At 66.5% G+C, this 56,843-nt stretch carries 52 protein-coding genes and 2 tRNA genes (1 of these 54 running past the window's edge); 35 read left to right on the top strand and 19 right to left on the bottom strand.

Annotated elements, in window-relative coordinates; genetic code table 11:
* A protein-coding gene (gene serA / locus JF52_RS0100275; protein ID WP_033106115.1) for a phosphoglycerate dehydrogenase crosses the window boundary here: on the top strand, positions 1 to 585 show its final stretch. The gene continues 1,020 nt to the left of window position 1, outside the view; only the last 585 of its 1,605 coding nucleotides appear in the window; its start codon lies off the left edge, out of view; the stop codon is at positions 583 to 585.
* 36 nt (positions 586 to 621) lie between these two features.
* On the opposite strand, the gene JF52_RS0100270 is transcribed toward serA, so the two are convergent.
* On the bottom strand, positions 622 to 1,164 hold the full coding sequence (locus JF52_RS0100270; protein WP_033104564.1) for a TetR/AcrR family transcriptional regulator: 543 nt from the start codon (positions 1,162 to 1,164) through the stop codon (positions 622 to 624).
* Between the two features lie 47 nt (positions 1,165 to 1,211).
* Between JF52_RS0100270 and JF52_RS0100265 the strand changes: the two genes are divergently transcribed.
* From JF52_RS0100265 to JF52_RS0100220, 10 genes are all read left to right on the top strand, one after another.
* Entirely contained in the window at positions 1,212 to 2,744 is a 1,533-nt protein-coding gene (locus JF52_RS0100265; protein ID WP_033104563.1) for an MFS transporter, read from the top strand.
* 67 nt (positions 2,745 to 2,811) lie between these two features.
* Positions 2,812 to 3,861, top strand: a complete 1,050-nt coding sequence (locus JF52_RS0100260) for a 3-isopropylmalate dehydrogenase (RefSeq protein WP_033104562.1) — start codon at positions 2,812 to 2,814, stop codon at positions 3,859 to 3,861.
* 59 nt (positions 3,862 to 3,920) lie between these two features.
* Positions 3,921 to 5,015, top strand: coding sequence for a branched-chain amino acid aminotransferase (locus JF52_RS0100255; RefSeq protein ID WP_033104561.1), 1,095 nt, complete (start codon positions 3,921 to 3,923; stop codon positions 5,013 to 5,015).
* A 213-nt stretch (positions 5,016 to 5,228) separates the two neighbouring features.
* Positions 5,229 to 6,209 carry a type IV toxin-antitoxin system AbiEi family antitoxin domain-containing protein gene (locus JF52_RS0100250; RefSeq protein WP_052166643.1) on the top strand — a complete coding sequence of 327 codons (981 nt, stop codon included), beginning with the start codon at positions 5,229 to 5,231 and terminating at the stop codon, positions 6,207 to 6,209.
* Positions 6,210 to 6,366: 157 nt separating this feature from the next.
* Positions 6,367 to 7,143, top strand: coding sequence for a fumarylacetoacetate hydrolase family protein (locus tag JF52_RS0100245; protein WP_033104560.1), 777 nt, complete (start codon positions 6,367 to 6,369; stop codon positions 7,141 to 7,143).
* Entirely contained in the window at positions 7,140 to 8,396 is a 1,257-nt protein-coding gene (locus JF52_RS0100240; RefSeq protein ID WP_033104559.1) for an MFS transporter, read from the top strand. Before JF52_RS0100245 ends, JF52_RS0100240 begins: the two co-directional genes overlap by 4 nt.
* 13 nt (positions 8,397 to 8,409) lie before the next feature.
* Positions 8,410 to 9,210, top strand: coding sequence for a class I SAM-dependent methyltransferase (locus JF52_RS0100235; RefSeq protein ID WP_052166642.1), 801 nt, complete (start codon positions 8,410 to 8,412; stop codon positions 9,208 to 9,210).
* Between the two features lie 12 nt (positions 9,211 to 9,222).
* Positions 9,223 to 10,728 (top strand): glutamate--tRNA ligase, encoded by a 1,506-nt coding sequence (gene gltX, locus JF52_RS0100230; RefSeq protein ID WP_033104558.1) that lies wholly within the window; start codon positions 9,223 to 9,225, stop codon positions 10,726 to 10,728.
* Positions 10,729 to 10,847: 119 nt separating this feature from the next.
* Positions 10,848 to 10,922, top strand: a tRNA-Gln gene (locus JF52_RS0100225).
* A 90-nt stretch (positions 10,923 to 11,012) separates the two neighbouring features.
* Positions 11,013 to 11,993 (top strand): DNA topoisomerase IB, encoded by a 981-nt coding sequence (locus tag JF52_RS0100220; protein WP_033104557.1) that lies wholly within the window; start codon positions 11,013 to 11,015, stop codon positions 11,991 to 11,993.
* A gap of 126 nt (positions 11,994 to 12,119) precedes the next feature.
* Here the strand turns inward: JF52_RS0100220 and JF52_RS0100215 are convergent, their stop codons facing one another.
* The gene (locus JF52_RS0100215; protein WP_235272302.1) at positions 12,120 to 12,962 is read right to left on the bottom strand and encodes a M23 family metallopeptidase; all 843 of its coding nucleotides are present in this window, start codon (positions 12,960 to 12,962) and stop codon (positions 12,120 to 12,122) included.
* A 315-nt stretch (positions 12,963 to 13,277) separates the two neighbouring features.
* On the bottom strand, positions 13,278 to 13,481 hold the full coding sequence (locus JF52_RS0100210) for a cold-shock protein (RefSeq protein WP_033104556.1): 204 nt from the start codon (positions 13,479 to 13,481) through the stop codon (positions 13,278 to 13,280).
* A 292-nt stretch (positions 13,482 to 13,773) separates the two neighbouring features.
* Between JF52_RS0100210 and pepN the strand changes: the two genes are divergently transcribed.
* Positions 13,774 to 16,269: an aminopeptidase N gene (gene pepN / locus JF52_RS0100205; RefSeq protein ID WP_033106111.1), complete on the top strand. Its 2,496-nt coding sequence runs from the start codon at positions 13,774 to 13,776 to the stop codon at positions 16,267 to 16,269.
* 185 nt (positions 16,270 to 16,454) lie between these two features.
* Here the strand turns inward: pepN and JF52_RS0100195 are convergent, their stop codons facing one another.
* Positions 16,455 to 17,093 (bottom strand): MBL fold metallo-hydrolase, encoded by a 639-nt coding sequence (locus JF52_RS0100195; RefSeq protein WP_033104555.1) that lies wholly within the window; start codon positions 17,091 to 17,093, stop codon positions 16,455 to 16,457.
* Positions 17,094 to 17,246: 153 nt separating this feature from the next.
* On the opposite strand from JF52_RS0100195, the gene JF52_RS0100190 reads away from it, so the two are divergent.
* Positions 17,247 to 17,319: transfer RNA gene (locus JF52_RS0100190), tRNA-Glu, on the top strand.
* 196 nt (positions 17,320 to 17,515) lie between these two features.
* Here the strand turns inward: JF52_RS0100190 and JF52_RS0100185 are convergent.
* From JF52_RS0100185 to JF52_RS0100170, 4 genes are read right to left on the bottom strand one after another with little or no spacing between them, the layout of a single operon-like run.
* Positions 17,516 to 18,748: an MFS transporter gene (locus JF52_RS0100185; protein WP_033104554.1), complete on the bottom strand. Its 1,233-nt coding sequence runs from the start codon at positions 18,746 to 18,748 to the stop codon at positions 17,516 to 17,518.
* Positions 18,745 to 19,299: a winged helix-turn-helix domain-containing protein gene (locus tag JF52_RS0100180; RefSeq protein ID WP_033104553.1), complete on the bottom strand. Its 555-nt coding sequence runs from the start codon at positions 19,297 to 19,299 to the stop codon at positions 18,745 to 18,747. The genes JF52_RS0100185 and JF52_RS0100180 overlap by 4 nt, the downstream gene beginning before the upstream one ends.
* Positions 19,300 to 19,358: 59 nt before the next feature.
* The gene (locus tag JF52_RS0100175) at positions 19,359 to 20,420 is read right to left on the bottom strand and encodes a DUF4349 domain-containing protein (protein WP_052166640.1); all 1,062 of its coding nucleotides are present in this window, start codon (positions 20,418 to 20,420) and stop codon (positions 19,359 to 19,361) included.
* Positions 20,417 to 20,995, bottom strand: a complete 579-nt coding sequence (locus JF52_RS0100170; RefSeq protein WP_033104552.1) for an RNA polymerase sigma factor — start codon at positions 20,993 to 20,995, stop codon at positions 20,417 to 20,419. The genes JF52_RS0100175 and JF52_RS0100170 overlap by 4 nt, the downstream gene beginning before the upstream one ends.
* Positions 20,996 to 21,233: 238 nt before the next feature.
* On the opposite strand from JF52_RS0100170, the gene JF52_RS0100165 reads away from it, so the two are divergent.
* The 7 genes from JF52_RS0100165 to JF52_RS0100135 all read left to right on the top strand — a co-directional run bounded on the left by JF52_RS0100165 (position 21,234) and on the right by JF52_RS0100135 (position 28,821).
* Positions 21,234 to 22,226 (top strand): TerC/Alx family metal homeostasis membrane protein, encoded by a 993-nt coding sequence (locus tag JF52_RS0100165; RefSeq protein WP_033104551.1) that lies wholly within the window; start codon positions 21,234 to 21,236, stop codon positions 22,224 to 22,226.
* Between the two features lie 177 nt (positions 22,227 to 22,403).
* Positions 22,404 to 23,882: a 3-isopropylmalate dehydratase large subunit gene (gene leuC / locus JF52_RS0100160; RefSeq protein ID WP_033104550.1), complete on the top strand. Its 1,479-nt coding sequence runs from the start codon at positions 22,404 to 22,406 to the stop codon at positions 23,880 to 23,882.
* A gap of 2 nt (positions 23,883 to 23,884) precedes the next feature.
* Positions 23,885 to 24,481, top strand: a complete 597-nt coding sequence (leuD, locus tag JF52_RS0100155; RefSeq protein WP_033104549.1) for a 3-isopropylmalate dehydratase small subunit — start codon at positions 23,885 to 23,887, stop codon at positions 24,479 to 24,481.
* Between the two features lie 94 nt (positions 24,482 to 24,575).
* Entirely contained in the window at positions 24,576 to 25,943 is a 1,368-nt protein-coding gene (gene murA / locus JF52_RS0100150; protein ID WP_033104548.1) for a UDP-N-acetylglucosamine 1-carboxyvinyltransferase, read from the top strand.
* Between the two features lie 5 nt (positions 25,944 to 25,948).
* Positions 25,949 to 26,704 carry a lysophospholipid acyltransferase family protein gene (locus JF52_RS0100145; protein ID WP_033106108.1) on the top strand — a complete coding sequence of 252 codons (756 nt, stop codon included), beginning with the start codon at positions 25,949 to 25,951 and terminating at the stop codon, positions 26,702 to 26,704.
* Positions 26,694 to 27,827, top strand: coding sequence for an NAD(P)H-dependent glycerol-3-phosphate dehydrogenase (locus tag JF52_RS0100140; RefSeq protein ID WP_033104547.1), 1,134 nt, complete (start codon positions 26,694 to 26,696; stop codon positions 27,825 to 27,827). The genes JF52_RS0100145 and JF52_RS0100140 overlap by 11 nt, the downstream gene beginning before the upstream one ends.
* Complete coding sequence (locus JF52_RS0100135) at positions 27,733 to 28,821, top strand: D-alanine--D-alanine ligase family protein (RefSeq protein ID WP_033104546.1); 1,089 nt, start codon at positions 27,733 to 27,735, stop codon at positions 28,819 to 28,821. The genes JF52_RS0100140 and JF52_RS0100135 overlap by 95 nt, the downstream gene beginning before the upstream one ends.
* A 3-nt stretch (positions 28,822 to 28,824) precedes the next feature.
* On the opposite strand, the gene JF52_RS0100130 is transcribed toward JF52_RS0100135, so the two are convergent.
* Positions 28,825 to 29,343 carry a DUF3515 family protein gene (locus JF52_RS0100130; RefSeq protein WP_033104545.1) on the bottom strand — a complete coding sequence of 173 codons (519 nt, stop codon included), beginning with the start codon at positions 29,341 to 29,343 and terminating at the stop codon, positions 28,825 to 28,827.
* A gap of 23 nt (positions 29,344 to 29,366) precedes the next feature.
* Between JF52_RS0100130 and thiL the strand changes: the two genes are divergently transcribed.
* Positions 29,367 to 30,362, top strand: coding sequence for a thiamine-phosphate kinase (gene thiL / locus JF52_RS0100125; protein ID WP_033104544.1), 996 nt, complete (start codon positions 29,367 to 29,369; stop codon positions 30,360 to 30,362).
* Here thiL and rsmD read toward each other — a convergent pair.
* Complete coding sequence (rsmD, locus tag JF52_RS0100120) at positions 30,332 to 30,910, bottom strand: 16S rRNA (guanine(966)-N(2))-methyltransferase RsmD (protein WP_033104543.1); 579 nt, start codon at positions 30,908 to 30,910, stop codon at positions 30,332 to 30,334. The two genes, thiL and rsmD, sit on opposite strands and share 31 nt — an antisense overlap.
* A 44-nt stretch (positions 30,911 to 30,954) precedes the next feature.
* On the opposite strand from rsmD, the gene JF52_RS0100115 reads away from it, so the two are divergent.
* From JF52_RS0100115 to JF52_RS0100085, 7 genes are all read left to right on the top strand, one after another.
* Positions 30,955 to 33,135, top strand: a complete 2,181-nt coding sequence (locus tag JF52_RS0100115) for an ATP-dependent DNA helicase RecG (RefSeq protein ID WP_033104542.1) — start codon at positions 30,955 to 30,957, stop codon at positions 33,133 to 33,135.
* Between the two features lie 59 nt (positions 33,136 to 33,194).
* Positions 33,195 to 33,692: a pantetheine-phosphate adenylyltransferase gene (coaD, locus tag JF52_RS0100110; protein ID WP_033104541.1), complete on the top strand. Its 498-nt coding sequence runs from the start codon at positions 33,195 to 33,197 to the stop codon at positions 33,690 to 33,692.
* A 107-nt stretch (positions 33,693 to 33,799) separates the two neighbouring features.
* A complete protein-coding gene (locus JF52_RS0100105; protein ID WP_235272301.1) occupies positions 33,800 to 34,297 on the top strand; it encodes a YceD family protein in 498 nt (165 codons plus the stop codon).
* Positions 34,298 to 34,299: 2 nt separating this feature from the next.
* A complete protein-coding gene (rpmF, locus tag JF52_RS0100100) occupies positions 34,300 to 34,509 on the top strand; it encodes a 50S ribosomal protein L32 (protein WP_033104540.1) in 210 nt (69 codons plus the stop codon).
* A gap of 17 nt (positions 34,510 to 34,526) precedes the next feature.
* Positions 34,527 to 35,219, top strand: coding sequence for a ribonuclease III (gene rnc / locus JF52_RS0100095; protein WP_033104539.1), 693 nt, complete (start codon positions 34,527 to 34,529; stop codon positions 35,217 to 35,219).
* On the top strand, positions 35,212 to 36,087 hold the full coding sequence (gene mutM / locus JF52_RS0100090; RefSeq protein ID WP_033104538.1) for a bifunctional DNA-formamidopyrimidine glycosylase/DNA-(apurinic or apyrimidinic site) lyase: 876 nt from the start codon (positions 35,212 to 35,214) through the stop codon (positions 36,085 to 36,087). Before rnc ends, mutM begins: the two co-directional genes overlap by 8 nt.
* Positions 36,084 to 36,698, top strand: coding sequence for an HAD family hydrolase (locus tag JF52_RS0100085; protein WP_052166639.1), 615 nt, complete (start codon positions 36,084 to 36,086; stop codon positions 36,696 to 36,698). The genes mutM and JF52_RS0100085 overlap by 4 nt, the downstream gene beginning before the upstream one ends.
* A gap of 12 nt (positions 36,699 to 36,710) precedes the next feature.
* On the opposite strand, the gene JF52_RS0100080 is transcribed toward JF52_RS0100085, so the two are convergent.
* The 5 genes from JF52_RS0100080 to JF52_RS0100060 all read right to left on the bottom strand — a co-directional run bounded on the left by JF52_RS0100080 (position 36,711) and on the right by JF52_RS0100060 (position 41,318).
* Positions 36,711 to 38,030 (bottom strand): FtsX-like permease family protein, encoded by a 1,320-nt coding sequence (locus JF52_RS0100080; RefSeq protein WP_052166638.1) that lies wholly within the window; start codon positions 38,028 to 38,030, stop codon positions 36,711 to 36,713.
* Complete coding sequence (locus tag JF52_RS0100075) at positions 38,027 to 38,737, bottom strand: ABC transporter ATP-binding protein (protein ID WP_033104537.1); 711 nt, start codon at positions 38,735 to 38,737, stop codon at positions 38,027 to 38,029. Before JF52_RS0100075 ends, JF52_RS0100080 begins: the two co-directional genes overlap by 4 nt.
* A 103-nt stretch (positions 38,738 to 38,840) precedes the next feature.
* Entirely contained in the window at positions 38,841 to 39,917 is a 1,077-nt protein-coding gene (locus JF52_RS0100070; RefSeq protein ID WP_033104536.1) for a GNAT family N-acetyltransferase, read from the bottom strand.
* A complete protein-coding gene (locus JF52_RS0100065) occupies positions 39,914 to 41,005 on the bottom strand; it encodes a GNAT family N-acetyltransferase (protein ID WP_052166637.1) in 1,092 nt (363 codons plus the stop codon). The genes JF52_RS0100070 and JF52_RS0100065 overlap by 4 nt, the downstream gene beginning before the upstream one ends.
* A gap of 28 nt (positions 41,006 to 41,033) precedes the next feature.
* The gene (locus tag JF52_RS0100060) at positions 41,034 to 41,318 is read right to left on the bottom strand and encodes a hypothetical protein (protein ID WP_033104535.1); all 285 of its coding nucleotides are present in this window, start codon (positions 41,316 to 41,318) and stop codon (positions 41,034 to 41,036) included.
* 513 nt (positions 41,319 to 41,831) lie between these two features.
* On the opposite strand from JF52_RS0100060, the gene smc reads away from it, so the two are divergent.
* The 3 genes from smc (at position 41,832) to JF52_RS0100045 (ending at position 46,966) form a co-directional block, all read left to right on the top strand.
* On the top strand, positions 41,832 to 45,383 hold the full coding sequence (smc, locus tag JF52_RS0100055; protein WP_033104534.1) for a chromosome segregation protein SMC: 3,552 nt from the start codon (positions 41,832 to 41,834) through the stop codon (positions 45,381 to 45,383).
* A 185-nt stretch (positions 45,384 to 45,568) separates the two neighbouring features.
* Complete coding sequence (gene ftsY / locus JF52_RS0100050) at positions 45,569 to 46,444, top strand: signal recognition particle-docking protein FtsY (RefSeq protein WP_033104533.1); 876 nt, start codon at positions 45,569 to 45,571, stop codon at positions 46,442 to 46,444.
* Positions 46,445 to 46,465: 21 nt separating this feature from the next.
* Positions 46,466 to 46,966 carry a DUF2004 domain-containing protein gene (locus JF52_RS0100045; RefSeq protein WP_033104532.1) on the top strand — a complete coding sequence of 167 codons (501 nt, stop codon included), beginning with the start codon at positions 46,466 to 46,468 and terminating at the stop codon, positions 46,964 to 46,966.
* 27 nt (positions 46,967 to 46,993) lie between these two features.
* On the opposite strand, the gene lipA is transcribed toward JF52_RS0100045, so the two are convergent.
* Both lipA and lipB read right to left on the bottom strand, forming a co-directional pair.
* Entirely contained in the window at positions 46,994 to 47,986 is a 993-nt protein-coding gene (gene lipA, locus JF52_RS0100040; protein ID WP_033104531.1) for a lipoyl synthase, read from the bottom strand.
* Positions 47,983 to 48,651: a lipoyl(octanoyl) transferase LipB gene (gene lipB / locus JF52_RS0100035; RefSeq protein WP_033104530.1), complete on the bottom strand. Its 669-nt coding sequence runs from the start codon at positions 48,649 to 48,651 to the stop codon at positions 47,983 to 47,985. Before lipB ends, lipA begins: the two co-directional genes overlap by 4 nt.
* A gap of 79 nt (positions 48,652 to 48,730) precedes the next feature.
* On the opposite strand from lipB, the gene JF52_RS0100030 reads away from it, so the two are divergent.
* Together JF52_RS0100030 and ffh are read left to right on the top strand one after the other, a co-directional pair.
* Entirely contained in the window at positions 48,731 to 49,318 is a 588-nt protein-coding gene (locus tag JF52_RS0100030; RefSeq protein ID WP_033104529.1) for a TetR/AcrR family transcriptional regulator, read from the top strand.
* 48 nt (positions 49,319 to 49,366) lie between these two features.
* Positions 49,367 to 50,917, top strand: a complete 1,551-nt coding sequence (ffh, locus tag JF52_RS0100025) for a signal recognition particle protein (RefSeq protein ID WP_033104528.1) — start codon at positions 49,367 to 49,369, stop codon at positions 50,915 to 50,917.
* A 171-nt stretch (positions 50,918 to 51,088) separates the two neighbouring features.
* Here the strand turns inward: ffh and JF52_RS0100020 are convergent, their stop codons facing one another.
* Positions 51,089 to 52,807 carry a glycerol-3-phosphate dehydrogenase/oxidase gene (locus JF52_RS0100020; RefSeq protein WP_033104527.1) on the bottom strand — a complete coding sequence of 573 codons (1,719 nt, stop codon included), beginning with the start codon at positions 52,805 to 52,807 and terminating at the stop codon, positions 51,089 to 51,091.
* An 88-nt stretch (positions 52,808 to 52,895) separates the two neighbouring features.
* On the opposite strand from JF52_RS0100020, the gene JF52_RS0100015 reads away from it, so the two are divergent.
* Both JF52_RS0100015 and glpK read left to right on the top strand, forming a co-directional pair.
* Positions 52,896 to 53,861: a sugar-binding transcriptional regulator gene (locus tag JF52_RS0100015; protein WP_052166636.1), complete on the top strand. Its 966-nt coding sequence runs from the start codon at positions 52,896 to 52,898 to the stop codon at positions 53,859 to 53,861.
* Positions 53,862 to 53,967: 106 nt separating this feature from the next.
* Complete coding sequence (gene glpK / locus JF52_RS0100010) at positions 53,968 to 55,464, top strand: glycerol kinase GlpK (protein ID WP_033104526.1); 1,497 nt, start codon at positions 53,968 to 53,970, stop codon at positions 55,462 to 55,464.
* 288 nt (positions 55,465 to 55,752) lie between these two features.
* Here glpK and JF52_RS16705 read toward each other — a convergent pair whose 3' ends face one another.
* Positions 55,753 to 56,373, bottom strand: a complete 621-nt coding sequence (locus tag JF52_RS16705) for an endonuclease domain-containing protein (protein WP_160175012.1) — start codon at positions 56,371 to 56,373, stop codon at positions 55,753 to 55,755.
* Between the last annotated feature and the right edge of the window lie 470 nt (positions 56,374 to 56,843).

Genomic DNA, 56,843 nt, shown 5'->3' with positions numbered 1-56,843 from the left:
TTCAGCGGTCTGACGACCTCGGCCCTGACGAGCCTCGACATCGAGGTGCGCGGGGAACTCGCCGACTACGACGTCAGCGTGTACCGCCTGGCCGCGCTCAAGGGCGTGCTCTCCAACGTCGTCAGTGAGAACGTCTCGTACGTGAATGCGCCGCTGTTCGCCGAGCAGCGCGGCATCGAAGCCCGCCTGATCGTCGAGAAGGAGAGCCCCGAGTACCGCAACCTGACCACGCTTCGCGGTGCTCTCGCCGACGGCACGGTGCTCACGGTCGCCGGTACACTCGCCGGCACCCGCATGGTGCAGAAGATCGTCGGAATCAACGGTCACGACATCGAAGTGCCGATCGAGACGCACCACATCGTGATGCAGTACACCGATCGCCCCGGCATCGTGGCCGTCTACGGCCAGAAGTTCGGCGAGGCGGGTATCAACATCGCCGGCATGCAGGTCGCGCGTCGTGAGGCCGGCGGCCAGGCGCTCACTGTGCTCACCGTCGACTCGCGTGTGCCGGAGGAGCTGCTGGCCGAGGTCGGCGAGGCCATCGACGCCAAGGTGATGCGCTCGATCGAGATCACCGAGGTCTGACCGGCGGGCGCCGTTCTCGGCGTGCCGGGGCCGGAGCTACGAGGTCGCCAGCACGACGAGCTGCACGAGCGCGCGCAGCTCGTCGTCTCGCGGGACCAGCCGGTCCGGACCGTTGATGTCCAGTGAGTTGTTGAAGTACAGCCCGTCGCCGACGAGCAGTACGAGGTCGAGCGACGCCTGATCGCGCACGTGCGGGCGGATCGTCTCCGCCCAACTGCTTCGCGTCTCGCGCAGCGCATCGCCGGCGGAGCTCGAGCCGCCCTGCGCGAGTCGTGAGACGGCGATGAGCGCACGGTCGAGCGGCGCATTCTCCATGACCGAGGTGCGCACGTAGTACGCCACGGGGCCATCCGGTGCCTCGATCATGTCGGCCAGGTCGTCGTCGACGAGACGCTTCAATCGCTCGATCATTCCGTCCGCGAGGTCGTCCTTCGAGGCGAAATGGTAGAGCAGGCCACCCTTGGACACAGCGGCGGCCTTCGCCGTGGCATCCAGGGTCGCGGTGCGCTCGCCCGATGAGATGAGGATCTCCTCGAAGGCGTCGAGCACGCGTTCGCGCGCGAGGGGAGGTCGGGCCATGTCTGTTACTATACCATCTGGACGGTTTACTATCGAAAGAGGATGCGATGGCCCAGATCGGGGTCGAGACGAGCGGGATCAATGCGCCGCGTGCGGGCGCACGGGCGTGGCTCGCGCTCGTCGTGCTCATGCTGCCGGTGCTGCTGGTCTCAGTCGACAACACGGTGCTGAGTTTCGCGTTGCCTGAGATCGCGATCGCCCTCGCGCCGTCGGGGGCGGAGCAACTGTGGATCATCGATGTGTATCCGCTCGTGCTGGCGGGGCTGCTCGTCACGATGGGTACCCTGGGCGACCGTTTCGGCAGGCGCCGGATGCTGTTGATCGGCTCCACCGGATTCGCCGCGGTCTCCGTGCTCGCCGCATTCGCGCCGACTGCCGCTCTTCTGATCGCCGCGCGAGCGCTGCTCGGGTTCTTCGGAGCGATGCTGATGCCGTCGACCCTGTCGCTGCTGCGCTCGATCTTCCTCAATCGCGACCAGCGACGCATGGCGATCGCCGTGTGGGCCTCTGCGTTCTCAGCGGGTTCCGCGTTGGGGCCGATCGTCGGCGGGTTCCTGCTTGAGCACTTCGCCTGGGGCTCGGTGTTCCTCATCGCCGTGCCGGTGCTGATCCCGCTGCTGATCGCGGCGCCGTTGCTCGTCCCCGAGAGTCGTGATCCGGCTCCGGGAAAGATCGACCCCATCAGCATCGCGCTGTCGATGGCGACGATGATCCCGGTGGTCTACGCGATCAAGGCGGTGGCTGTCGACGGCGTCACGGTGTTCGCGGTGCTCTGGGCTCTGCTGGGCGTCGGGATGGGCTGGCTGTTCGTGCGCCGACAGGTGCGCGCGAAGACGCCGATGCTCGACATGGCGCTGTTCCGTCGGGGGTCGTTCTCCGGGGCGATCCTGGTGAATCTGCTCAGTGTGGTCGCGCTCGTCGGGTTCCTGTATTTCGTGCCGCAGCACCTGCAGCTGATTCTGGGGCTCTCGCCGATGATGGCGGGGCTCGCCCTCGTACCGGGAATGCTCGCGGTGATCGTCGCAGGATTGAGCGTCGTCCCGATCTCTCGTCGGGTTCCGCCTCATGTGCTGGTTCCTTCCGCCCTGGCCTTCTCCGTCGTCGGGTACCTGCTCGTCGCCTTCACGACCGCTGGGCACGGCGCCCTTCCGCTGATACTCGCCTTCGTCGTGCTCGGTATCGGCATCGGGGCCGCGGAGACCATCTCGAACGAGCTGATCCTCTCCAGCGCTCCGGCTGCGAAGGCGGGTGCGGCGAGTGCCGTCTCCGAGACCGCGTACGAACTCGGCGCGGTGCTCGGAACCGCGGTGCTCGGCGGCATCATCACCGCGTTCTACCGCTCGGCGCTCGTGGTTCCGGACGGTGTTCCTGCTGACGTCTCCGCAGCCGCGCGGGAGACGCTCGCCGGCGCCTACACCGCAGCCCAGGATCTGCCGGCCCCGTTGGGATCCGCGCTGTGGGAGGCCGCGGCATCCGCATTCGATTCCGGTGTGCTGGTGACGTCGCTGATCGGCGCCGTGCTGGTCGTGGGGGCCGGGACGATCGCGGCCGTCACACTGCGCATGAAGGCCGCACGCTGACCAGTACGCTGGTGAGTACGCGCCCGCGCGAAGTCGCGCCATGGGCGATCCCGGTGCAAGGAGTGTCATGTCGCGTGTCGTGAAGCTGGCCGTCATCCCCGGTGACGGCATCGGACCAGAGGTCGTCACCGAGGCCGAGAAGGTCCTCGATGCCGTCACCATTCACAGTGATGTCACCTTCGAGAAGAAGCACTTCTCGCTCGGTGCCGGGCGATACCTCGAGACCGGCGACACGCTGACCGACGACGACCTCGCCGCGATCTGTGCGAACGACGCGATCATCCTCGGAGCCGTCGGCGGCACACCCGGCGACCCGCGACTGAAGGATGCGAACATCGAGCGCGGGCTGCTGCTGAAGCTGCGCTTCACCCTCGATCACTATGTGAACCTGCGTCCTTCGAAGCTCTACGCCGGGGCTCCGGGGCCGCTCTCCGCGCCCGGCGATATCGATTTCGTCGTCGTCCGCGAGGGCACCGAGGGTCCTTACGTCGGCAACGGAGGCGCGATCCGTGTCGGCACGCCGCACGAGGTCGCGAACGAGACGAGTGTGAACACGGCCTACGGAATCGAGCGCGTCGTCCGCTACGCGTTCGAGCTCGCTGGGCGTCGTCGGCAGAAGCTCACGCTGGTGCACAAGACCAACGTGCTGGTGCACTCGGGTGGCATGTGGCAGCGCATCGTCAACGAGGTGGCGCAGGAGCACCCCGCCGTGGTCGTAGACTATCTCCACGTCGACGCGGCCACGATCTTCCTGGTCACGAACCCCTCCCGCTTCGATGTGATCGTCACCGACAACCTCTTCGGTGACATCCTCACGGATCTGGCAGGCGCCGTCACCGGTGGCATCGGCCTCGCCGCATCGGGCAACATCAACCCCGACGGCACGTTCCCCTCGATGTTCGAGCCTGTTCATGGTTCAGCGCCCGACATCGCAGGCCAGCAGAAAGCCGACCCGACGGCGGCGATCCTGTCCATCGCGCTCCTGCTCGATCATCTCGGGCTCCCGGAGGAATCGATCCGCGTCACCCGCGCGGTCGAGGCGGACATCGCCGCAAGGGACGGTTCTCGCACCACAAGCCAGACGGGCGACGCCATCATCGCCAGACTCCAGGCGTAGCGCTCCAGGCGTAGTCTGAGACCACGCGAGCGCCGCCCGCAACGAACGCAGGATGTGACATGACAACGACTGAGACCGAACTCGCTCCTCTCGAGTTCTCTGTGACCAAGAACCTCGCTGCACGCTCCGCCGCGCAGCGCGACGAAGCTCTCGCGAACCCGGGCTTCGGGACGATCTTCACCGACCATATGGTCGACATCTGCTGGTCGGCACGCGGCGGATGGCATCGCCCGCGCGTGCAGCCGTACGGTCCGATCTCGCTCGACCCTGCGGCCGCGGTGCTGCACTACGGTCAGGAGATATTCGAGGGCATCAAGGCGTACCGCCATGCCGACGGCTCGATCCACACGTTCCGTCCCGACCAGAACGCGGCCCGGCTCCAGCGCAGTGCTCGCCGGATGGCGCTGCCGGAACTCCCTGCCGAGTACTTCATCCAGTCGCTGCGCGAACTCATCGCAGTCGACGGGGCGTGGGTGCCGTCAGGGGAGGACCAGAGCCTCTACCTGCGCCCTTTCATGTTCGCCAAAGAGGCGTTCCTCGGCGTGCGTCCTGCGCAGAAGGTCGCGTACTACCTGATCGCGAGCCCGGCCGGTTCATATTTCACGGGCGGCGTGAAGCCGGTGCGCATCTGGCTCTCCGAGACACACGCCCGTGCGGGCAGAGGCGGCACGGGCGCGGCGAAGACCGGAGGCAACTACGCGTCCAGTCTGCTGCCGCAGTCCGAAGCGTACGACAAGGGCTGCGATCAGGTCGTGTTCCTCGACCAGGACGGCAACGTCGAAGAGCTCGGCGGAATGAACGTTGTCTTCGTGTTCAAGGACGGTCGCATCGTCACCCCCGAATCCGACAGCATCCTCGAGGGCATCACGCGCAACTCGCTGCTGCAGCTCGCCGAGGACCGCGGCCACACCGTCGAGCGCCGTCCGGTGTCGCTGCAGGAGTGGCGCGACGGTGTCGCTTCCGGCGACATCGTCGAGGTGTTCGCCTGCGGCACCGCTGCGGTCGTGACGCCCATCGGTGCGCTGGTGACGGCGGACTACGAGGACGTCCAGCCTCTCGGCGATCTCGCCCTGTCGCTGCGCGAGGAGCTCACCGACATCCAGTACGGCCGCGCCACGGACAAGCACGGCTGGCTCTACCGTCTCGACGCCTGACGCTTGACCCCAGACCCCGCCCTCGCCCATACCCCTACCTTCGCCGAGACCCTACTTTCCTGCCGAGACCCCGTCGTATTGACGTGATTACGACGGGGTCTCGGCACTAATCAGGGGTCTCGGCGATCGGTGACTTGCTCTGCACAGGCAGAGCGAGGGCAGTCCAGGTGGGGATAGCAGGGGAGCCGGGTCTGTAACGGGCATGATCGCTGGATGCCGAGACGGATCACCTTCGAACAAGCCGACGCGTTGCTCCGGTCCCGCGACGACATCGTCGCGACGGGAATCACGGACCGGCAGCTGCGCAGTCTCGTCGCCACGGGGACGTTCGTCCGCGTGCATCGGGGGTTCTACGTCGACGGCACGTCGTGGCGTGAACTGTGGGCTGAAGGACGGCACCTGCTGAGGGTCATCTCCCACGCGCGATCAAGCCCTGGTGAGTCTCCGGTATCCATGCAGATGTCGGCGGGAGTGCTCTGGGATCTGCCGCTTTACCGTGTTTCCGATCAAGTCGTCCACACGCTCATCCGAGGCGCGCGGCACACGCGTACGGTAGCGGGTATCGCGCGCCATGACGTCGAGGTCGCGGACAGCGACATCGTCGAGCGACACGGCCTGCGCTGCACCTCCTTGACGAGAACGGTGTTCGACATGGTCCGCAGCATGCCTCCTGAGGCCGCGATCTCCGCTGCGGACGCAGCGCTCAGAATGATGACCGTGTCGGGTCAGCGTCAGGATGCTGCGGCTGCAGAGCAGTGGCGGGAAGAGCTGCTGCGGTTGGCGGCGCCCGGTCTTCGCGGAGTTCGCAAAGTGCGCTGGGCAGTGGGCTTCGCAGACGGTCGAGCACAGCTGCCTGGTGAAAGCGTGAGTCGGCTGCAACTGTCTCGCCTGGGGTTTCACGACATCCATCTGCAGGTACCTGTGGTCGGGTCGGAAGGCGACCGCTATTTCATGGACTTCGGCTTTCCACGGTCGCGGATGTTCGGGGAGTTCGACGGCGAGGGCAAGTACCTTGAGCCGGAGTTGCGCGAGACGCCGACGCCTGTCGATGCCGTCCTGGCGGAGAAGCGACGCGAGGACGACGTGCGCGGTGTGACTGGGTGGGGTGTACGCCGCTGGGGCAGCGTCCACATCAAGAGCGTCGATGCGCTCGGCGCACGACTGACCGCGTTCGGCATCCACCCACCCGGATAATTCCTCGCCGACACCCCAGGTTCCTGTCGACACCCCAGGGTCCCGACGCGAACAACCTGGGGTCTCGGCAAAGACCTGGGGTCTCGGCGAAGCACTGGGGCTCGGCGAAGCCCTGGGGGCTCGGCGGATCGAAGCGGATGGTCGCTAGGCTGGAGCGGTGAAGATCGCTCGGTTCAGCCACAATGACGCCATCCGCTACGGCATCGTCGACGAGCAGGAGCTCGTCGTCCTCGCCGGTGACCCGATGTTCGCGGGGTACGAGACCACCGGCGAGCGCGTGCCGCTCGCGGACGCCGCGCTGCTCGCGCCCGTGATCCCTCGGTCGAAGGTGGTCTGCGTGGGCAAGAACTATCACGATCATGCCGCGGAGATGGGGGGAGTGGCGCCCGAAGAGCCGCTGCTGTTCCTCAAGCCCAACACCTCTGTGATCGGCCCGGGCGACACGATCTTGCGGCCGACGCTGTCCGAGCGTACGGAGCACGAGGGAGAGCTCGCGGTCGTCATCGGCCGGATCGCGAAGAACGTCAAGGCCGAGAACGCGCTCGACTACGTGTTCGGCTACACGGTCGGCAACGATGTCACCGCCAGGGACCTTCAGAAGAGGGACGGCCAGTGGACGCGCGGAAAGGGCTTCGACACGTTCTGCCCGCTGGGTCCGGTCATCGAGACGGACTTCGATCAGGCGGATGCCACGATCGAGACCCGCGTGAACGGCGAGGTGCGCCAGCACGCACCGCTGAGCGACATGATCCACTCGGTCCCGGCGATCATCGAGTACGCGTCCGCCGTGTTCACCCTGCTGCCGGGTGACGTCATCCTCACCGGCACGCCGGCCGGTGTCGGCCCGTTCGTCGCCGGCGACACCGTCGAGGTCGAGGTCACCGGACTCGGCGTCCTGCGCAACTCAGTGCGCGACGCGATGCCCGTGGTATGACGACTCTGCCGGTCGTCGACCAGGCGGCGATCCAGCGGCGCACGGTGCTCGTGCTGTCGCTCGGGCAGGTGCTCGGCGGCATCGCGTTCGGCGCCACTGTGTCCCTCGGGGCGCTGCTCGCGGCGGATCTGTCCGGTGACGATGCGCTGTCGGGACTGGCGACGGCTTCGGTCACGCTCGGGGCGGCGCTGTGCGCCATCCCGCTCGCACGACTCGCGAGCCGCGTCGGGCGCCGACGGGCCCTGACCCTCGGGAACCTGTTCGCGCTGGTCGGCATCGGTGTCGTCATCCTCGCTGCGGCGCTGCGGATCTTCCCCTTGCTGCTGGCCGGCATCCTGATGATCGGCGCTGGCAACGCGGGCAATCTGCAGTCCCGGTTCGCGGCTACCGACCTCGCTGTGCCGAAGCACCGCGGACGCGACCTGTCGGTGGTCGTGTGGGCGACGACGATCGGCGGTGTCTCGGGTCCGCTGCTGCTGGGGCCAGGAGAGATCGTCGGCCAGGCGATCGGCATGCCGCCGCAGACTGGCTCGTACCTCTTCTCCCTGATCGCCCAGACCGCGGCGTTCATCCTCTACCTCGTCGCGCTGCGTCCTGACCCGCTGCTCACCGCGCAGAGGCTGGCGAAGGATGCCGCGGCATCACTGTCTGCGCCATTGACCGTGCTCGACCGGCCGACAGTCGCTCGCTATGCGATCTTCGCGATCGCAGGATCGCACGTCGTCATGGCGTCGGTGATGGCCATGACGCCCATTCATCTGTCGCACATGGCCCACGGGATGCATGCGGGCCACGCGTCGACCGCTGATGTCTCCCTGCTCGTCGGCTTCACGATCGCTCTGCACGTCGCCGGCATGTACGGTCTGTCGCCCGTCTTCGGCATTCTCGCCGACCGGTGGGGGCGGCTGCGCGTCGTGCTGCTCGGGCAGGTTCTGCTGGCCGCAGCACTCGCGTTCGCGGTCTTCGTGAACGATCAGGCGTGGGGCGTGATGGTCGCGCTGATCCTGCTCGGGCTCGGCTGGAGTGCAGCGACCGTCGCGGGCGCGGCACTGCTCACCGAGGCGAGCGCGCTAGAGCTGCGCACGCGCCGCCAGGGCCGCAGCGACTCGCTCATGAGCCTGTCCGCCGCAGCCGGCGCCGTGCTCGCCGGCGTGGTGCTGTCGAACTTCCAGTACGCGGGGCTGGGGATCGCGGCATCCGTTCTCGTCCTCGTGATCGTGGTGCTCGCGCCGCTCGGGCGGACCAGGACGTGAGGACGGTCACGGGGTGAAGGCGTGGGAGGGCGTCGGTGAGGCTTACGCGGCCTCCTATGCCTCGCTGTGCGCTGGGACTCACGATGAGATCCTTCGCCGTCTCGGGACGGCCCACGGTCGTCGAGTGCTGGATGCCGGGTCGGGGACCGGCGCGCTCGCGGCACGACTGATGGACGCCGGCTGGTCGGTGACGGGCTGCGAACCGGAGGCGACGATGCGCGTCGTCGCCGCGCGGAATCATCCACAGGTCTCCATGGTCGAGGGCGCGTTGCCCGCACTGCCGTTCGACGACGCCGCTTTCGATGCCGTCACGGCGAACTTCGTGCTCAATCACGTGTCCGATCCACGAGCGGCAGCACAGGAGATCGCCCGTGTAGCGGCGCCGGATGCTGTGATGATCGCCACGATCTGGATCGTGTCGCCGTCGTGGTTCTGGCAGAGGGTCTGCGACCGCGCGGGCCTCGTCGTGTCGCCGACCGGGAGGCTGGCGCCGGAGAAGGATTTCGAGCGCTCCTCGGCCGGATTCGGAGGGATGCTGTCGGAAGGCGGCTGGCCCGCGGTCGATGTCGCCGAGTTCAGCTGGACGTGGCGTCCCACGACGGCCGAGCTCTGGCGATCAGCCGAGGGCGGCGTCGCCTCGGCGGGCGCCTTCTATCGATCGCTCGAAACTGCTGAACGGGAAAGGTTCGCTCGAGCCTTCGATCGGTTGTGCGAGGAGTGTTCGGACGACGGACGAGTCGCGCTCGATCACACGGCTGCCGTGGCCGTCAGCCGCAGGGGTGAGCGGGCAGGCGAACCACGGCCGCACGCGTAGGATTGAGGGGATATGGCTACTCCGCATCCCCTCACCACGACCGCTTCAGGTGCCGACGTCCGCGTCCGCTTCTGCCCCTCGCCGACAGGCCTTCCGCACGTGGGGATGGTGCGCACCGCTCTCTACAACTGGGCGTACGCACGCCACAACGGCGGCAAGCTCATCTTCCGCATCGAAGACACCGATGCGGCGCGCGACAGCGAGGAGAGCTTCCGGCAGCTCGTCGACGCTCTGACGTGGTTGAAGATCGACTGGGACGAGGGCGTGCAGGTCGGGGGACCGCACGAGCCGTATCGCCAGTCGCAGCGTCACGACATCTACCGCGGCGTGATCGAGAAGCTCCTCGCGTCAGGTGCTCTGTACGAGAGCTACTCGAATGCTGAGGAGATCGACGCACGCAACGAGGCGAACGGACGCGCGAAGCAGCTCGGCTACGACAACTTCGACCGCGACCTCACAGACGAGCAGAAGGCGGCCTTCCGTGAGGAGGGCCGTCAGCCCGCCTTGCGCCTGCGGGTGCCGGAAGAGGATCTGACGTACGTCGACCTGATCCGTGGGGAAGTGACCTTCCCGGCAGGGTCCTTCCCCGATTTCGTGGTCGTGCGTCCGAACGGCGTGCCGCTGTACACGTTCGTGAACCCTGTCGACGATGCCCTGATGGGCATCACGCACGTGCTGCGCGGCGAAGACCTGATGCCGTCGACGGCACGCCAGCTTGCGCTGTACGCCGCGCTGATCGATGCGGGCGTCACCACTTTCGTCCCGCGTTTCGCGCACATGCCGTTGGTGCTGGGAGAGACCGGCAACAAGAAGCTGTCCAAGCGCGACCCGCAGGCTGATCTGTTCCTGCACCGCGACCGCGGATTCATCCACGAGGGACTGCTCAACTACCTCGCGCTGCTCGGCTGGTCGATCGGACCGGACCGCGACATCTTCTCGCTCGACGAGTTCATCGCCGCGTTCGACATCGAGAATGTCAACCCGAACCCCGCGCGCTTCGACCAGAAGAAGGCCGAGTCGATCAACGGCGACCACATCCGGATGCTGGATGTGAAGGACTTCGCCGAGCGCACGATCGCGTACCTCGCCGCAGCTGGACTATTCGATGAGCCGACTCACGAACAGCTCGTGCTGGCGTTCCGCGCAGCACCGCTGGTGCAGGAGCGCGTTCAGCTCCTCGGAGAGGTGCCCGGCATGCTCGGATTCCTCTTCACGGACGAGATCTCGTACGACGCGGACGCGCTCAAGGGTCTGCCTGCCAACGCCGCGGAGGTGCTCGCGGCGTGCATCGCAGCGCTCGAGCCGGTGACGGAGTTCACCCCGGAGAAGATCCAGGATGCTCTCGCCACGGCACTGGTCGAGAAGCTCGAACTCAAGCCGCGGGTGGCCTACGGGCCGCCGCGCGTCGCGATCACAGGTCGCCGCATCTCGCCGCCGCTGTTCGAATCGATGGAACTGATCGGCAAGGAGATCACGCTGCAGCGTCTTGCAGCCCTTGTGCAGGCGCTCGGCGCGTAGCGCGACCGAAGCGGAGCCAGGCGATGTCATGAAGACGCGCCGGACAGCCCCTCGCGTTTTGGCTGCACCGTGAACATCGGGTAGAGTTGTCTCTCGGTGCGAGGCTCTGGTTTTGCCCTTGGGGTATGGTGTAATTGGCAACACGGCGGTTTCTGGTACCGTTGTTCTTGGTTCGAGTCCAGGTACCCCAGCCAAAGAAAAACCCCCGCTCGTGCGGGGGTTTTCTTGGTTTACAGCACCATCGCGAAAGCATCCGGAGCGCCGTCTTCACAGGTGAGGATCCCATGTCACGACTGCCCGTCACCCGTGAGCAGGATGGCGAGAACACCGTCTACCGCAATGCGGGGCGTCGCATCAGGAATGCACGCGAGATCGCCAGGATCGAGGCGCTGGCGATACCGCCGGCGTGGACGGACGTCGAGATCTCGCGCTCATCATCGGCGAAGGTGCTGGCCAGGGGAGTGGACGAGGCCGGTCGCCACCAGGCCGTATACAGCCCCGCGTATGTCCGCCACCAGGAGAAGAAGAAGTACGCGCGCGTGCTGCAGTTCGCCGAACGACTACCACGGCTGCGGAAGCAGCTGGACCACGACCTGCGCAGGCGCAGACTCAGCGAGGACAAGGTCGTCGCCTGCATCGTCAAACTGATCGACCAGGAGTTCTTCCGTGTCGGCAATCCCGAGTACGCCCGGAAGTACGAGCACTACGGGATCACGACGCTCCGGCGCAAGCACACCGACGTCTCCTCGACCAGCGTGACCTTCGACTTCATCGGCAAGAGCGGTAAGCGCCACGTCAAGACGGTCCGCGATCCGCAGCTCGTCAACGTGATACGCCGACTCAACGAGATGCCGGGGCACGAGATCTTCCGCTTCCTCGATGAGGACGGGACCATCCACGACATCGACAGCAGGAGAGTGAACGCGTACGTCAAGAGGCATATGGGCCGCGACTTCTCTGCGAAGGACTTCCGCACGTGGGGAGGCACGCTGCTCGCCACCTCCGCTTTGCTCGCGGTCGAGCGCGAACGGGGCGACGCGGGAGAAGACACCGCGGTGGTCCGCGACGTCGTGGAGCGGGTGGCCGACCGACTCGGCAACACTCCTGCGGTGACGAAGGACTCGTACATCGACCCGCGCGTCTTCGCCGCATTCGAGGACGGCGTGACGATTCCCGCGGTCCACCGAGCGATGAGCCGGATGCGGCCCCGCAAGTACCTCACCGTGGAGGAGCAGTGCGTTCTCAAGGTGCTGCGCAAGGGCTGAGCCACTCGCGTCATCGGCGGCATCGGTGCGATCGACGCGGTGACCGATTTCCCGGCACGCCGCGGATCGCGTGCTCGAACTGCATGACGGGATCCTCAGGGAACGTGTGTCCTGAGCCGAGGCGCCTCAGCCGACGCGCGCGGTGAGCCAGGGCATCGGATCCACCGGCACCCTCGAGATGTGCACCTCGAAATGCAGCACGGAGCCGAACACGTAGCCCGTCGAGCCCACGTCGCCGATGTACTGGCCGGCAGTGACGCACTCTCCGACCTGTACAGCGCGCGTGCCGTAGATCATATGCGAGTAGACGGTGCTGACGGCCTCGCCGTCGATGACGCTCTCGATCTGGATCGTCACGCCGTAGCCCTCGAAGCTTTCGGTGGAACGCGAGACGCAACCGGCCATCGCGGCGTTGATGGGCGTTCCGACGGGCGCAGCGAGGTCCAGTCCCATGTGCGATCGTCCTGGACGTGACGCGCCGAAGCCGTCGGTGAAGGAATAGCTTCCTGCGGCCAACGGCATCACTACCCGGTCGGCGATGGGGATCTCCACTGCACTGCCGAGTGGCATCCCCGCTGCGAGTGCGGCGGCGACGGCTCGCGAGCGCGTCTCATCGATCTCGGTCGGCGTCGTCGCGGAGAAGTTGCCTCGTGGAGCGATCTCAGCGCGGATCTCGTCGGTGGAGCTGTAAGACTGCGCGGCATCCTTGAGCGCCGAGACGCCTTCAGCCGTGGCGCCAAACGACTGGGCGTCCGGATTGAGGGAGGGAAGCGCCATGCCCGTGATCAGCGCCCCGACGGCCAGCGCGGCGCTGAGTGCCTTGGTCTTAGCCCAGGCGCGATGCGTGCGCGGATGCGTACCGCGGGGTATCGTCGCGGTCGGTGTCGCACTGCGAGAGTGCTCTTTCGGTTCGCTCTGCGCGGCAGCTGGAGCCGCGGTTGGCGGGACAGCCGGGGTCGCGGCCGGCACAGCAGCAGATTCTGCGGTCGGGGTCGCGCGCCGACGCAGGTCGCGCCGCAATTGCGGTCGAGATGCGTTGAGGGGGTCTGATGTAGCCGAGGCGGAATCGGGGGCGCGCTCGGGTCGCACTGAAGTCGTGAGGGATCCTTCCGACACAGAACGGGTTGTTCTGCTCACAGCCGGTCCCTTCGGGTGGGACCGTTACCGATCTGTAATTTACGGGGCAACCGGCGGTCTCGTCAAATCGAACCGATTGTCAAGGCGCGGGTGACAGCAAAAGGCCCGACCCCGCGTTGCAGCAGGATCGGGCCTTGAAGCTCTGATTCAGAGCGCGGTGATGTTCGTCGCCTGGGGGCCCTTGGGACCCTGCTCCGTGTCGAACTCGACCTTCTGTGCTTCCTCGAGGTTGCGGTGTCCGCTGCCCTGGATCGCGCTGAAGTGCGCGAAGACATCGGCGGATCCGTCATCGGGAGCAATGAAGCCGTAGCCCTTGTCGGAGTTGAACCATTTGACAGTGCCAGTGGCCATGCTGTGTTTCCTTTGTGTTCGTGGGCCGAGCTTCGACCCGTAATGCCTCGACGATGTTCGGCTCGGCAGCTTGCGGGGCTCTCAGTGGGACGGCGGAGATTCGCTGCGTCTCGTGGCTGGGAGCGTGAGGTAGATGAAGGACGATGATCGAGTGGCCACCATGCTGGTTGCAGTCGGGCCGATGAACAGCCGGAGATTCCGGAAGTCAACGTGAAGGTGTCGCTCCAGCTTAGCCCATTGCGTGGACATCTTGTTGACCGGTGTGGAGTCCGCCCATGAAACGATGGACGCCATGAGCTCTGCGAACCTGACCAGGCAGGAGACCGCCGCACGATCGGCGGCCGTGAACGTGCGCGAGGTCCGAGTCGAACTCGATCTACAGGGCGCGCGGAACTCGGAAGAGCGCGGGTTCGGGACGACGACGACGCTGGCGTTCGACGCCTCAGAGCCCACGACCTGGATCGACTTCATCGGTGAGTCTGTCGACCATGTCATGGTCAACGATGTCGAGGTGCCCATCGAATACGACGGTGCGCGGATCACGGTCAGGGGGCTCGCAGCATCCAACACCGTCGTGATCGAGGCGACCGGCGTTTACAGCCGATCCGGCGAGGGGCTGCACCGTTTCATCGACCCCGTCGACGGTGAGACCTACCTCTACACGCAGTACGAGCCTGCCGACTCGCGCCGAGTGATGGCGTGCTTCGAACAGCCCGACATGAAGGCCTCGTACACATTCGTCGTACGTGCACCGTCCGACTGGCTCGTGCTGTCGAACCAGAGCGTCGCGAACGCCCGGGAGGAGGACGGAGCGCAGATCGTCGAGTTCGCTCCTACTCTGCCGCTCTCGAGCTACATCACAGCCGTGGCCGCGGGGCCGTATCACCGCATCGACAGCACCTGGACGCGAGGGGAGCAGCAGGTCGCACTCGGCGTTCTCTGCCGGGCATCGCTGGCACCGCACCTCGAGGCGGATGAGATCATCGAGATCACCCGTCAGGGTCTCGACTTCTTCACGGAAGCCTTCGCGTTCGCGTACCCATGGGGCAAGTACGACCAGATCTTCGTGCCGGAGTACAACCTCGGGGCGATGGAGAATCCGGGACTGGTCACCTTCACCGAGGCGTACATTCCCCGCGGAGCGGCGACCGACGCCCAACGAGGGGCTCGAGCGAACACGATCCTGCACGAGATGGCGCATATGTGGTTCGGGGACCTCGTCACGATGCGCTGGTGGGACGACCTGTGGCTGAAGGAGTCGTTCGCCGACTACATGGGCTCGCATGCCTCAGCGGCAGCGACGCGGTTCATCGACGCGTGGGAGCGCTTCGCCGCCAACCGCAAGGCGTGGGCCTATCAGCAGGATCAGCTTCCGACGACCCATCCGATCGTCGCCGACATCCCCGATCTCGAAGCGGCCAAGCTCAACTTCGACGGCATCACCTATGCGAAGGGCGCGGCCGTGCTCAAACAGCTCGTGGCGTTCGTCGGCGAGGAGGCGTTCTTCGAAGGAGCCCGACGGTACTTCGCCGCGCACGCATACGGGAACACGACGCTCGACGATCTGCTCGTGCAGCTCGAACAGGTATCCGGTCGTGACGTCCGTGCCTGGTCGCAGGCATGGTTGGAGACCAGCGGTGTCTCGACCCTTTGGCTTGAGACCGACAGTGCAGGGCAGCGGATGCTGGTGCAAAGCGATCCGCGGCCGCACAGGCTGCGCGTGGGGCTGTACGACTTGAGCGACGGCCTGCTTGTGCTGCGTGAGCAGGTGGAGCTCGATATCACCGAGGAACGGACACCGGTCACGCTCCCGGATGCGGATCTCGTGCTGCTGAACGACGCAGACCTGAGCTACGTCAAGGCGCGACTCGATGAGACCTCGCTGGCCGCCGTCAGCACTGCGCTCTCGACCCTTCCGCATCTGCCACGAGCCCTGGTCTGGTCGTCGCTGTGGAATGCCACCCGTGACGGGGAGTTGGCGGTCGCGGACTACCTGGATATCGTGCGCCGTCACGCGCCGGCGGAGGAGAACATCGCGCTCCTGTCCGGTGTGCTCGCGAATGCGGCGTACACGATCGGGCATTTCGTGCCCGCCGACGGGCGCGGTGCTGAGCGTGAGGCATGGCTGATCGCCACTGAGACGGCGATGGATGCTGCTGCCGCAGGGAGCGACGCGCAGCTGGCATGGGCACGTGCGTTCGCTTCCGCTTCCGCGACGAGCGACGCGAGCACCACCAGGGTGCGTGCGCTCCTGGACGGCCACGGCCCGGCAGGTCTGCCGATCGACCCGGAACTGCGCTGGTCGCTGATCGCGGCACTCGCGACGACGGGCGATTTCTCGGAGGCGGACATCGCTCGCGAACTGGAGAACGATGACACCGCAGATGGACGCACTGCGGCGATGCGTGCGTCGGCATCTCGGCCCACGCCGGACGCCCGCGCCGAGGCATGGGACCGAGCCTGGAGCGATCACGGCCTGAGCAACGATCACCTCGACGCGATCATCGCGGGCGTGCGTGCCGGTGCCCGTCGGGACCTCATCGCCCGATTCGACGACGAGTACTTCGCGTGGATCTCCGGAACGTGGGGTTCGCGCAGCATCGAGATCGCCAAGCGGCTCGTGCTCGGTTTGTTCCCCGCAGCCGACACGACGGATGTCGTCGACGCATGGCTCGCGGGGAATCCGACCGCACCTGCGGCACTACGTCGCTTGGTGATCGAACAGCGTGATCATCTCGCGCGCGAGATCAGGGTGCGAGCGGCGCAGCCTCAGGTCGTCGGAGACTGATCGAAGGAGTCACGGTCATTCCCATGACCGTGCGCACCGGCGTGTCGTTGTAGGACTGCCAGGTGATCCCGCAGTCGCCGATGAACTCGCCGCTGTGAGTTTCGATCAGCCAGAGGCCGTGTCCGTCTCTGGCATATCGCGTCTGCATCCGGGCGATCCACCCGGCGCGGGCAGCAGGCGGCGGATCACAGATCCAGGGAGTCGCCAGGGTCGAGCTCGAAGAACTCGCCACCGTGCTGCTCGGTCGCCCATTTCAGGCGCGAGCGGTGCATGCCGCGTCCGATGACCGAAAGCGTCATGTCGTGCACGCCGAAAGCTCGGCGAGGCTTCACGGCGAGTACGAAATCCATCGCCTCGCCGATCTTCAGCCAGGGTGCACCGAGAGGCGCGGCGAGGGCGTCGACATCGACTCCTTCCGGGACGGCGTACGAGTCGCCGGGGTAGTAGAGCGCGTCGTTGATCAGCACCCCGAGATTCTGAACGCGGGGGAGTGAGGAGTGGATCACCTCGTGATCGCCTCCGAAGAACCGCAGTGTGAACGCGCCGGCGCTCATGCTGTCGCCGGGCTCGACGACCGTGATCTCGTACCCGGTTGCGGCGGCGGCGACGCCCGCAGGCGCGAAGATCCGGGTGCCTGGAGCATCGCGGAGGATGCGGTCGAGGTGATCAGGCGTCCAGTGATCCGGATGCTCATGTGTGATCACGATGGCGACGAGGCCGGACAGATCGACGAGAGGGCTGGTGAACGACCCTGGATCGACGATCAGAGTCTCGCCGCTGAGGTCGAGGCGGAGGGTGGCATGTTCGAACTTCGTGACGCGCATGGCACGAGTCAACTCCTACTTCGGCCGAGCGGCAAACGGCGTTGACGTCGTGACGCGCCCGGGATCTCTGCGCGGCCGACCGTGATTTTGCGGAGTGCGAAATCCCATGGCATACTTGAACGGTTGTCGCGGGGCTGAAACGCTCCGCAAGACGGCCCCATCGTATAGCGGCCTAGTACGCTGCCCTCTCACGGCGGTAACGCGGGTTCGAATCCCGCTGGGGTCACACGACACGAGAAAACCCCCGGATTTCCGGGGGTTTTCTGCGTATCCGGCAACTTCAGGAAATGATGACCACCTCGGCCGACTCGCGCAGGAGAACACCGGCGGCGTCGGAGAGGCGGCGACGCGGATGACAGACGTACTGCTGGACGGGCTGTTCCTCAAGCGCTGACCCGGTCGACACGTTCGTCGCGTGCTGTTCAACGTCGTAGCGCCATGTCCCGCAACTGCCGGTTGCGCAGCGGGAACACCATCATCAGTATGAGCGCGCCGCCGAAGACCACGAACGGCACCCACGTGGCCGTCACGGATGCGAGCGCTCCGAAGGCCGCCATCGCCAGCGGCATCAGCACGTCGTCGCCCAGCCGGGTGATCGAACTCATACGACCCAGATAAGCCGTATCGATCGTGGCGGCGAAGGTCGCGCCGAGCAGGACCGAGGCGAATCCCGCGGTCACCCCGATCACGAAGCATCCGATCGCCGCAGCCCACGCAGGGCCGACGCCGATCAGGATGATCCCCGCGCCCTGCACGACCAGCGCCCAGAATCCGCCGCGCGCCTCATGGGTAGGGCGCCATCTTGCCACCGAGATGGCGCCGAGAGCCGCACCGAGGCCGATCAGTGCCTCGAACAGCCCCACCGCCTGCGCTCCCCAGCCCTCGTCGTGGGCCCGCAGTGCGATCCCGATCCCGGTCGCAGGGCCGACGGCGAGATTGAGACCCGACAGAGCGATCACCAGAGTGCGCGTGGTCGGAGCGTTCCGCAGGTGGGCGAATCCGTGCTGGACGCCGCGCAGTGCTGATTCTCGTGCCGCACGGGCCAGAGCGAACCGCGGACGCAGGAAGATCGCGATGAAGGCGATCACCAGGGTGAAGGTCAGCGCGTTGAGAGAGGCGCTTGCGCTCAGCCCGGCGTATGCGACGAGGAATCCGCCGATCGCGGCGCCGCCCATGGTGCCCAGACGCGTGGCGGTCTGCATCACCGCGCTGTACGACGGCAGGTCGGAGGTGCGCACGAGCTGTCGGCCTATCGTCGCGGCCGATGGCTCGTAGAACGCATCGCACACGCCGAAGGCGATCGCCGCGAACATCAGCAGGAGCACTGACGGCGGCGATGCCAGCACCCAGAGCGCCACGAACACCAGCAGCACGACCCGCAGGGCGTTGAAGACGATCATGACGGTGCGGGCGTTCGCACGGTCGGCGAGCACGCCCCCGAACAGCAGCACGACGGCGCGGGGGATGGTGCCAGCGGCGACGATGACGCCGGCGATCGCCGGAGAGGTGATCTGCACTGCCGTCCACGCGAGCGCGATGGTCCAGATGGCGTCCCCTGCGTCCGACAGCGCCTTGACCGCGATCCAGGCGTGGACGGTGAGGTCTTTCGAGAACCGCGGCGGCTCTCGCAGCAGCGTGGGCTCGGCGATGCTCATGGCGTCGTCGGGAATCCGTGTGCGAAGACGAAGACCGGGCGTCGTTCGGCGCCGTCCTCCCGGTCGATGGCCGTACGCCAAGCGTCGATGGTGTCGCGCAGGGCCTCGGAGAGCTGGGTGAGTTCCGCGGCGCTCGCCCAGGCGAGGGCGTCAGTACTGAACGCGGCGCGTGACCATTCGGGCTCGGGGCGCCGCTGCTTGCCGCCGTGCCACGATTTCAGCCGTTGCAGCTGCGTGGAGATGTTGGTCCGCTCGGCCTCCCGCGCCAGCAGAGCGTTCGAGGGGGAATCCTCGAAGTCGTCAGCAGACCAGGTGAAACTGCGGCGCGTGGGCTGCCACCAGCTCGTGCGCTTGTCGGCGTTCGGCGCGTCGGCGCGCTCCACGATGCCGGCCCGCTCCAGCATCCGCAGATGATGGCTGATGCTGCCGACCTGCTGGTCAAGAGCGCGAGCCAGGGTGGTCACCTGGCTCGCGCCGTAGAGTCCGAGGTAGTCGACGATCCGGCGCCGTACCGGATGGTGCACGGCGGTGATGGCCCGGATCTCTTCCATGCCGCCAACGCTATGGTCGTTTGACCATCTTCACAAGGCTTCTTGTATACCCCGGAAAATCAGGGTTTCTGCGTCTTGGAGTGGTTGCGTCGCGCGCGGCGGATCATCCAGATCAGGAGAAACACGCCGCCGGCGATGACGAGCCAGGGGAGGAGGAAGCCGATCGTCACCACGAGTGCGTTCAACGACACGATCAGCCCGTTCCATCCGGCGAGGAGTCCTGCGCCGAACCCGTCGGGCTCCGGCGTCGTGGCCGATGCCTCGGGAGCGAGCTGAACCTGCAGTGACGACATCGCCACCTGATCTTCCAGCGCGGCGAGCTGCTGCTCGTACGATTCCAGCTGAGCCTGCCGATCCGTCAGAGCGATCTCGGCCTCGATCAGCTCGGACACGCTGCCGGACTGCGACATGAGCTCCGTGAGCCGAGTGACCGACGCACGCGTCGCCTCCGCCCTCGCCCGCAGATCGATCGCCGTCGACGTCACGTCCTGCTTGGACAGTGAGGACGACACGACCTCGCCGGTGTCGCCGAGATCGTCGATGACGCTCGTGAGTTCGGCGGACGGCACGCGGATGCTGATCCAGCCGTAGCCACCGGCCGGCTGCGCCGGAAGGGTCATGTCCGTGGCCAGCGGCTCGGCGGAGACATCGGTGCTCTCCACATAGCCCCCGCGTGCCTCGGCGAGTGCGGCGATCGCGTCGACTGCGCCGTCGATGTCGTCGACGCGCACGGTGGCCTGGGCGGACGCGATGATCTCGCGGTCGGCGCTGTCGGCCTCCGCGCCGACGATCGAGGTCGACGATGCGTCGACGCTCTCCGGTACCGCCATGTCGACGGCGGAGCTGTCGGAGACTCCGACGACGCTTCCGCCTCCATCCGCAGTCGAGACGCCGACGGTGTTGAGAAGCGGCGGCGTGATGAGCACGCCGGCGACGAAGGCGGCGGCGATCCCGAACCCGGTGAGCCATCCACGTCGTCTGCTCTTCTCACGGGGCCGAGCCCGTTCGGGAGAGCGCTCCCGCTCGATGTCGGCGAGCACCGCGCGCTCGATGCGGTCGATGCTCTCCTGGGATAGTTCGGGAAGCTGTGTCGTGGGGTCGGTCGGGGTCTGATCGTTCATGCGTCTCTCACTTCTTCATCGACAGCGCCTCGCAGCTGCGTGCGCACCCGTGAGAGACGGTTTCGAACGGCACTGTGGCTGATGCCGAGTTCGTCCGCCGCGGCCTGATAGGCGAATCCCTCCGTCGCGCACAGGCGGAAGATCTCCTGATCGAGCGCGCTCAGCGTGCCGATCTCGGCGGTGATCCGCCCAGCCAGTTCCGCGGAGATGACCTGATCCTCGACGCTCACCGTAGCGGCGAGCCTCTCGTCCACAGCATCCGTCGTGTGCGCCTGGTCCCGCCGTCGCTGACGAAGGCGATTGGCCGCCTGGAAGCGGCAGATCGTCGCCAGCCATGGCAGGATCGACGCGCTGTGAAGCTGCAGTCCAGGGAGCTTCCGCCACGCGACGACGAAGGTCTCCTGCGCCACATCCTCGGCATCGACCGCGGACCCGAGGATCCCGTGGGCGATCCAGTAGACGGGACGGACGTGCACGCGGTAGAGCGCGCGGAACGCACCCTCGTCGCCCGACGCGGCGCGCGACACCAGGTCCTGATCTTCGGATCGTGCGTGTTCTTCGGCTGGCTCGGACATCCTGCTCCGTTCGGTGTCTCTCACCAGAGAAGTGTCAAGAGATGTCCCATCGTCTCAGATTCGCACGAAGTGCGGCTGAGGCTCCGCTACCATTGAGTTCGCGAGAGGGAGTATCCCGACATTCACGCGATCGTCATCACGAGCATCAGATCTGCTGCTCCGGGCGCGTGACGCACTTCGGTGCGGGGGAGAGACTTTCGGCTGTTTACTGACCTCTCTCGAAAGGTGCTCTGCGCCCGTGAACATCCCCGTATGGTTCGAGATCACCTCACTGGTGGTCCTGACCGTCATCCTCATCGCCGACCTGCTTCTCATCCTGAAGCGTCCGCACATCCCATCGACGAAGGAATCCAGCCTCTGGGTCGCGTTCTACGTGACTCTCGCGCTGATCTTCGCGGCTGTGCTGTTCTTCGTCGGCGATGCGAAGACCTCCCTGGACTTCCTCACCGGTTGGGCGATGGAGTACAGCCTCTCCATCGACAATCTCTTCGTGTTCGTGCTGATCATGACGCAGTTCTCTGTGCCCCGTCGCTATCAGCAGGAAGCTCTGATGGTGGGCATCATCATCGCCCTCGTGCTGCGTGCGGTCTTCATCCTCATCGTCGGCGCGGCCGTCGAGCAACTCAGCCCGATCTTCTACCTGTTCGGCGCCTTCCTCGTGTTCACCGCGATCCGCCAGGCGATGCCGGACAAGCACGAGGAGGACGAGCAGACCGAGAACTTCATCATCCGGATGCTGCGTCGCGGAATCGACATCAGCGATGAGTACGACGGGTCGAAGATCCGCACCGTCGTGAACGGCAAGAAGATCTGGACGCCGATGCTGATCGTCTTCGTCTCGCTCGGCGTGACCGACCTCATGTTCGCGGTCGACTCGATCCCCGCGATCTTCGGTGTCACGCAGGACCCCTTCATCGTCTTCACCGCGAACCTTTTCGCGCTCATGGGCCTGCGCCAGCTCTACTTCCTGCTCGGCGATCTGCTCGAGAAACTCAAGTACCTGCACTACGGCGTCGCATTCATCCTCGGCTTCATCGGTGTCAAGCTCATCCTGCACGCCATGCACGAGAACGATTTGCCGTTCATCAACGGCGGTCAGCCGATCGAGTGGGCGCCGGACATCAACAACTGGGTTTCGCTCGGCGTGATCTTCGCCTCGATGGCCGTCGCGACCGTGGCGAGCCTGATCTCGTCCTCGCGCGAGAAGAAGCGGATCGCGATCACCGACTGACGCGCCGACCGGGTGCCACGTGGCCTGTCATGGGGGACCGCCGGCCCGCGAAGCGGTGGTAATCTGACGACATGCGGTGCGTGCTCCTTCTTAGCGGCCGCGGCGAGTCCTCGTTCTGAGCCCCTCCTCGTCGCGGAGTCCTTTGTGGGCCTCATCGCCATCCTCAGGAGATAAGACATGAACAGCCCTGCAGTCGACACCTCATCCGCTCGCCCCCGCACACTCGCCGAGAAGGTCTGGGATGACCATCTCGTCGTGAAGGGACTCAACGGCGAGCCCGACCTGATCTACATCGACCTGCACCTGGTGCACGAGGTGACCAGCCCTCAGGCTTTCGACGGCCTGCGCGCCGAAGACAGGCCGCTGCGCAGGGTCGACCTGACGATCGCGACCGAGGACCACAACACGCCGACGCTCGAGATCGACAAGCCGATCGCCGATCTCACCAGTCGCACCCAGATCGAGACGCTGCGGCGCAACGCCGAGGAGTTCGGCGTCCGCATCCACTCCCTCGGCGACGCGGAGCAGGGCATCGTGCACGTGGTCGGGCCGCAGCTCGGCCTCACGATGCCGGGCATCACTGTCGTGTGCGGCGACTCGCACACCTCGACGCACGGCGCGTTCGGCGCCATGGCGTTCGGCATCGGCACCAGCGAGGTCGAGCACGTCATGGCCACGCAGACGCTGCCGCTGAAGCCGTTCAAGACGATGGCGATCACGGTCGAGGGCGAACTCAACTCGGGCGTGAGCGCGAAGGACATCATCCTCGCGGTGATCGCGAAGATCGGCACCGGCGGTGGGCAGGGCTACGTGCTCGAATTCCGTGGCAGTGCGATCCGCGCCCTCTCGATGGAGGGGCGGATGACGATCTGCAACATGTCGATCGAGGCCGGCGCCCGCGCAGGAATGGTCGCACCGGATGAGACGACCTTCGCCTACGTCAAGGACAAGGCGCACGCTCCGCAGGGTCAGGACTGGGAAGACGCGGTGGCCTATTGGCGCACGCTCCCCACCGACGACGGCGCGACGTTCGACGCCGAGGTGCTGATCGATGCGAACGAACTCGAGCCGTTCGTGACGTGGGGCACGAACCCCGGCCAGGGCAGTTCGCTCTCGTCTTCCGTGCCGAACCCTGCCGATTTCGAGGACCCCAACGAGCGCGTCGCCGCCGAGCGCGCACTGCAGTACATGGATCTCACTCCTGGAACGCCGCTCAAGGAGGTGCCGGTGGATGCCGTCTTCATGGGATCGTGCACGAACAGCCGCATCGAGGATCTGCGGGCGTTCGCGTCCGTGATCAAGGGACGCAAGAAGGCCGACGGCGTGCGCGTCATGGTCGTCCCCGGTTCCGCTCGCGTGCGTCTGGAGGCCGAGGCTGAGGGCATCGATCAGATCGTCAAGGACTTCGGCGCCGAGTGGCGCTTCGCCGGATGCTCGATGTGCCTCGGCATGAACCCGGACCAGTTGTCGCCGGGGGAGCGCTGCGCATCCACGTCCAACCGCAACTTCGAAGGGCGTCAGGGCAAGGGCGGACGCACGCACCTCGTCTCGCCGCTGGTCGCCGCAGCGACCGCCGTGCGCGGCACGCTGTCGAGCCCGAGCGACCTGGACGCTTCGACAGACTCAGTGACCGAGTTCGATCGAGTAGGAGCCTGATCATGGAGAAGTTCACCACCCACACGGGCATCGCCGCTCCGCTGAAGCGCTCGAACGTCGACACCGACCAGATCATCCCCGCCGTGTTCCTCAAGCGGGTGACGAAGACCGGCTTCGAGGACGCACTGTTCCACGCCTGGCGTCAGGACCCGGACTTCGTGCTGAACCAGCCGGCTTTCCAGGGCGCCTCGGTGCTGGTTGCCGGTCCGGATTTCGGCACGGGATCCAGCCGTGAGCACGCGGTGTGGGCGCTGCGCGATTTCGGTTTCAAGGTCGTGCTCAGCACGCGTTTCGGTGATATCTTCCGCGGGAACTCGGGCAAACAGGGCCTACTCGCGGCGACCGTCTCCGAAGCGGATCTCGACGCGATCTGGGCGGAGATCGACGCTGATCCGGGTGTCGAGATCACGGTGGATCTCGAGGCGCGCACCGCCGTTGTCGGCGACCTCCGAGCCGCCATCGAGATCGACGATTACACTAGATGGCGGCTCCTCGAAGGGCTCGATGACATCGGGCTCACGCTGCGCAACGAAGACAAGATCGCGCAGTTCGAGGCCCGCCGCGAGTCGTGGCGGCCACGTACGCTCCCTGTTCGCTGACACACAGTCCGCCGACACCGAGCACATCGTGAGCCTGGAGCATCCGCTCCGGCGGCTGGCGCCGCGTCCATGACCATGAAGTGAGGCTCCTCGAATGACGACAACCGTGCGCGCTGAGCTTCCAGAGGGAGTTCCTGCTTTGACCGGAGACGTGCTGGCCATCCGAGGTGGAAGGCCGCTGCGCGGCCGTGTCGATGTGAAGGGGGCGAAGAACCTCGCCACGAAGGCGATGGTCGCATCCCTCCTCGGTGAAGACACGAGCATCCTGCGCGACGTACCTGGCATCAGCGATGTCGCCGTCGTGCGCTCGCTGCTCGAAGTGCATGGTGTCCGCGTCAGCGAAGGCGACGAGGTCGGCTCGCTCGTCTTCGACCCCAGCGACGTGGAATCCGCGCACATGGAAGAGATCGACGCTCACGCCGGTGCCTCGCGCATTCCGATCCTGTTCTGCGGACCTCTGCTGCATCGCCTGGGCCAGGCGTTCATCCCCGACCTCGGCGGCTGCCGCATCGGCGACCGCCCGATCGACTTCCACCTCGATGCACTCCGCAAGTTCGGCGCGGTCGTCGAGAAGCTGCCCAGCGGCATCCGCCTGTCCACGCAGGGGGGCCGCCTGCACGGCGCGAACATCCACCTGCCGTACCCGAGTGTGGGAGCCACCGAGCAGGTGCTGCTGACGGCCGTGCGCGCCGACGGCACCACCGAACTGCGCAACGCAGCCATCGAGCCGGAGATCATGGACCTGATCGCCGTGCTGCAGAAGATGGGCGCGATCATCTCCTACGAGCCGAACCGCGTGATCCTCATCGAGGGCGTGGAGACGCTGCGCGGCTACGACCACCGTTCGATCTTCGACCGCAACGAGGCCGCATCCTGGGCGTCTGCCGCACTCGCGACGGACGGAGAGATCTTCGTCGGCGGCGCCAAGCAGCAGGAGATGCTCACCTTCCTCAATGTGTTCCGAAAGGCGGGTGGCTGGTTCGACGTGAAAGAGGACGGCATCCTCTTCCGTCGCGGTGGCGACCTCCAGCCCGTCGTCATCGAGACCGACGTGCACCCCGGCTTCATGACGGACTGGCAGCAGCCCCTCATCGTCGCGCTCACGCAGGCCGAGGGTCGCTCCATCGTCCACGAGACCGTCTACGAGAACCGCTTCGGCTTCACGGATGCGCTGGTCAAGATGGGCGCCGACATCGTCGTTCACCCGCACGGGCTGCAGAACGGGCCGCGGCGCGTGCCGCGTCGCGAGCTCGAGCAGGCAGCGGTCATCACCGGGCCGACGCCGCTGCACTCCGCCGACATCGTCGTACCCGATCTTCGCGGTGGATACAGCCACGTGATCGCCGCGCTCACGGCCGAGGGTCAGTCGCAGGTGTCCGGCGTCGACATCCTCAGCCGCGGATACGAGAAGTTCCTGGCCAAGCTCGACGCTCTCGGCGCCGACTTCGACGTCGTCCGGTGACGCAGATGGGCTCCCGGTCACCCGAGAAGTCCCGCCCGAGCGCGTTCTGGCCGCTCGCGGCTGTCGTGGTGCCCGCTGTCGGCTACCTGGCGAGGATCGAGATCCTGGGCAAGGAGAAGCTGCCCGTCCAGGGCGCATTCGTGCTGGCACCGAATCACTACTCAGAGTTCGATCCGCTCATCGTCGCGGTGGCGGTGTGGCGCCTCGGGCGTGCGCCGCGCTTCATGGCGAAGGAGAGCCTGTTCCGCGCTCCGGTCCTGGGCTGGCTGATGCGCAAGACAGGGATGGTCCCGGTCGCCAGGGCGACCTCCGCGGCCGCCGCGAAGCAGACGATAGAGCAGTCGCGGACCCTCGTGAAGAACGAGCGCGGTGTGATCGTCTACCCGGAGGGCACCCTCACACGCGACCCCGACCTCTGGCCGATGCGGGGGAAGCCCGGCGCCGTGCGCCTTGCGCTCGCGGGCGGCATCCCGCTCATCCCGGTCGCGCAGTGGGGTACGCAGCACGTCATGGGGCGCTATCAGAAGGGGCTGAGCCTCTGGCCGCCGCGCAAGCGCGTCCAGGTGCTGATCGGCGACCCGGTCGACATCTCCGACCTCACCGGTCGAGCCGGAGAGCAGTCGGCGCTCAACGAGGCCACCAATCGACTCATGAACGCCATCACCGCGCTGCTCGAGGAGCTGCGTGACGAGAAGGCGCCCGCGACCCGCTGGAACCCGTCCGATCACGGGCAGAAGGAGACCGGTCGCCTTGACTCGTAAGAACGCCTCGGCCTCGGGGCCGCGCGTCACCGTGATCGGATCCGGCAGTTGGGGAACCACCTTCGGCAAGATCCTCGCCGACGGCGGCGCCCAGGTCACCATGTGGGCCCGCCGGCCGGAGCAGGCTCTCGAGATCTCCGAAGGCAAGCGCAACTCGAAGTACCTCTCCGGCATCAACCTCCCGCGCAGCATGACTGCCACGCACGACCTGTCGACGGCGCTTGCCGGTGCGGATCAGGTGTATCTGTCGGTGCCCAGCCAGTCGCTGCGTGAGAACCTCAAGGCACTGCGCCCGCTGCTCGACGGTCGAGAACCGCCGATAATCAGCCTGATGAAGGGCGTCGAGCGATCGAGCGGCCTGCGCATGAGCCAGGTGATAGAGCAGGAGCTGCGCTGCGACCCCGCGCAGATCGCTGTGGCCTCCGGACCGAACCTCGCGCTCGAGATCGCGCGCGAACAGCCCACTGCGGCCGTGATCGCCTCGCTCAGCCAGGAGACCGCGGAGACCGTCGCCCGGGCGGCCCGCAACTCCTACTTCCGCACGTTCGTGAACACCGACGTGATCGGCACCGAGTTCGGCGGCGTGCTGAAGAACCTGATCGCCGTCGCGATCGGCATCGTCGACGGCGTCGGCTACGGAGAGAACACGAAGGCCTCGATCATCACCCGTGGTCTGGTCGAGATGACCGACTTCGCCGTGGCGAACGGCGCCCAGCCCGAGACGCTGCAGGGCCTTGCCGGTCTCGGCGACCTGATCGCGACATGCCAGTCGCCGCTGAGCCGCAACAACACGGCCGGCAGGCTGCTCGGCCAGGGGTACAGCTACCAGGACGTTGTCAAGCAGATGAACCAGACCGCCGAAGGTCTGGCATCCGTCGCTCCGATCCTGCAGTTGGCCCGCGAATCCGGTGTGCACATGCCCATCGTCGAGCAGGTGAAGATGGTGCTCGACGGAACGATGAATCCGCGTGACATCGCGCCGCACCTGACGACCGACGACGACACTCCCCAGGAGGAGAGAACCAATCATGGACAAGCAGACGGTGGTGGTGCTCTTCGGAGGGCGTTCCAGCGAGCATTCCATCAGTTCCGCGACCGCGGGCGGGGTGCTGCGCGCGATTGATCGCGAGCGCTACGAGGTGATTCCGGTGGGGATCACTCGTGAGGGCGCGTTCGTCCTGGAAGAGGACCGGCCGGACAAGTTCGCTCTGGATGCTGCGCGCCTCCCGGAGGTCGATGACAACGGCACGCGCGTGCTGTGGCCGGAGCCCGGTGGAGACCGGACGCTGCGGGTCACGCGGGCTGACGGCTCGGTCACGGGCCTGGGCGAGATCGATGTGGTGCTGCCGCTCCTGCACGGGCTGCACGGCGAAGACGGAGCGATTCAGGGGTTCTTCGACGTACTGGAGGTGCCTTACGCGGGCTGCGGAATCCTCGACTCGGCGATCTGCCTGGACAAGCACTTCACGAAGCTCGCGCTGTCCGCCGCCGGGATCGCCGTGTCGCCGGGCATCACGATCCGCCGTGCGCAGTGGGAAGCTGACCCCTCACGGCTTCGCAGCGACATCGCAGCCCTGGGCTCGGTCGTGTTCGTCAAGCCCGCCAGCGCCGGTTCCAGTGTCGGCGTATCGCGAGTCGTCGACGGCGACGGGCTGGACGAGGCGATGCGCATCGCCTTCGCCGAGGACGAGAAGGTGCTCGTGGAGTCGAAGGTGGACGGTCGCGAGATCGAGGTCGGCGTGCTCGCCGGTCGTGCCGGCGAGGGAGCACGGGCGTCGCTTCCGGGCGAGGTCGTTCTCACATCGCGCAGCTTCTACGACTTCGAGGGAAAGTACCTCGGCGGCGACGGCGTGGACATCGTATGCCCGGCTGATGTCGATGACGCGCTCATCCGACGACTGCGCGAGGTCGCTCTGCGCGCATTCGAGGCGGTCGATGGCAAGGGCTTGGCGAGGGTGGACTTCTTCGTCACGCCCGAAGGCGAACTCGTCGTGAACGAGCTCAACACGATGCCGGGCTTCACGCCGATCTCGATGTTCCCGAAGTGCTGGGTCGCATCGGGCCTGAGCTACAGCGACCTCATCACCGAACTCGTCGAGGTCGGCATGCAGCGCTGAGACTCAGCCGAGTTCCAGGAGTTCCTGCGCGTCTTCGTCGAGTTCATCCGGTGCAGGGCAATTTCCGTCGGCGGGGATCGTGGTGATCGCCGCGACCAGGGTGCGGGTGCTGATGACGTCGTTCGAGCTGACTGCTCCGGTGTCGATGTACAGCTGAACCGCCGGGTCACGGCCGTAAGTGGTGAGACGCAGCAACGGCGTCTCCGACGCGTCTACGAGCCAGTCGACGCCCTCGAGCGTCACGCACTGCAGGGCGCTCGTCGGAGCGGGTACGGCCACGCCGCATCTCAGGATGATCGCGGATGCTGCGCCCTCGTCGCCCCACGCACCTGTGGCCTGCGCATCCGTCCAGCGACGATCCTTGTCGGCGAGGTTCCCGACATTCTGCAGGCCCACGGAGACCTCGGCGCACAGCGGGTTGTTCGCGTCGTCCGCCGGCTCGATGTGCACCGTGGTCGCGCACCCGCCGAGCAGGGCCGCGCCGAGGACGACGACGACGGCTGCGGCAAGACGACGAGACATGATTCCAGGCTACCTTTGACACCATGCCTTCCCGTTCAGCAGACGATGATCCGCGCCTCGGGGACGTGTCGGAAGGCACGATCCTGCGCGCCATCCTCGCTCGCACCGCTCCCTCCTCGCACACGATCCTCGGGCCGGGTGACGATGCTGCGGTGATCAGAACGCCGTCGGGCTCGGTCGTCGCAACGACTGACACGCTGGTGCACGGACCGGATTTCCGACTCGCCTGGTCGGGTGGCTACGACCTCGGGTGGAAGTCGGCGGCCGTGAACCTGGCCGACATCGCGGCGATGGGCGCGCGCCCGACGGCTCTGCTCGTGGCGCTGGCCGTGCCGCGCGATCTGCGCCTGTCGTTCGTGGAGCGGCTCGCGGACGGACTCCGCGAGGCCTGCGAGGCTCTGGCGCCGGGTTGCGCAGTCGTCGGGGGAGATCTGACGGTGTCCGATGTGCTCACCGTCGCAGTCACCGCGCTCGGTGATCTGGAGGGCCGGGATGCCGTCACCAGGGCCGGTGCGCGCCCGGGTGATGTCGTGGCGGTGGCAGGTGAGCTCGGGCATGCCGCGCACGGACTCGCCGTGCTCTTCGGCCGATTCCGTGACGGCGACACCCCAGTGGCCGTCGACCCCGCTCGACTCGAGACGGGCGAACGCGCGGCACTGGCCGCTCAGTTGCGCCCTGCACCGCCGATCGGGCTCGGGGTGATGGCGTCCGTCGCCGGTGCGACCTCGATGATGGACATCTCGGACGGCCTCGCCCTGGACGCCGGGCGCCTCGCCACCGCATCCGACGTCACCCTTGAGCTCTCCCGCGCATCACTCGGCGACAATCCGGAACGCGCGCTGGCCGGCGGCGAGGATCATGCCCTGCTCGCCACCTTCCCACCCGACGTTCTGCCGTCCGGCTTCCGCGTCATCGGCACTGTGCGTGCGCGTGGCAAGGACGGCGTGCTGGTCGACGGCGCGGCGGTGTCGATCGACGGATGGGATCCCTACCGCGACTGGGATTCGACTGCCGGCTGAGCCCACCAGAGCACTGTGTCTCCGTAGGTCTTCTCGCGGAACACCTCGAGTCCGGCGGCGCCGACGTCGGGCGGCGTCGAACGGCGTGCGCGCTCGATGACCACCACCGCATCGTCGGAGAGCAGCGGAGCCAGCGCGATCAGATCGGCGGTCATCGCCTCATCGTCCACGTCATAGGGCGGATCGGTGAAGACCAGGTCGTACGGACCTGTCGCGCGTCTGAGGAATGCCAGGACCGCGCTTTCATGCACGCGCGCCGTGGCATCGGTCATCGACCGAACGACCGTGCCGATGTTGCGGCGCACGATCGCGGCTGCCGGTCGGGAGCGCTCGACGAGATCGACGCTCCTGGCACCTCGGCTCAGCGCTTCGAGACCCAGTGCGCCGGAGCCCGCATACAGATCCAGCACTCTGGAGCCGACGATGGCGTCGGAGGACTCCAAAGCTCCGAAGAGGGATTCGCGGACGCGATCGCTGGTGGGGCGCGTGCCGCTGCCCGGCACGTCCAGGCGCAGTCCGCGTGCCTTGCCGGCGATGATCCTCGTCACCCGAACAGCCTATGGCTGTCTGCGGTGTTCTCTAGACTTCAGACATGGTCTTCTCCCTCGACACGAGTCTCGCCGAGGCGATCGGCCCGGCTACGGCGAAGAAGGTTGAGCGGGCGTTCGGCATGACGACGGTCGGGGAGATGCTGGCGCACTATCCGCGCCGTTATGCGGACCCAGCCGAGCTCACGCCCATCCGGGATCTGCCAGTGGGCGAGACGGTGACCATCGTCGCCGAGGTGCTCTCATCGTCGGCGCGTGAGATGCGCAATCGCAACGGCGCCATGACCGACGTGATCATCGGCGATGAGCACGGTCGTGTCTCGCTGACGTTCTTCGCGAAGAACATCAAGCAGGCACGATGGCGTGCGAATGAGATGCGACCCGGCCGGCGCGGTGTGTTCTCCGGCAAAGTCGGCATGTACAACGACACCACCCAGTTCGCCCATCCGCAGGTCGAGCTCTTCGACGACGAGGAGAGCGCTCAGGCCCGTGCTGATGATCGTGCGCACCGGCCGATCCCGATCTATCCGGCGACCTCGGCGGTCTCCAGCCAACAGTTCCGCGAACTGGTCGAGAGGGTGCTGCCCGACGTCGGCGACGTGCCGGATCCGCTGCCGGACGAGATCCGGGTGCGCGAGGGGCTGCTCGAGGCGCGCGCGGCTCTGGTGCAACTGCACCGCCCGCAGGCGCGCAACGACGTCGATCCCGCGGTTCGCACTCTTCGCATGCACGAGGCTCTCGTGCTGCAGACCGCGCTGCTGCAGCAGCGCGCCGCCGTGCGGTCGCTGAACGCCACGCCACGTCAGGCGAAGCCGGGCGGGCTGCTCGAGCGCTTCGACGCCATGTTGCCGTACACTCTCACAGCCGACCAGCAGAGCGTCGGCGACCAGATCGCGACGGACCTCACCGGGGCCTGGCCCATGAACCGGCTGGTGCAGGGCGAGGTCGGATCTGGAAAGACGCTCGTCGCACTTCGCGCCATGCTGCAGGTCGCCGAGTCCGGCGGGCAGGCCGCGCTGATCGCGCCGACCGAGGTACTCGCATCCCAGCATCTGCGATCGATCACGAAGATGCTCGGACCCGATCTCGCACCGCTGCTCATGCCCACGCTGCTCACAGGGCAGATGTCGGCACCGGCACGCCGTAAGGCCGCACTGAGGGTCGCTGCCGGTCAGGCGTTGATCGTCGTCGGCACGCACGCGCTGCTGGGAGAGAAGACGACCTTCGCCGATCTCGGTCTCGTCGTCGTGGACGAACAGCACCGCTTCGGTGTCGAACAGCGTGAAGCGCTGCGCGCGAAGGGTTCCAGCCCGCACGCACTGGTGCTCACGGCGACTCCGATTCCCCGCACCGTGGCGATGACCGTGTTCGGTGATCTCGACACGTCCGTCATCCGCACCATGCCCGCTGGCCGCGCCGGTATCGAGTCCTTCGTCGCGCCGCTGGCGGAGCACCCCGACTGGTTCCGTCGTGTGTGGGACAGGGCTGCGGAGGAGATCGCGCAGAAACGGCAGGTGTTCGCCGTCTGCGCGGCGATCGACACCACGAAGAAGGCGGCCGGTGAGGAAGACCAGGCCGCGCTCGTGCCCACGGAGGAGGGCGCCTCGGGCCCGCGTTGGGGTGTCGTGCAGCTGGATGCCGCTCTCGAGACGCATCCGACCGTCGGCACGCTCCGACGTGCCGTGCTGCACGGGAAGATGCCGTCGGAGACGAAGGATGCCGTGATGCAGGCCTTCGCACGCGGCGAGATCGACCTGCTGATCGCGACGACCGTGATCGAGGTCGGCGTCGATGTTCCGAACGCCTCGACGATGATCGTGCTCGACGCCGACCGGTTCGGCGTCTCGCAACTGCACCAGCTACGAGGGCGAGTCGGTCGAGGCGAGGTCCCAGGGCTGTGCCTGCTCGTCACCGAGGCGGAGGCCGGCTCGCTTGCCCGCGAGCGCATCGATGCGGTGGCCGCGACTCTCGACGGCTTCGCCCTTGCGGAGGTCGATCTCGAGCTGCGCGGGGAGGGCGACGTGCTCGGCTCGACGCAGTCGGGTGTGAGGTCATCGCTCAAGCTGCTGAGGGTCGTCAAGGACTCGAAGCTGATCGCACGCGCGCGGGAACTGGCGGAGGGTATCCTCGAGGCCGACCCGCAGCTCGCGGCGCACGCAGGTCTTCGCGAGGTGATCGCCCGTCGCGTCACGGAGGACGACAGGGCCGCTCTCGCGAAGAACTGACATCGCGGTGTGCCATAGGCTGGTGGTATGCGATGCACTGAGCGAACGAAGGAGTCGAAGTGAGTAGCCGGATCGCCGTCGTCCCAGGTTCATTCGACCCGCCCACCCTCGGTCACCTCGATGTGATCCGCCGGGCGGCGAAGCTGTATGACGAACTGCACGTTCTGATCGTGCACAACCCGGGCAAAGAGGCGATGCTGCCGATCTCCCAGCGGCTTTCGCTGCTCGAGCAGTCCATCGCGGAAGACGGCATGGGCGGCAATATCGTCATCGGATCTTGGAGTATGGGACTTCTGGTCGACTACGCCCGCGACGTCGGGGCCGGGGTGCTCGTGAAGGGCATCCGCTCGCAGATCGACGTGGCCTACGAATCGCCGATGGCGATCGTGAACCGTCACCTCGCCGACATCGAGACGGTGTTCCTGCTGCCCGATCCGTCGCACGCGATGGTCTCGAGTTCGCTCGTGCGCCAGGTCGCAGGTCTGGGCGGCGACATCTCGCCGTTCGTGCCCCGCGCTGTCGCCGCTCTCCTCGACACCGGAGCACGCGGTCTCTGACGCGCGGCCCCTTTCTCAGCATCCGCGGGTAGCATGAAAGCGTGAAGACCCGACTGAACGGCCCATTCGTGGTGCCCGTACGCGACATCGTCCGACACCCCGGCGAGATGCGGGAGCACCAGTTCTCCGTCACCCTGAAGGAGCAGTGGGGTGAAGGCATCGTCTCCTACGAAGCCGGCTCCGAGATCGACGTCGACGTGCGTCTCGAGTCTGTCCACGAGGGCATTCTCGCGTCCGGAACAGTGGATGCCGACTACAAGGGCGTCTGCGGAAGATGCCTGAAAGACATCGCTGAGCCTGTCGAAGTCGAGTTCCAGGAGCTTTTCGCGTATCCTGGTGATGAGGAAACTGACTTCGAGGTTCAAGACGACCACGTGGATCTTGAAACTCTTGTCAGGGAAGCGGCAGTATTGTCACTTCCATTTCAGCCGGTGTGTCAGCCGGATTGCCCGGGGCTCGACCCGAACACGGGTGAGCGACTGACCGAAAGCACCGGGGCGGAGACAGACGCTCCCATCGATCCTCGGTGGAGTGCGCTCCAACAGATCACAGACCAGGGGAACGCGGCAGAGAGCCGTGGGCCCGAGAATACAGAAGAGAGTTAGCCATGGCTGGTAACCCCCCGAAGCGCAAGGTATCCCGTTCCAACACCCGCTCGCGTCGCGCGCAGTGGAAGGCAGCGCCCATCGCGCTCGTCAAGACCGTCGAGAACGGCAAGACCGTCTACAGCCGCCCGCACCAGGCGAAGGTCGTCACCGACTCGCAGGGTACCGAGCTGTTCATGGAGTATAAGGGCCGCAAGGTCGCTGACGTCTGAATCACGTTCTCGCGATCGTGACAGGGGTCCCAGGGGGGACGGCACCTCTCGCCGAGAAGCTCAGGGTCGATATCGACCCTGAGCTGCTTGCGTTGGCGTTGACCCATCGCTCGTATGCGTACGAGCATGGGGCGATCCCGCATAACGAGCGGCTCGAGTTCCTCGGTGATTCGGTGCTGGGACAGGCGGTGACGGTCATGCTGTTCACGACGCACCCGACTCTCGACGAAGGTCAGCTCGCCAAGCGGCGGGCGAGCGTGGTCTCCACGGTCGCCCTCGCAGAGGTCGCCCGTGGCATCGGCCTTGGGGAGCATCTTCTTCTCGGCCGGGGCGAGGAGCAGACCGGCGGCCGCGACAAGGATTCGATCCTCGCCGACACCATGGAAGCCGTGTTCGGTGCCACCTACCTCTCGGCAGGACCAGAGGCTGCGACGGAACTGGTGCTGCGGCTCACGGAGCCGTTGCTCGAAGATCCTGAGCGGTACGGCGCGGCGATGGATCCGAAGACGAGCCTTCAGGAGCTCGCAGCTCGTCAGGGCTCCACGCCACCGAGTTACTCAGTGACATCCAGCGGGCCCGATCACGATCGACGATTCATCGCCACTGTGCAGGTGGGCGACGTGAGCATGACCGGCGACGGCACCAGCAAGAAGACCGCCGAGATGGCTGCAGCGCTCAGCGCCTGGCGATTCCTCAGCGAGAGTGCCTGAGCTCCCAGAAGTCGAGGTCGTGCGCGCCGGCCTCGCGCCCGCCGTCATCGGCGCGACGATCATCAGCGCGTCGGTGTTCGACGAACGCGCGCTGACGCGGCATCCTGCCGGCGCCGCAGACTTCGTCGCGAGGCTCGAGGGAGCGATCGTCTCAGGTGCCTCGCGCCGGGGCAAGTTCCTCTGGCTGCCGCTCGGCGGCTCGGCGGCGCTGACCGCGCACCTCGGGATGAGTGGGCAGCTTCTGCTGCGCACTCCGGATGCACCGGCCGAGCGCCACGAGCGCGTCCGCATCGGCATCCGGCATCCGCGCCACGGCGAACTCGCCGTCGTGTTCGCCGACCAGCGCACCTTCGGATCGCTCGCCGTCGATGCACTCGTCGCCGACGGGACGGATCTGATCCCTTCGCAGGTGCAGCACATCGCCAGAGACCCGATGGACCCCGCGTTCGATGACGCGGTGTTCATCGCCGCCGTGCGTCGGCGCGCGAGCGCGATCAAGCGCATCCTCCTCGATCAGACCCTGATCAGCGGGGTCGGCAACATCTATGCCGATGAGGCGCTGTGGGCCGCCCGCATCCATCCGGAATCCCACGGCCGCGCGCTGTCGGTCCAGGCCGTGCGCCGACTTCTCTCCGAGGTCCGTCTGGTGCTGGAGAAGGCGCTGGCCGAGGGCGGCACGAGCTTCGACGCGCAATACGTCAACGTCAACGGTCAGGCCGGTTACTTCGCCCACTCGCTCAACGCCTACGGCCGGGGTGGGCAGCCCTGCCCGCGCTGCGGCGGCGAGATCGTGCGCGAGGCATTCATGAATCGTTCGAGCCACTACTGCCCGCGGTGCCAGCGTCGCTCGCGTAGCGTGTACGGATGAAGTGGATCCTCTACGACATCGGCGGCGTCATCGAGATCGTCGACGATCACTCCTGGCCGGCCGAGCTGCGAGCCATGTGGAGCGCGCGATCCGGGTTGACCCCCGAGGAGTATGACGCGAAGCTGTCCGCCGCTGATCTGCCGGACACCACCCTCAACGAGGGCGTCCTCGAAGAGTATTGGCGCGGCGTCGCCGAAGCGCTGAGCCTCGACGATGCGGCGATCGAGTCGATGCGGGTGGAACTGTGGGACGCCTACTGCGGTGAGGAGAACTCCGAACTGCTCGACCATGCCCGGTCTCTGCGCGGCCGCTGCGGCCTGGCGATCCTCTCGAACTCCGGAGACGGAGCGCGCGAGGAGGAAGAGCGCCGCTTCGGGCTCTCCGCCGTCTTCGACCCGATCTGCTACAGCCACGAGCAGGGCGTGCTCAAGCCCGACGCTCGTGCATTCGAGCGGGCGCTCGAGCGGATGAAGACCACCGCCGACCGGGTGTTGTTCATCGACGACAACGCTCCGAATATCGACGCGGCCGAAGCCCTCGGCATCCGCGCCGTGCTGCACTGCGACAACACAGCGACCATCGACGCGATCGAGAGGTTCCTCGCGGACTGAACCCTGGCATCCTCAGGCGGGCTGAAACGCCGTGCTCAGCAGGGGCCGCGTCACGCGCACTCCCAGCCAGACGAGGGCGATCCCCAGCGCTACCACCGCGGCGATCGTCACGAGCGACAGCGGCGCGACGACCACTGCGATGCCGACGAGCGGGAACACCAGCACGGCCGCGCACAGCGCGGAGCCGACAGCAGTGAACAGCAGCGGGGACATGATGGCGCGGGTGCGCGCGGCATCGACGGTCTCCACCGGCACTCCGAGGAAATGCAGGCTGCGATGCAGTTCGCGCTGATCCAGGATGCTGGACGCCTGGTTCACGCCGATCGAGACGGCGACCATCAGGAACGAGGCCACCAGCGTGATGATCAGGCCGGTGCGGATGTCGACGGCCAACGTCAGATTCTCCGTCGATTCCGTCGCGCTCATCGTGTTCATGAGGGCGACGCCCGTTCCGGCGAACACAGCCATGAAACTCGCCATCGCGATGCCGCTCACCTGGCGCCATGCGGCCTTGGGGGACTCGAGCACCAGACGCGCGGAGAGCAGTCGTGACGGATGTTCGGCACGGCGCAGGCCGCGCTGGGCGTGGACCTTCAACGCCCACGGGCCGACGAGGTTCAGCACTGCGAGAGCCACGGCGAACATCCCGGCGAGCACAGCGATCGTCATGACGAGACCCGCCGTACCGGGGAAGACCTGTACGAACACGAACGCGCCGGCGATGACGAGCCCGGCCAGTACAGCGCGCACCCAGTGCACTCGTGGCACGGATGTGCGCATGCGCACGCCCAAGGGTGAGATGACGACCTGCCGGAGGCCGACGACGGCGCTGATGCCGGCGAGCAGGACGACACCGGCGCCGACCGCCAGAATGCCGATCGGCGGGAGCAGGATCGCCGCTGCCCCGAGGATCTCACCTCGGAACGGGATGAGGCCGACCAGCGGAACCAGTGCGAGGTAGCCGAGCACGCCGACGAGGGATCCGACGGCGGCGACGATCGTCGATTCGAGCACAGTCGCGCCGGTGACACCGGCGGGAGAGACCCCGAGCAACCGCAACGTCGACAATCGTTCGTCACGTCTTCTCGCCGAGAGTCGCGCGGCTGCGCCGCCGAGAGTGGCCAGCGGCACGACCAGCAGCACGAGTGCGATCGCGGCGAGCGCCTGATAGAGCCCGGCATCCGGGTCTGTCCAGCTCCAGAACTTCTGCGCGCCGCCGACCACGGTGAGTACGAGCGCCGTCACCATCGCGAACGCGGTGGCGGGCAGCGCCAGCGTGCTGCCCTGCCCGGGCGCAGGCCGCAGCAGGAGTGCGAGCACGCGGGCGTTCATGCGGTCACCCCCGTGTTGACGATCTCTGTGCCGATGACATGGCCATCCCGCACGTGCACCGTGCGTGAGCACCGTGCGGCGACCTCGCTGTCGTGGGTGACGACGAGCAACGTCCGGCCCTGACCGGTCGTCGACCACAGCAGCGCATCCATCACGTCATTCGAGGTCTGAGAGTCGAGCGCTCCGGTGGGCTCGTCTGCGAACACGAGTTCTGCGCCGGTGACCTGAGCGCGGGCGATGGCGACACGTTGCGCCTGCCCGCCGGAAAGCTCCCCGATGCGGCGCTCCTCCATCCCCGCCAGCCCGAGCGACGCCATCCAGCCCGCTGCGTGTTCGAGCGCGACGCGACGGGACGTGCCGTTGATCATGAGCGCGAGCGCGATGTTCTCGATCGCGGTGAGCTCCGGGATGAGCAATCCCTGCTGGAAGACGAAGCCGAACGACTCTCGGCGAAGCTTGGATCGCTCGCGTTCGTTCCTCGTGGTGATGTCGACGGGCGCGCCATGCGCTGGGGCGTAGTGCACGCTCCCGGCGTCAGGCGCGGTGATGCCGGCGAGTACGTGCAGGAGCGTCGTCTTGCCCGAACCGGACGCACCCATGATGGCGACGGATTCACCGCGCCCGACGATCAGATCGACCCCGGCAAGGGCCGTGGTGGTACCGAACGTCTTGGTCAGCGACTGAGCATGGAGGACGGGAGTGTTCATGTCTCAAGCCTCGCCGCCGTCGTCGCGGCCGTCGTCGGCCTGTGGGAGGAACTGGGCCGGCGGAAGATACATCTGGGGGATGATCCTCAGCCGGCCCGGCTGCTCAGGCGAGCTTCTTCTGCCAGCCGCCCGCAAACGAGGCCGGAACGAAGCCGATGGCCTCGTTGATGTCGAGCATCGGGCGGTTCTCCTCGGCATTGAACGTCGAGATCTTCGGCGAATCCGGGGCGATCTCGCGCCAGCGCAGCAGATTCGCGCACTTCACGATCGTGCCGAGCCGCTTGCCACGGTGCTCCTTCACCACGAGGGTGCCGAACTGATGGGTGACGCCGGTGCGGTCCGATCCGATCACCAGTTCGTTGAACGCCACCAGCGTTCCGGTCGAGACATGCTCGACCGCTGCGACGGAGAGCAGCTGGCCGCCGTCGGCGATGTTCTTGTCGTGGCGTACGACGCGATCGGCGTCCCACACCTCCGCGTCGATGTCGAGATCCCCGCTGGGCACGTCGGTGGCCATCCTCGAGATCACGTCGGCGTATCCGGCGCGCAGATGCTCAGGCGTCGGCAGGGTCCACGACACGACGCGGTAGTCGTCGCCCGCGAATGCCTTGGCCGCGCGCAGCTTCTCCTCGGCCAGCGTCAGCGGTCCATCCAGCGGGAGGATGCTGTTGCGCTCCACCTGCTCGAGCACGTAGTCGTTCGCGGTGAGGAGGTCGCTCAAGGCCGTGGCGGCGACTGACCCCCACCCCGTGGCGGGGGTCAGCATCCGTTCGTTCGACGTGGCCGGATGCAGGGTCCACGACTGCACACTCGTGCGGCCGAGGTCGCGTGCAACCCGTTCGACGCGTTCCAGGAGAGCCTGTTCCACTCCCACGCCCCAGCATGCGGACTCCACCATGATTCCCATCTCCGCCGAGGTCGCCTCCGCGTCGTTGGCAGTGGACAGATAGGCGGCGCCGACGATGTCACCGTCTCGGTGTGCGATGAATCCGCGCTGGCTTCGATCCGTCTGATCGCGCCATGACGGCAGCATCTCCTCGGCCGTCTCGACGAGATCGTCGATGCCGGCATCCTCCTCGGCCTGTCGGTTGCCGATCGCCACCATCGCGTGGAATCCGGCGGCGTCGGGAGAATCGAGTCGCTCGGGCACGACGAGGTCGGTGATCGTGATCTCGCTCATGTCAGTTCCTTCTTCCAGACGCCCTCGTAGGCGATCGGGGTGAATCCGATCGCCTCGTTGATGTCGAGCATGGGGCGGTTCTCTTCCGCGTTGTAGGTGATCACGCCCGGTGATTGCGGATGCTGCTCGTGCCAGCCGAGCAGCCCTGCTGCTTTCACGAGCATTCCGAGCCGATGCCCGCGATGATCGGCGAGTACGAGCGTGTCGTACTGGTGCGTGACGTCGCTCGGGTCCGACCGGCGGATCGCGAGTTCGTTGAAGGCACAAAGCTCGCCGGTGGTGATGTGCTGCGCGGCAGTCACCTGCAACGCGAATCCCTTCGCAGCCTGTCGTCGTTCGAGTTCTCGCACGCGGTCGGCATCCCAGATCTCCTCCGGAATGCCCAGATCCGCATCAGGAACATCCGTCGACATGCGCGATTTCATCCATGCGTAGCCGTCGACGTATTCGACGGGCGTCGGGAGCATCCACTGGACGACGCGATAGTCCCGAGCGTGAGACTGCGCGGTTTCGAGCGCGTTCTCGAGAACAGATGTCGAATCACCGTCCCACGTCAGCGTGCTCGCGCGCTCGATCTGCTCGAGGACGAAGCCGTGGCGTTCCAGGAATCGTGCTGCCCCGTCACGGGGGATGGTGCCGAAGCCGGTGGGAGCGGCAAGAACGTCGTCGGCGCCTGCGCGATGCTCAACCCAGCAGAGGAGTGCTCGTGCGCCTGCCGCGCGCGTCTCGGATTCCAGGTGGCGCAGGGCCGCGGTACCGATGCCGCGCCCGCTGTGCGCGTGCAGAAGCGCAATGACGCCGATCGCGGTGTCGGCGTCGGCGTCCTGCAGCATGTCCACGGCCATGCAGCCGACCATCTCGCCGAACTCCTCGATGTACCACTGCCGCTTCTGCGATGCGCGTGAGCTGTACAGCACCGGCAGCAGCTCCTCAGCGGTGAGGACATCATCGTCGCGGCCGGTCGTCTCACGTATGGACGTATTGCGCACGTCCGCGTAGGTGCGGATCACATCGGACGGCACTGCATCCGCCCGTGCGGGAAGCACGAGCGGATGCAGCGTCGCGGTATCTGTCAGTCGGATGTTCATGTCGTTTCTCCTGATGTGCTGATCGAGATCAGCGCAGATGACGCTGCATCTGGTAGGCGAGCATCGTCAGAGACTCACGCTCGGTGGCGTGCTTGGTCTCGAACATCCGCATGACTTCTTCGTTGGTCATCGTGCGGGTTGTCGCCCTGCGCGGACGCTGGGTCCTCAGCAGCAGCCAGAGGCCGAGGCGGAGGGAGAGCCGGTCCGAGAGCGCGAGCTCGGTCCGGTCGGACGGCAGCCTGACTTCGAGGGTCTCCTGGTCCTCGGGACATGGTGGGTGGGCAGTGCTGCGAAGCAGCGTGTTGTTACTCACGAGAGGTCTCGTTTCCTGTCGATTTCCTGTGGGGTGTCCGCCGACGTCGATGCGTCGGGGGCGCGAGAGGCGAGCGGTCTCGGAAGGGGAGACGTCGCCAGGGAAGGCAGAGGTCGAGAACATCGACCGATGCGTGACGGCGGTGCATGACCGACGTGTCAGCGGCGGGAACCGGCGGAGAAGGCCCACTCGGGGCCGGTGATCTCAGGCTGCGGTTCTACGACAGCTCATTGCGGAGGGCGTCAAACGAAGAGGACGGCTGATCCGCGATATGCGTCGCGCCGAGCGTGAAGCCGGCTGCGGTGTTATGCGTGGTGATCATGAGCGTCCTCCTTTCGTGAGCTTTCCGGTTTGCCAAGTTACTGGGCGAATGGTGTGAACGTCAAGCATCGATGCTGTCACCGGCGTGTCGCCGCGCGCTTCGATCGACCGGTGCACCGCGCGGGATGTCGGAATTCACCCGGCGTTTCGGTAGCGTTGAGGCGTGATTCTCCCCGGACGAGCGGTGCCCGCATGCATCTGAAGAGCCTGACCCTCAAGGGCTTCAAATCGTTCGCGCAGCCCACGAGCTTCGTGTTCGAACCCGGCGTCACGTGCATCGTCGGACCCAACGGCTCCGGCAAATCGAATGTCGTCGATGGGCTCGCGTGGGTGATGGGGGAGCAGGGCGCGAAGACGTTGCGCGGCGGCAAGATGGAAGACGTCATCTTCGCGGGAACGTCCACGCGCGGACCGCTTGGTCGTGCGGAGGTGCAGCTGACGATCGACAACAGCGACGGTGCTCTGCCGATCGAGTTCGCTGAGGTCACGATCAGCCGCACGCTGTTCCGCAACGGCTCCAGCGAGTATGCGATCAACGGTTCGGGTTGCCGGCTGCTCGATGTGCAGGAGCTGCTCAGCGACTCAGGCCTCGGCCGCGAGATGCACGTCATCGTCGGGCAGGGACGACTGGATACCGTGCTCCAAGCGTCACCGGAGGATCGCCGCGGATTCATCGAGGAGGCCGCCGGCATCCTCAAGCATCGCCGGCGCAAGGAGAAGACGCTCCGCAAGCTCGACGCGATGGAGAGCAACCTCACGCGTCTCAGCGATCTTGCCGGCGAGATCCGACGTCAGCTCAAGCCGCTCGGCAGACAGGCCGAGATCGCCCGTGAGGCGCAGACCATCGCGGCCGTCGTGCGCGATGCCAAGGCACGCATCTTCGCCGACGACGTCGTCGCCCTGCGCACGGCACTCGCCGACCACACACGCACCGAGCAGGAGCGTCATACCGAGCGTCTGGTGCTCACGGACCAGGCCGACACTGTGCGGGCGGGTATCGCGAGGCTCGAAGCGGATCAGAATTCGGCCGGCGTGGACGAGGCGCGCCGGGTGGCGTTCGGACTCGAGCAGGCGCAGGAACGGATGCGTTCGCTCTACACGCTTGCGAACCAGCGGCTCGCGCTGCTCGGTTCCGAGGAGGACGATGCGGCGGTCACCTCGGTGACGGTGACGCAGGCGACGATCGACGAGGCCAAGGATGAGATCACGACGATCTCCGCGGGACTCGGCGATGCTCAGGATGCCGCGGTGTCGGCGAGCCGCGAGGTCGTCGATGCGCGAGCGGAGCTCGACACGCTCGACGTGGACATCGCCGAGCAGAGCGCGCTCGTCTCGCAGCACGACATGCGGTTGACGGCGTTGCGCGGCACGGCCGAGGCCGCGGCATCCGCTCTCGCTGCAGTGCGCGGTGCGGTGCTGCGCCAGGTGGCTGCGCTCGAGGCCGCCGACGAACGCCGTCGAGAGGCCGCAGACGCCCTGGAGCAGATCGACGACGCGGAGGCGCCGGAAGGCACTGCGGCCGAACACGCTGCGGCATATGAGACCGCGCAACGCGAGGCGACGGCGGCCGAGACCGAACTCGAGGGACTGCGGGAGCGGCTTCACTCCGTGGAGCGCGAGGCGGAGTCGTTGACGGCGAAGGCGTCGGCACTGAGTAGTGCGCTGTCCCTGTCGGGCGGAGCCGCCGAGGTCGTGAAGGCCGGCGGCGCCGGTGTCAGAGGTCTCGTCGGCGATGCCGTTCAGGTGACGGCCGGCTACGAAGCCGCGATCGCCGCTGTGCTGGGGCCGCTCGCGGAAGGCGTGCTGGTCGATGATGCGGCTGCGGCGTTCGCGCTGGCTGAGGAATCAGCGCAGCAGCAGCGCGGCATCATCGATTTCGTCCTGGCGGACGCACTTCGACCGACCACCGACCTTCCCACGATCGACGGCGTGACACGCGCGACCGACGTCGTGAGCGCACCGGACGGTGTGCTCGGCGTGCTCTCGTACGTGCTCATCGCGGAGGATCGTTCTGCCGCCCGCCGTGCGCGCGCTGCTCTGGACGCACTCGGCGACACGGCGGTGACGATCGTCACGACCGGTGGGGACGTGGTGACCGCGCAGACGCTGCGGACAGGTTCCGGTGGTGAGCGATCCCGGCTCGAACTGACGGCTGAGCGCGATGCGGCCAGGGAACGCCTCGACGAGGTACGCGTGATCGTGGATTCGCTGCGTGAGGCGCGTGAAGAAGCATCGGAACGCGTGGAGGTCACCCGTCGTCAGGCCAAGGAGTCGTTGCGGGCGCTGCGCGAACACGATGCGGCACTGGCGACGCACGCCGAGCAGTTGAATCGCGTCACGGTGCGACACGAGTCCGCGGTGGCCGAGTGCGAACGGCTCGAGGCCGGTGTCGCGCAGGCGCAGGCCGCGGTGGCGGACGCCGAGGCGGGATCGGCCGCAGCAACGGCAGCCCTCGAGGAGGCTCAGGCGACACCTCGACCCGTACTGGACGCGTCGGCACGCGATGGGCTGCTCGAGGCGCTGGAGACGGCGCGCGAGGGTGAAGTACGTGCCCGATTGGAGATCGAGACCCTGCGAGAGCGCGTGCGCGCGGCACAGGCCAGGGTCGCGAGTCTCGAGCGCCAGCGCGAGCAGGAACGGGATGCCGCTGCAGAGGCGGCTCGCCGGGCGGTGATCCGGCGTGCGCAGCGTGAAGCGGCAGCTGCTGTCGCTGCGGAGCTCCCACGCATACTCGACTCGCTCGACCGCTCGGTCACAGAAGCGCGCGTCGGTCTCACAGAGGCGGAGAACGCCAGATCGGCCCAGAACGAGGAACTCACCGCGCTTCGGGTGCAGGAGAGCTCGCTGCGCGAGCGACTGTCCGGGCTCACGGAGAGCGTCCACGGGCTCGAGCTTCAGATCCATGAGAAGAAGCTGCATCTGACGAGTCTGCTGGAGCGCGTGGCATCCGAACTGGCGCTCGACGAAGATATTCTCGTTGCGGAATATGGTCCGGATCAGCCGGTGCCGCGCGATCCGCTGGCAGAGGCGGACCCCGAGGCGATCGACGACATCGACCCGACCGCCATTCCCTACGACCGGCGGATGCAGGAGCGACGTCTTGCGGAATCGGAGCGCAAGCTCACGCAGTTGGGCCGGGTGAATCCGCTCGCCCTGGAGGAGTTCGCCGCCCTCGAGCAGCGGCACGCGTTCTTGACCGAGCAGCTCGCCGACCTCACTCAGACTCGGCAGGACCTGCTGACGATCATCGGCGACCTCGACGAGCGGATGCAGACGATCTTCGCCAGCGCATTCGAAGACACTCAGCGCGCGTTCGGCGAGGTCTTCCCGCTGCTGTTCCCCGGCGGCTCGGGCAGCATCTCGCTCACAGATCCGGAGAACATGCTCACGACCGGCATCGAGGTGTCCGTGCGTCCAGTGGGAAAGAAGATCGAACGCCTGTCGCTGCTGTCCGGCGGGGAGCGCTCACTTGCCGCCGTCGCACTGCTGGTGGCGATATTCAAGGCCAGGCCGAGCCCGTTCTATATCCTCGACGAGGTGGAGGCGGCGCTCGACGACGCCAACCTCGGCCGTCTGCTGACGGTGTTCGAGCAGCTCCGCGAGAGCTCTCAGCTGCTGATCATCACCCACCAGAAGCGCACCATGGAGATCGCTGACGCCCTGTACGGCGTCTCGATGCGCCAGGACGGCGTCTCGGCAGTGGTCGGCCAGCGCGTGGGGGACAGGGCCGCTGCGGCGAGCTGAAGCTGCCAGCATCCGCCGGCCTGTTCCGAATCTCAGACGCCCCGCGAATCTCACGGCGTGTCGCGGCGCATCTGGCTGTCGACACGCCGTCCGCTCCTATCCCGTCTGGGATCTGGGACATCAAAGCGCCATCGAGCGCGGAGCTGCTGCATCCCGCGATGCTACCGGCATCGTAGGCTGGACGCATGGCGGAGAAGTCCTGGTCCCTCGGCCGCGCGCTGCGCGGGATGTTCGTCAAGCCCACGATCGATGAGACGACCTGGGAAGACCTCGAGACCGCGCTGATCACTGCAGACTTCGGCCCCGACATCTCGGAGCGGATCGTCGACGAGCTGCGCGAGAAGGTCGATCGCTACCGCACCACCGATCCTCAGGACCTGCAGCGCATGCTGCGCGAGACGCTCGAGGAGCACTTCGCGAAGTTCGACACGACCCTCAAGCTCACCGAGCGTCCAGCGGTCGTGCTCGTCGTCGGAGTGAACGGCGTCGGCAAGACGACGACGATCGGCAAGTTCACCAAGTTCCTGCGCGGTTACCAGCGCAGCGTGGTCGTCGGCGCCGCCGACACGTTCCGTGCGGCCGCCGTCGATCAGCTCGCGACCTGGGCCCAGCGCGGGGGAGCGGCGATCGTCCGTCCGCAGCAGGAAGGCCAGGATCCGGCATCCGTCGCCTACCAGACCATCGAGTACGCCCAGCGCGAAGGCATCGAGATCGCGATCATCGACACCGCGGGTCGCCTGCACACCAAGGGCGGGCTCATGGATGAGCTGTCGAAGATTCGCCGTGTGATCGAGAAGCAGGCGCCGATCAGTGAGGTTCTCCTCGTGCTCGACGCGACCACGGGACAGAATGGCGTCATGCAGGCTGAGGCCTTCCTCGAGCACGCCGGTGTCACCGGTCTCGTGCTCACGAAGCTCGACGGTTCGGCCAAGGGCGGCTTCGTGCTCGCGGTGCAGGAGCGCACCGGCATCCCCGTGAAACTGCTCGGTCAGGGTGAGGGAATCGACGACCTCACCGGCTTCACGCCGCACGTCTTCGTCGCATCCCTTGTCGGGCAGTGATGGGACTGGTTTCATAGCGTTATGGCGATCGAACACGACTACTTCGGCCTCCTGTCCTCGGGGCCGGACGGATCGATCTTCTGGTCCGAGACGGTGGAGTTGGGCGACCAGGCGGTGACGGTCGACCTCACCGCGCCTGATCAGGATGACGTCTCTGCAGACGCGCTCGACATCGCCGCCGCGCTCATCTCCGGGCTCGAGCAGGTGGATGGCGCCGCGCGCCGCGGCATGCTCGCCGAGGTCGACGACCGTGCGAGCGAGGTGACCGAGTACATCCTGCAGCAGCAGGAGGCTTACGGCGACGAACTCGAAGACGTGCTCGTCGACGTCAGCGCGGATCCGGCGGTCGACATCATCCGCTCGATGCGTCTCATGAGCATGACGATCCTCGCGGACGAGCACGGCGGGTCAGAGCCGTTCGCGGTTCTGGAGTATGCACTCGACCCGGACAACACCGATGACGTGCTCCTGGTGAACCTGTCTTCTGACGGCTCAGTGCAGTCGGTCATGAGCGGCGACTGAGGTCAGCCGCCGCTCGTCGCGTAGCGTTCAGACCGCCTGCGCGAACCCGAGGTCCGCGCTGTCAGCGATGTGCGATAGGTGCGGCGGGATCTCGCGTCCCTTCGAGAGCATGGACTGCGCCCACAGGCGGCCCGCACGGTAAGACGAGCGCACGAGGGGACCGGCGAGGACGCCGAGGAAGCCGATTCGCTCAGCCTCTTCCTTGAACTCCACGAACTCGGCGGGCTTCACCCAGCGCGCGACCGGCAGATGACGGGGAGTCGGGCGGAGGGACTGCGTGATCGTGATGATGTCGCAGCCTGCGTCGTGCAGATCCTGAAGGGCCTGCACGACCTCTTCCGGTGATTCACCCATGCCGAGGATGAGGTTCGACTTCGTGATGAGACCGGCATCCCGAGCCTGGGTGAGCACTCCGAGCGAGCGTTCGTAGCGGAAGGCCGGCCGGATGCGCTTGAAGATGCGCGGCACCGTTTCGACGTTGTGCGCGAACACCTCCGGACGGGCGTCGAAGATCTGACCGAGATATGCCGGGTCGCCGTTGTGGTCGTTCGCGAGCAGTTCGACACCGGTGTTGGGATTCTCGGCGTGGATCCGACGCACCGTCTCGGCGTTGAGCCAGGCGCCGGTGTCGGGGAGATCATCTCTGGCGACGCTCGTGACCGTGGCGTAGCGCAACCCCATCCGGGTCACGCTCTCGGCGACGCGGCGCGGCTCGTCGGTGTCGTAGTCGGCGGGCTTGCCCGTGTCGATCTGGCAGAAGTCGCAGCGTCTGGTGCACTGTGAGCCGCCGATGAGGAACGTCGCCTCGCGATCCTCCCAGCACTCGAAGATGTTCGGGCAGCCGGCCTCCTGGCAGACGGTGTGCAGACCCTCCTCTTTGGCCAGCGAGTGCAGCGCGGTGTACTCCGGTCCCATCTTCGCCTTGGTCTTGATCCACTCCGGCTTGCGCTCGATCGGCGTCTCCGCGTTGCGGATCTCCAGCCGGAGGAGTTTGCGTCCTTCAGGAGCGGCGGCGCTCATGCGGGTACTCCTTCGTACTCAGCATCCGAGTACTCAGCATCCGAGTATTCACCGACGAAGGCTTCCGCGACCGCGTCCACGATGTCGGCGGGGGACACGTCGCGCCCGAGCACCTCACTGACCGTCGTGACTCCGGCATCGGTGATGCCGCACGGGATGATGCCGCGGAAGCCTGCGAGCGTGTTGTCGCAGTTGATCGCGAAGCCGTGCATCGTGACACCCTGCTGCACGCGCACGCCGATCGCCGCCACCTTGTCCTCGGAGAGCGGACGCCGCACCCACACACCGCTGCGCCCTTCGACCTGATATCCATCGACGCCGAACGGACGCAGGATGTCGATCAGTAGTCGCTCGAGGCGACGCACGTGCGCGACGACGTCCATGGGCTCTGGCAAGCGCACGATCGGGTATCCGACGAGTTGGCCGGGCCCGTGCCAGGTGATCTTGCCGCCGCGGTCGACATCGACCACAGGGGTGCCGTCCTGTGGGCGCTCCTGCGGCTCGGTGCGCTTTCCTGCGGTGTACACGGCCTCGTGCTCCAGAAGGATCAGCGTGTCGGGGCGAGTGCCGTCTGTGACATCGTGATGGATGCTGCGCTGCAGCTCCCAGCCGTCGAGATAGGGGACGTATGCCGGTGCGAGACCGGGCGTGAGGATGTCGAGCATGTTCGCCTTTCATCTATTGTTGGATGCCGTCTAATAATACCCTTTCTGAGGGAGAACGCACGCGCGGTACGGTAAGTGGATGATGGTCGAACCCCGCGCCGGACGCCCTCGCGCCTCATCGCGTGAGGTGCTCGCCGAGGCGGCCTGCGAGTTGTTCCTCGAAAAGGGCTACGAGTCGACATCGGTGGCCGACATCACTCAACGCGCCGGAGTGAGCCGCTCGAGCTTCTTCAACTACTTCTCCTCGAAGAGCGACGTGCTCTGGTCTGGACTCGATGCCAGGATCGACGGCGCCATCGGCGCGCTGAGGGAACTGGGGGCGGATGCGGACGCCGCTGCCGTACGCGGCATCCTGCTGACCGTCGTCCACGATTTCGCGCCGGACCCGTTGGCGCTCGCACTGCGCAACGCGACCGCGATGGGTCTCGAGGACGAGCTGGTCCGCGATACGGGTCTGCGCCACGCCCGCCTTGCCGCAGGAATCGCGGATGCTGCACGACGAAGCGGCATCGGTGCGATCCGTGCCGACATCCTCGGTGCCGCTCACGCGGCCGCCGTGCTGTCGTCTCTGCGCGTCTGGGCCGAGCGCGGTGCCGGACACGGCTCGCCCGAGTCGCTGTTCGAGGAGGCGCTGGCGGGGATCCACGATCTTCCGTGGCGTGCCTGACGCCGAGACAGCGTTCACGGCATCCGCTCGCGTAGAATCGAGAGCACCATGGCTACCTTTGGCACGCTCTCCGATCGGCTCACCGAGACATTCCGCAACCTTCGTACGAAGGGAAAGCTCAGCGCAGCCGACGTCGACGGCACAGTGCGCGAGATCCGTCGCGCACTGCTGGATGCCGACGTTGCGCTCGTCGTCGTCAAGGAATTCACCGCGAAGGTGCGCGAACGCGCGCTCGGCGACGAGGTCAGCAAAGCTCTGAACCCCGCCCAGCAGGTCGTGCAGATCGTCAACGAGGAGCTCGTGCAGATCCTCGGCGGCGAGCAGCGTCGCCTGGAGTTCGCGAAGGCACCGCCGACCGTGATCATGCTCGCAGGTCTGCAGGGATCCGGTAAGACGACGTTCGCCGGAAAGCTGGCCAAGCAGCTCGAGAAGGACGGTCACACTCCGCTCCTGGTCGCCGCTGATCTGCAGCGTCCGAACGCCGTCAACCAGTTGCAGGTCGTCGCGGAGCAGGCCGGCGCCACGATCTACGCGCCAGAGCCGGGTAACGGCGTCGGCGACCCCGTCAAGGTCTCCCGCGACGGCGTCGAGCACGCCCGCCGTCAGCAGCATGACGTCGTCATCATCGACACGGCGGGACGCCTCGGCGTCGACGCCGAACTCATGAAGCAGGCGTCCGACATCCGCAAGGCCACGAACCCCGATGAAGTGCTGTTCGTCATCGACGCGATGATCGGTCAGGATGCCGTCAACACGGCCAAGGCCTTCCAGGAGGGCGTCGACTTCACCGGAGTCGTCCTCTCCAAGCTCGACGGCGACGCCCGAGGTGGTGCCGCGCTGTCGGTGGCATCCGTCACCGGCCGCCCGATCATCTTCGCCTCGACCGGCGAGGGTCTCGACGATCTCGAGCCGTTCTACCCCGACCGCATGGCGAGCCGCATCCTCGACCTCGGTGACATCCTCACACTCATCGAGCAGGCCCAGCAGGCCTTCGACGAGGAAGAGGCGCAGAAGGTCGCCGAGAAGTTCGCGACCGATCAGTTCACGCTTGAGGACTTCCTCGGCCAGCTTCAGCAGATGAAGAAGATGGGCTCGATGAAGAAGATGCTCGGGATGCTCCCCGGCATGGGCCAGATGAAGCAGCAGCTGGAAGACTTCGACGAGAAGGAGATCGATCGCACCGAAGCGATCATCCGGTCGATGACGCCAGGGGAGCGACAGAACCCGAAGGTTCTCAACGGGTCGCGCCGGGTGCGCATCGCCAAGGGCTCCGGCATGACCGTGACCGACGTGAACCAGCTCGTGCAGCGTTTCGATCAGGCCGCGAAGATGATGAAGACCGTCGCCCGCGGCGGCACCCCGAACATCCCTGGCATGGGTGCGATGCCCGGCATGGGCCGCCCCGGTGCATCGTCGAAGCGTGGCAAGAAGGGCAAGTCGCAGGGTGCTTCGCGCTCGGGCAACCCGGCGAAGCGGGCGGCTGAGAATGCCGGCCTTCCGTCCGGACCTGCGACGGGCTCGGGCTTCGGTCTCGGCGGTCAGAAGGCGCCGACCGAAGCAGATCTGGCAGAGATCCAGAAGCTGTTCGGCAAGAGCTGACGGGGAGTTCAGGTTTCGGTTCGCCTGCGGCTCGCTCAACCCGTTTCGTCTCGCTCCGCTCGCTCAACGACCCGTGGGGGGAACGCTCGCTCAACGAGCCGCGGGGGGAACGCTCGCTCAACGACCCGTGGGGGGAACGCTCGCTCAACGAGCCGCTGGGGGAACGCTCGCTCAACGACCCGCGGGAACGCTGCCAGCGTCGATGTCCACGCCGTGCGCCTCGCGCAGCTGGGTCGACGTGTCCACGATCTCGGACTCGATCCGTGCGGCGTCCCAGCCGAGCAGTGGTGCGAGTGCCTCGGCGATCGCCTGCACGGTCGCGCCATCCGCGTCGCCGGTGAAGGCGAGACTCGTGCGGCGGAAGATGACGTCTGCGACGTGGCGGACCTGCTCGCGCTCGACCATCCATGCGAGTTCGCGGGTCGACAGCGCATCTCCGACGACTGGTGCGTCATCTCCTTCGTCGATGAAGGCCGCGACTTCCGCGGCCCGCGTGCCGTAACGGACGAAGAGTGTACGACCGCGTTCGGTGTCACCGACGTTCTGGCGCAGCCACTCCATGCGGCGCCGTGGTGTGCGCGGATATCCATTGCCGCCGCCGATGCGCACCCCGACCGTACTCGCCACGCGCTGGCGTCCGAGCTCGGTGAGCACGTGATCGGCGAGGTTCTCGCCCAGAGCGCGGAACGTCGTCCACTTTCCGCCGACGAGGCTGAACACGGTGGGGGAGCCGTCCTCCTTGCGCCGTTCGATCCGATAGTCGCGCGAGACGAAGCCGGGAGCGGTGTCGTCATGGTGCGGCAGCGGGCGGATGCCGGAATACCGGTACACGATCTGGGAACGGTCGACGGCGATCGTGGGGAAGACATGACCGATCAGATCGAAGAAATAGTCGACTTCCTCTTCCGTGCAGCGGGCAGGCTGCCTGGGGTCGGCCTTGAGATCGGTCGTGCCGACGAGTACTCGCCCCTTCAGCGGGTAGATGAGGACGATGCGGCCGTCGGAGTGCTCGAAGAAGATCTCACGGCCGCCGGTCGCGTCGAGCAGTTCAGGGTGATCGAGCACGATGTGCGAGCCCTTGGTGCCTCCCATGAACGCGGTGTCGGTGCCGAGCGACTCGTTCGTGAGGTCTGTCCACGGCCCTGAGGCATTCACGACGACATCGGCTGCGATGTGGAAGTCGAGGCCGGTCTCGCGGTCGCGCAGGTGCACGCCCTCGTCGTCCAGTCCGATGGCCTCGACATAGTTGAGCGCGCGTGCGCCCGAATGAGCGGCCTCACCGTCGCGCAGCACATCGAGCGCGAGACGTTCGGGGTCGTGGACGGAAGCGTCGTAGTAAGTCGCGGTGTACTTGATCTCCCTGTCGAGCTTCGGGAGCTGCTGCAGCGACTTCTTGCGGCCGACGAAACGGTGACGGGGAACGCTGCCGCCGTCACGGGAGAACGTGTCGTACAGCATCAGCCCGATCTTGATGAGGAACGCGCCGCGTTCCTGCGGCTTGCCCTGCTTGTGCGTGAGGAAGCGGAGCGGGGCGGCGAACACCCCAGAGAATGTCGAGTAGATCGGGATCGTCGTCTCAAGCGGCTTGACATAGTGCGGCGCGATCTTCAGCAGACCGTTGCGTTCCTGCACCGACTCCTTCACGAGTCGGAACTCGCCGTTCTCGAGATAGCGGATGCCGCCATGGATCATATGGCTGGACGCGGCGGTCGCGCCGGAGGCGAAGTCCTCTCGATCGACGAGGAGTACATCGATGCCCTGCATCGCCAGATCACGGAAGGTCGAGATTCCATTGATTCCGGCGCCGATGATCACGACGCCGGTCCGGCCGCTCTCCCGCGCGAGGCGTACTCTCTCTCGTTCGACCAGGGCGGTGTTCGCAGTGCTCATCGTCTCTCCTTGCTGGGCCTACACGGTATATCCTGATTCGGCCGGCACAACTGCGCAAGCGAGATGCACGAACGTGCAAGGAGAATCGATGAGCGAATCATCCCTGAGCGATCCCCGGGCGGGGACCGCGCTGCGCGCGGCCCAGATGTACTACCTGCAGGACATGACGATGGACGCGATCGCCCGTGAGCTCGCGACGTCACGCTCGTCCGTCTCCCGCCTGCTCAGCCATGCGCGTGCCACCGGGCTCGTGGAGATCCAGATCCACCAGCCGCAAGGGCAGGAGCTGCGCCTGGAGGAGGCCATCCGCGAGCGGTTCGGCATCGCGGCGCACGTCGTGCCCACGCCGAAGAACCTCTCCGACGTCGAGCGTTTCGAACGGGTCGCGATGAGTGCGGCACGTCTGCTGCCGCTCTACTTCGATTCGAACATGACCCTCGGCATCGCATGGGGGTCCACGCTGGACGCCATCAGCAGGCACCTGCCGAAGAAGGAGACGCACAACTCCACCGTCGTCCAGCTCAACGGAGCCGGCAATACCTTCACGAGCGGGGTCGACTACGCCAGCGAGATCCTGCACCGTTTCGGACAGGCGTTCGGCGCCGGCATCCAGCAGTTCCCCGTCCCGGCGTTCTTCGACGACCCGCGTACGAAGGAGGCGATGTGGCGCGAGCGCAGCACCAGGCGTGTGCTCGACCTGCAGGCGCGGGCCGACGTCATCCTGTTCGGGCTCGGGTCGCCGTTCGCCGAGGTGCCCAGCCGTGTATACATCGGCGGCTATCTCGATCGGGATGACTACCGCAGCCTGCGGGGGGAGAAGATCGTCGGCGACATCGCCACCGTCTTCTACCGGGCGGACGGCAGCTGGAAGGACATCGAGCTGAACAACCGGGCGACCGGTCCCGCCTTCTCCGTACTGTCGAGGGCGTCCAGGCGCATCTGCGTCGTCACCGGCGTTCAGAAGCTGCCCACTTTGCGGGGGGCGATCGCCACGCGCCTGATCACCGACCTCGTCCTCGACGAGCACCTCGCCGAGCAGCTCGTCGATTCGTGATCGATGGATGCTGCACGTTCGTGCACGGCGGCCGAGTCACTGGGCCGACTTCTTCTAGGCTGAATCCCAGAGCAGACAACGCCGTCACCGGCTGGAGAGAACACCTATGCACATCGTCGCCATAGACCAGGGCACCACGAGCACGAGAGCCATCGTCTTCGACGGACGAGGAGCCATCGTCGCTTCGGGCCAGCGCGAGCACGAACAGATCTTCCCGCAGGCAGGCTGGGTGGAGCACGACGCGGCCGAGATATGGAAGAACACCAAGGCCGTGATCGATTCGGCAGTGCACAACGCAGGCGTTCAGGCGTCCGATGTCGCGGCGATCGGCATCACCAACCAGCGCGAGACGGTCGTGGTCTGGGACCGGGCGAGCGGCGAGCCGGTCTACAACGCGATCGTCTGGCAGGACACCCGCACACAGGCACTCATCGACACGCTGGCCGCGGACGGCGGCGTCCGCCGTTTCGCCGAGACCACCGGACTGCCGCTCGCCACATACTTCTCAGCGTCCAAGATCGCCTGGATCCTCGACAACGTCGACGGCGCGCGCGAACGGGCAGAGAGCGGGGAGCTGCTGTTCGGCACACCAGACACCTGGTTGTTGTGGAACCTCACGGGTGGTGTCGACGGGGGAGTGCACGCGACTGATGTCACCAACGCCAGCCGCACGCTGCTGATGGATCTGCGCACGCTCGACTGGGACGACGCTCTGCTCAAGGCGTTCGGGGTTCCTCGTGCGATGCTGCCCACGATCCGCTCGTCATCGGAGGTGTACGGGGAGGCAGTCGGCACTTCGCTCGACGGCATCCCGATCGCGGGAATCCTCGGAGACCAGCAGGCCGCCACATTCGGCCAGGTCGCTTTCGAGCGCGGTGAATCCAAGAACACCTACGGCACGGGCAATTTCCTCATCGTGAACACCGGCGAGGAGATCGTCGACAGCGAGAACGGGCTGGTCACGACCGTCGCGTATCGCCTCGGTGACGAGCCGCCGAAGTACGCGCTCGAGGGCTCGATCGCCGTCACGGGCTCGCTTGTACAGTGGCTGCGCGACAACCTCGGAATCATCAAGGATTCGCCTGAGGTGGAGGAGCTCGCGCTCTCCGTGGAGGACAACGGCGGCGTGTACATCGTCCCGGCGTTCTCGGGGCTCTTCGCGCCGTACTGGCGACCCGATGCGCGCGGCGCGATCCTCGGACTCACCCGCTTCGCGAACAAGGGCCACATCGCCCGCGCCGCACTGGAGGCGGTCGCCTTTCAGACACGTGAGGTTCTGGATGCCGTCATCGCCGACACGAACGTGCCGCTGGAGGAGCTGCGAGTAGACGGCGGAATGGTCGGCAACGACTCACTGATGCAGTTCCAGGCCGACGTGCTGGGCGTTCCAGTCGTCCGCCCGGCCATCATCGAGACGACAGCACTCGGCGCAGCGTATGCGGCGGGGCTCGCCGTCGGAGTCTGGGCCGATCTCGACGAACTTCGCGCGATGTGGCACGAGGACGAGCGCTGGGAACCGCAGATCGATGAGGAGGAACGAGAACGCCGCCTCGCACGGTGGCGCAAGGCCGTCACGCGCACGTTCGACTGGGTCGACGACTGACCTCAGTTCACGCCGTCCCCTGTTTCTTCTGTCTCGCACTTCTCTTGGTTCAATTGCTGCCGCACTTTGCTGCCGCACTTTGCTGCCGCACTTTGCTGCCGCACTTTGCTGCCGCACTTTGTGGCCCGGGGTCGACAACCGCCCCTCATCCCCAGACTCATCGGGCGTTCCGTGGCCCGAGGTCAAAAGAGGTCCAGCGCGACGGACGGCGGCCCGCCGGCCCTTCTTGGCCCGGGGTCAGCGCGCGCCGCTCGTGCTACCTGCGCGGCGGCCCTTTCTGACCTCGGGTCAGATTGTCGGGCTACCCTGCGCGACGAGCACACGGCGGATGCGGTTGACCAGCGCATCGAGATCGTCGAAGTCGCGGGCAGTGACGCTGATGAACCGATAGCCGAGCGACTCGAGTTCCGCTCGGCGCACCTGGTCGCGGCTCCATTGGGCTGGATCGCGGTGATAGTCGCCGTCGTACTCGATGATGACTCGCGCCTTCCGGTAGAGCATGTCAACGCGCGCGACGAACCGCGCACCATCGAAGATGTCGACATTGCACAATGGCCGCGGCAGCCCCGCCATCACCAGGACGACGCGCACCATCGACTCTCTCGGAGACTCGGCGCGATCGTCACAGAGCTCGAGTGCATTCCGACGCATGGCTGCACCCGGGGCTCCGGCGAAGCGTGTGAGCGTCGCGTTCAATGATTCAAGCGACGCGAGCGGGTTCCGCCACGCGAGAATGTGGTCGGTGATCGCGACGAAACGGGGGAGTGCTGTCACGCGCGACAGTTCGACCCAGACCCGTTCGATGGACAGCACCCGGATGCGCTTGTGCAGTACCACGTCATCGTGGTCGATTGCCATCCGGAAGCCGCGCACGCCTTTGCGACGGATGCGCGTTTGGGTTGCTGCCACCCCTACGTGAATGAGGCGCCACGCGCTCTTCTCTTCTCGGGAGTCGAGTGGTAACCCCCAGAGCACAGCCGCGGTCAGGCCGCATATGAACGCGTGCGGGGGGATCACTCGCATGAGCAATCCGATGCGTTCGAGCGGCTTCAACTCTGTTCTGGATCGCGACCCATGGAAAGGTCGCTTCAGATCGCGGGCGCGGAGGCGCTTCTTCGAGACGCCGTGGTCTCGCGCTTCGGCGACGCTGAAAGCGCCCGGCAGATCATGCGGAAGCGGTTCTGGTTGCATCCGTACAGCCTTGAGTCTGCGCGGCGTTGATCAGCTCTTTCCACAACCCGCGTGCACGGAGACTCGTTGTGCAGACACAGTGCGCGCGTCATCCCCTTTTCGACCCGGGGTCAGTAAGTGCCTCGATTAGCCTGGGTGCCCCTTGTTGGGGCGCCTGTTCGGGGCTGAAAATGGGGTGCGGCCGCCCG

The organism is Microbacterium profundi (assembly GCF_000763375.1).
Lineage (GTDB): Bacteria > Actinomycetota > Actinomycetes > Actinomycetales > Microbacteriaceae > Microbacterium > Microbacterium profundi.
Note: the sequence above shows the minus strand (reverse complement) of the source record. Positions and strands in the feature narration are given on the sequence as shown.

Bases quoted from the DNA above. Each gene is read 5' to 3' on its own strand.
- gltX (WP_033104558.1), top strand. From the start codon at position 9,223: ATGGCTACTCCGCATCCCCTCACCACGACCGCTTCAGGTGCCGACGTC.
- JF52_RS0100220 (WP_033104557.1), top strand. From the start codon at position 11,013: ATGTCACGACTGCCCGTCACCCGTGAGCAGGATGGCGAGAACACCGTC.
- JF52_RS0100030 (WP_033104529.1), top strand. From the start codon at position 48,731: ATGATGGTCGAACCCCGCGCCGGACGCCCTCGCGCCTCATCGCGTGAG.
- JF52_RS0100260 (WP_033104562.1), top strand. From the start codon at position 2,812: ATGTCGCGTGTCGTGAAGCTGGCCGTCATCCCCGGTGACGGCATCGGA.
- pepN (WP_033106111.1), top strand. From the start codon at position 13,774: ATGAGCTCTGCGAACCTGACCAGGCAGGAGACCGCCGCACGATCGGCG.
- JF52_RS0100020 (WP_033104527.1), bottom strand. From the start codon at position 52,807: ATGAGCACTGCGAACACCGCCCTGGTCGAACGAGAGAGAGTACGCCTC.
- JF52_RS0100250 (WP_052166643.1), top strand. From the start codon at position 5,229: ATGCCGAGACGGATCACCTTCGAACAAGCCGACGCGTTGCTCCGGTCC.
- lipB (WP_033104530.1), bottom strand. From the start codon at position 48,651: ATGCTCGACATCCTCACGCCCGGTCTCGCACCGGCATACGTCCCCTAT.
- JF52_RS0100130 (WP_033104545.1), bottom strand. From the start codon at position 29,343: ATGTCTCGTCGTCTTGCCGCAGCCGTCGTCGTCGTCCTCGGCGCGGCC.
- JF52_RS0100175 (WP_052166640.1), bottom strand. From the start codon at position 20,420: ATGAACGATCAGACCCCGACCGACCCCACGACACAGCTTCCCGAACTA.
- JF52_RS0100075 (WP_033104537.1), bottom strand. From the start codon at position 38,737: ATGAACACTCCCGTCCTCCATGCTCAGTCGCTGACCAAGACGTTCGGT.
- JF52_RS0100145 (WP_033106108.1), top strand. From the start codon at position 25,949: ATGGGCTCCCGGTCACCCGAGAAGTCCCGCCCGAGCGCGTTCTGGCCG.
- rpmF (WP_033104540.1), top strand. From the start codon at position 34,300: ATGGCTGGTAACCCCCCGAAGCGCAAGGTATCCCGTTCCAACACCCGC.
- thiL (WP_033104544.1), top strand. From the start codon at position 29,367: ATGCCTTCCCGTTCAGCAGACGATGATCCGCGCCTCGGGGACGTGTCG.
- leuD (WP_033104549.1), top strand. From the start codon at position 23,885: ATGGAGAAGTTCACCACCCACACGGGCATCGCCGCTCCGCTGAAGCGC.
- leuC (WP_033104550.1), top strand. From the start codon at position 22,404: ATGAACAGCCCTGCAGTCGACACCTCATCCGCTCGCCCCCGCACACTC.
- JF52_RS0100080 (WP_052166638.1), bottom strand. From the start codon at position 38,030: ATGAACGCCCGCGTGCTCGCACTCCTGCTGCGGCCTGCGCCCGGGCAG.
- glpK (WP_033104526.1), top strand. From the start codon at position 53,968: ATGCACATCGTCGCCATAGACCAGGGCACCACGAGCACGAGAGCCATC.
- JF52_RS0100170 (WP_033104552.1), bottom strand. From the start codon at position 20,995: ATGTCCGAGCCAGCCGAAGAACACGCACGATCCGAAGATCAGGACCTG.
- JF52_RS0100195 (WP_033104555.1), bottom strand. From the start codon at position 17,093: ATGCGCGTCACGAAGTTCGAACATGCCACCCTCCGCCTCGACCTCAGC.
- JF52_RS0100185 (WP_033104554.1), bottom strand. From the start codon at position 18,748: ATGAGCATCGCCGAGCCCACGCTGCTGCGAGAGCCGCCGCGGTTCTCG.
- JF52_RS0100115 (WP_033104542.1), top strand. From the start codon at position 30,955: ATGGTCTTCTCCCTCGACACGAGTCTCGCCGAGGCGATCGGCCCGGCT.
- JF52_RS0100210 (WP_033104556.1), bottom strand. From the start codon at position 13,481: ATGGCCACTGGCACTGTCAAATGGTTCAACTCCGACAAGGGCTACGGC.
- JF52_RS0100015 (WP_052166636.1), top strand. From the start codon at position 52,896: ATGAGCGAATCATCCCTGAGCGATCCCCGGGCGGGGACCGCGCTGCGC.
- JF52_RS0100065 (WP_052166637.1), bottom strand. From the start codon at position 41,005: ATGAACATCCGACTGACAGATACCGCGACGCTGCATCCGCTCGTGCTT.
- JF52_RS0100270 (WP_033104564.1), bottom strand. From the start codon at position 1,164: ATGGCCCGACCTCCCCTCGCGCGCGAACGCGTGCTCGACGCCTTCGAG.
- smc (WP_033104534.1), top strand. From the start codon at position 41,832: ATGCATCTGAAGAGCCTGACCCTCAAGGGCTTCAAATCGTTCGCGCAG.
- murA (WP_033104548.1), top strand. From the start codon at position 24,576: ATGACGACAACCGTGCGCGCTGAGCTTCCAGAGGGAGTTCCTGCTTTG.
- JF52_RS0100135 (WP_033104546.1), top strand. From the start codon at position 27,733: ATGGACAAGCAGACGGTGGTGGTGCTCTTCGGAGGGCGTTCCAGCGAG.
- JF52_RS0100045 (WP_033104532.1), top strand. From the start codon at position 46,466: ATGGCGATCGAACACGACTACTTCGGCCTCCTGTCCTCGGGGCCGGAC.
- JF52_RS0100240 (WP_033104559.1), top strand. From the start codon at position 7,140: ATGACGACTCTGCCGGTCGTCGACCAGGCGGCGATCCAGCGGCGCACG.
- lipA (WP_033104531.1), bottom strand. From the start codon at position 47,986: ATGAGCGCCGCCGCTCCTGAAGGACGCAAACTCCTCCGGCTGGAGATC.
- JF52_RS0100180 (WP_033104553.1), bottom strand. From the start codon at position 19,299: ATGGAAGAGATCCGGGCCATCACCGCCGTGCACCATCCGGTACGGCGC.
- ftsY (WP_033104533.1), top strand. From the start codon at position 45,569: ATGGCGGAGAAGTCCTGGTCCCTCGGCCGCGCGCTGCGCGGGATGTTC.
- JF52_RS0100105 (WP_235272301.1), top strand. From the start codon at position 33,800: ATGCGGGAGCACCAGTTCTCCGTCACCCTGAAGGAGCAGTGGGGTGAA.
- JF52_RS0100085 (WP_052166639.1), top strand. From the start codon at position 36,084: ATGAAGTGGATCCTCTACGACATCGGCGGCGTCATCGAGATCGTCGAC.
- JF52_RS0100255 (WP_033104561.1), top strand. From the start codon at position 3,921: ATGACAACGACTGAGACCGAACTCGCTCCTCTCGAGTTCTCTGTGACC.
- JF52_RS0100265 (WP_033104563.1), top strand. From the start codon at position 1,212: ATGGCCCAGATCGGGGTCGAGACGAGCGGGATCAATGCGCCGCGTGCG.
- JF52_RS0100070 (WP_033104536.1), bottom strand. From the start codon at position 39,917: ATGAGCGAGATCACGATCACCGACCTCGTCGTGCCCGAGCGACTCGAT.
- ffh (WP_033104528.1), top strand. From the start codon at position 49,367: ATGGCTACCTTTGGCACGCTCTCCGATCGGCTCACCGAGACATTCCGC.